General features: G+C 38.3%; 51 protein-coding genes, 1 pseudogene and 1 riboswitch (2 of these 53 cut by a window edge). Of the genes and pseudogenes, 14 read left to right on the top strand and 38 right to left on the bottom strand.

Annotated elements, in window-relative coordinates:
- The 6 genes from M030_RS0112875 to M030_RS0112850 all read right to left on the bottom strand — a co-directional run.
- Positions 1-794, bottom strand: the 5' portion of a protein-coding gene (locus tag M030_RS0112875; protein WP_027373883.1) for a pirin family protein. Its footprint begins 82 nt before the window's first position; 794 of the gene's 876 nt are visible here — the first part of the coding sequence; its start codon is at positions 792-794; its stop codon lies off the left edge, out of view.
- 134 nt (positions 795-928) lie between these two features.
- Positions 929-2,332, bottom strand: a complete 1,404-nt coding sequence (locus tag M030_RS0112870) for an MFS transporter (protein ID WP_027373882.1) — start codon at positions 2,330-2,332, stop codon at positions 929-931.
- Between the two features lie 140 nt (positions 2,333-2,472).
- Complete coding sequence (locus tag M030_RS0112865) at positions 2,473-3,285, bottom strand: hypothetical protein (RefSeq protein ID WP_027373881.1); 813 nt, start codon at positions 3,283-3,285, stop codon at positions 2,473-2,475.
- A 227-nt stretch (positions 3,286-3,512) separates the two neighbouring features.
- Complete coding sequence (asnB, locus tag M030_RS0112860) at positions 3,513-5,180, bottom strand: asparagine synthase B (RefSeq protein WP_027373880.1); 1,668 nt, start codon at positions 5,178-5,180, stop codon at positions 3,513-3,515.
- A 319-nt stretch (positions 5,181-5,499) separates the two neighbouring features.
- Positions 5,500-7,167 (bottom strand): GLPGLI family protein, encoded by a 1,668-nt coding sequence (locus M030_RS0112855; protein WP_027373879.1) that lies wholly within the window; start codon positions 7,165-7,167, stop codon positions 5,500-5,502.
- Between the two features lie 124 nt (positions 7,168-7,291).
- Entirely contained in the window at positions 7,292-8,497 is a 1,206-nt protein-coding gene (locus M030_RS0112850; RefSeq protein WP_027373878.1) for an RsmB/NOP family class I SAM-dependent RNA methyltransferase, read from the bottom strand.
- Between the two features lie 172 nt (positions 8,498-8,669).
- Between M030_RS0112850 and M030_RS0112845 the strand changes: the two genes are divergently transcribed.
- The gene (locus M030_RS0112845; RefSeq protein WP_027373877.1) at positions 8,670-9,014 is read left to right on the top strand and encodes a zinc ribbon domain-containing protein YjdM; all 345 of its coding nucleotides are present in this window, start codon (positions 8,670-8,672) and stop codon (positions 9,012-9,014) included.
- Between the two features lie 325 nt (positions 9,015-9,339).
- Here the strand turns inward: M030_RS0112845 and M030_RS0112840 are convergent, their stop codons facing one another.
- On the bottom strand, positions 9,340-10,275 hold the full coding sequence (locus M030_RS0112840; protein ID WP_027373876.1) for a sulfate/molybdate ABC transporter ATP-binding protein: 936 nt from the start codon (positions 10,273-10,275) through the stop codon (positions 9,340-9,342).
- A gap of 75 nt (positions 10,276-10,350) precedes the next feature.
- Here M030_RS0112840 and M030_RS0112835 point away from each other — a divergent pair, with 75 nt between their 5' ends.
- Entirely contained in the window at positions 10,351-11,010 is a 660-nt protein-coding gene (locus M030_RS0112835; RefSeq protein WP_027373875.1) for a YceI family protein, read from the top strand.
- Positions 11,011-11,137: 127 nt separating this feature from the next.
- Complete coding sequence (gene pheS / locus M030_RS0112830) at positions 11,138-12,148, top strand: phenylalanine--tRNA ligase subunit alpha (protein ID WP_027373874.1); 1,011 nt, start codon at positions 11,138-11,140, stop codon at positions 12,146-12,148.
- Between the two features lie 272 nt (positions 12,149-12,420).
- Here pheS and M030_RS0112825 read toward each other — a convergent pair whose 3' ends face one another.
- Entirely contained in the window at positions 12,421-13,191 is a 771-nt protein-coding gene (locus M030_RS0112825) for a DUF3108 domain-containing protein (RefSeq protein ID WP_027373873.1), read from the bottom strand.
- A 151-nt stretch (positions 13,192-13,342) separates the two neighbouring features.
- Here M030_RS0112825 and M030_RS0112820 point away from each other — a divergent pair, with 151 nt between their 5' ends.
- Together M030_RS0112820 and M030_RS0112815 are read left to right on the top strand one after the other, a co-directional pair.
- Positions 13,343-14,398, top strand: a complete 1,056-nt coding sequence (locus M030_RS0112820) for an NAD(P)/FAD-dependent oxidoreductase (RefSeq protein WP_027373872.1) — start codon at positions 13,343-13,345, stop codon at positions 14,396-14,398.
- A 12-nt stretch (positions 14,399-14,410) separates the two neighbouring features.
- Positions 14,411-14,740: a 2Fe-2S iron-sulfur cluster-binding protein gene (locus tag M030_RS0112815; protein WP_027373871.1), complete on the top strand. Its 330-nt coding sequence runs from the start codon at positions 14,411-14,413 to the stop codon at positions 14,738-14,740.
- Between the two features lie 78 nt (positions 14,741-14,818).
- On the opposite strand, the gene M030_RS0112810 is transcribed toward M030_RS0112815, so the two are convergent.
- From M030_RS0112810 to M030_RS0112790, 5 genes are all read right to left on the bottom strand, one after another.
- Entirely contained in the window at positions 14,819-16,972 is a 2,154-nt protein-coding gene (locus M030_RS0112810; protein ID WP_027373870.1) for a prolyl oligopeptidase family serine peptidase, read from the bottom strand.
- A 105-nt stretch (positions 16,973-17,077) separates the two neighbouring features.
- On the bottom strand, positions 17,078-17,659 hold the full coding sequence (locus tag M030_RS0112805; RefSeq protein ID WP_027373869.1) for a TIGR00730 family Rossman fold protein: 582 nt from the start codon (positions 17,657-17,659) through the stop codon (positions 17,078-17,080).
- Between the two features lie 79 nt (positions 17,660-17,738).
- Positions 17,739-19,181 carry an aminoacyl-histidine dipeptidase gene (locus tag M030_RS0112800; protein WP_027373868.1) on the bottom strand — a complete coding sequence of 481 codons (1,443 nt, stop codon included), beginning with the start codon at positions 19,179-19,181 and terminating at the stop codon, positions 17,739-17,741.
- A 141-nt stretch (positions 19,182-19,322) separates the two neighbouring features.
- Positions 19,323-19,814, bottom strand: coding sequence for a hypothetical protein (locus M030_RS0112795; RefSeq protein WP_027373867.1), 492 nt, complete (start codon positions 19,812-19,814; stop codon positions 19,323-19,325).
- Positions 19,815-19,834: 20 nt separating this feature from the next.
- Positions 19,835-20,440, bottom strand: coding sequence for a hypothetical protein (locus tag M030_RS0112790; RefSeq protein WP_027373866.1), 606 nt, complete (start codon positions 20,438-20,440; stop codon positions 19,835-19,837).
- A gap of 377 nt (positions 20,441-20,817) precedes the next feature.
- On the opposite strand from M030_RS0112790, the gene recR reads away from it, so the two are divergent.
- Positions 20,818-21,429: a recombination mediator RecR gene (gene recR / locus M030_RS0112785; RefSeq protein ID WP_027373865.1), complete on the top strand. Its 612-nt coding sequence runs from the start codon at positions 20,818-20,820 to the stop codon at positions 21,427-21,429.
- Entirely contained in the window at positions 21,429-22,268 is an 840-nt protein-coding gene (locus M030_RS0112780; protein ID WP_155860247.1) for a glycosyltransferase family 2 protein, read from the top strand. Before recR ends, M030_RS0112780 begins: the two co-directional genes overlap by 1 nt.
- 80 nt (positions 22,269-22,348) lie before the next feature.
- Here M030_RS0112780 and secG read toward each other — a convergent pair whose 3' ends face one another.
- From secG to M030_RS0112765, 3 genes are all read right to left on the bottom strand, one after another.
- Positions 22,349-22,702 carry a preprotein translocase subunit SecG gene (gene secG / locus M030_RS0112775; RefSeq protein ID WP_027373863.1) on the bottom strand — a complete coding sequence of 118 codons (354 nt, stop codon included), beginning with the start codon at positions 22,700-22,702 and terminating at the stop codon, positions 22,349-22,351.
- Between the two features lie 243 nt (positions 22,703-22,945).
- Positions 22,946-24,976, bottom strand: coding sequence for a M16 family metallopeptidase (locus tag M030_RS0112770; RefSeq protein ID WP_027373862.1), 2,031 nt, complete (start codon positions 24,974-24,976; stop codon positions 22,946-22,948).
- Positions 24,977-24,984: 8 nt separating this feature from the next.
- Entirely contained in the window at positions 24,985-26,298 is a 1,314-nt protein-coding gene (locus M030_RS0112765) for a M16 family metallopeptidase (protein ID WP_027373861.1), read from the bottom strand.
- Positions 26,299-26,536: 238 nt separating this feature from the next.
- Between M030_RS0112765 and M030_RS0112760 the strand changes: the two genes are divergently transcribed.
- Positions 26,537-28,867: an ATP-dependent helicase gene (locus M030_RS0112760; protein ID WP_027373860.1), complete on the top strand. Its 2,331-nt coding sequence runs from the start codon at positions 26,537-26,539 to the stop codon at positions 28,865-28,867.
- 256 nt (positions 28,868-29,123) lie between these two features.
- Positions 29,124-31,910 carry a TonB-dependent receptor plug domain-containing protein gene (locus M030_RS0112755; RefSeq protein ID WP_027373859.1) on the top strand — a complete coding sequence of 929 codons (2,787 nt, stop codon included), beginning with the start codon at positions 29,124-29,126 and terminating at the stop codon, positions 31,908-31,910.
- Between the two features lie 208 nt (positions 31,911-32,118).
- On the opposite strand, the gene tenA is transcribed toward M030_RS0112755, so the two are convergent.
- From tenA to M030_RS0112715, 8 genes are all read right to left on the bottom strand, one after another.
- On the bottom strand, positions 32,119-32,769 hold the full coding sequence (tenA, locus tag M030_RS0112750) for a thiaminase II (protein ID WP_027373858.1): 651 nt from the start codon (positions 32,767-32,769) through the stop codon (positions 32,119-32,121).
- The gene (gene thiD, locus M030_RS0112745; RefSeq protein ID WP_027373857.1) at positions 32,756-33,589 is read right to left on the bottom strand and encodes a bifunctional hydroxymethylpyrimidine kinase/phosphomethylpyrimidine kinase; all 834 of its coding nucleotides are present in this window, start codon (positions 33,587-33,589) and stop codon (positions 32,756-32,758) included. Before thiD ends, tenA begins: the two co-directional genes overlap by 14 nt.
- A complete protein-coding gene (thiE, locus tag M030_RS0112740; RefSeq protein WP_027373856.1) occupies positions 33,586-34,215 on the bottom strand; it encodes a thiamine phosphate synthase in 630 nt (209 codons plus the stop codon). Before thiE ends, thiD begins: the two co-directional genes overlap by 4 nt.
- Complete coding sequence (thiM, locus tag M030_RS0112735) at positions 34,212-35,009, bottom strand: hydroxyethylthiazole kinase (protein WP_185097393.1); 798 nt, start codon at positions 35,007-35,009, stop codon at positions 34,212-34,214. The genes thiE and thiM overlap by 4 nt, the downstream gene beginning before the upstream one ends.
- Before the next feature lie 59 nt (positions 35,010-35,068).
- Positions 35,069-35,161: riboswitch (TPP riboswitch) on the bottom strand.
- A gap of 59 nt (positions 35,162-35,220) precedes the next feature.
- A complete protein-coding gene (locus M030_RS0112730; RefSeq protein WP_027373854.1) occupies positions 35,221-37,062 on the bottom strand; it encodes a carbon starvation protein A in 1,842 nt (613 codons plus the stop codon).
- A gap of 196 nt (positions 37,063-37,258) precedes the next feature.
- On the bottom strand, positions 37,259-38,287 hold the full coding sequence (locus M030_RS0112725; protein ID WP_027373853.1) for an alpha/beta hydrolase: 1,029 nt from the start codon (positions 38,285-38,287) through the stop codon (positions 37,259-37,261).
- Positions 38,288-38,307: 20 nt separating this feature from the next.
- Positions 38,308-38,691 (bottom strand): DUF3037 domain-containing protein, encoded by a 384-nt coding sequence (locus tag M030_RS0112720; protein WP_027373852.1) that lies wholly within the window; start codon positions 38,689-38,691, stop codon positions 38,308-38,310.
- Positions 38,678-39,451, bottom strand: coding sequence for a HipA family kinase (locus M030_RS0112715; RefSeq protein WP_027373851.1), 774 nt, complete (start codon positions 39,449-39,451; stop codon positions 38,678-38,680). The genes M030_RS0112720 and M030_RS0112715 overlap by 14 nt, the downstream gene beginning before the upstream one ends.
- Before the next feature lie 71 nt (positions 39,452-39,522).
- Here M030_RS0112715 and M030_RS0112710 point away from each other — a divergent pair, with 71 nt between their 5' ends.
- Positions 39,523-40,365 (top strand): alpha/beta hydrolase family protein, encoded by an 843-nt coding sequence (locus M030_RS0112710; RefSeq protein WP_027373850.1) that lies wholly within the window; start codon positions 39,523-39,525, stop codon positions 40,363-40,365.
- Positions 40,366-40,433: 68 nt separating this feature from the next.
- Positions 40,434-40,946 (top strand): hypothetical protein, encoded by a 513-nt coding sequence (locus M030_RS24945; RefSeq protein WP_051585042.1) that lies wholly within the window; start codon positions 40,434-40,436, stop codon positions 40,944-40,946.
- A 51-nt stretch (positions 40,947-40,997) separates the two neighbouring features.
- On the opposite strand, the gene M030_RS0112700 is transcribed toward M030_RS24945, so the two are convergent.
- From M030_RS0112700 to M030_RS0112655, 10 genes and pseudogenes are all read right to left on the bottom strand, one after another.
- Positions 40,998-41,606 (bottom strand): hypothetical protein, encoded by a 609-nt coding sequence (locus tag M030_RS0112700; protein WP_027373849.1) that lies wholly within the window; start codon positions 41,604-41,606, stop codon positions 40,998-41,000.
- A 12-nt stretch (positions 41,607-41,618) separates the two neighbouring features.
- Positions 41,619-42,440 carry a flavin reductase family protein gene (locus M030_RS0112695; RefSeq protein ID WP_027373848.1) on the bottom strand — a complete coding sequence of 274 codons (822 nt, stop codon included), beginning with the start codon at positions 42,438-42,440 and terminating at the stop codon, positions 41,619-41,621.
- A gap of 76 nt (positions 42,441-42,516) precedes the next feature.
- Positions 42,517-42,924 (bottom strand): annotated as a pseudogene (locus tag M030_RS24080) (GxxExxY protein).
- Between the two features lie 36 nt (positions 42,925-42,960).
- A complete protein-coding gene (gene fahA, locus M030_RS0112685) occupies positions 42,961-44,208 on the bottom strand; it encodes a fumarylacetoacetase (protein ID WP_027373847.1) in 1,248 nt (415 codons plus the stop codon).
- 60 nt (positions 44,209-44,268) lie between these two features.
- Complete coding sequence (locus tag M030_RS0112680; RefSeq protein WP_027373846.1) at positions 44,269-44,736, bottom strand: hypothetical protein; 468 nt, start codon at positions 44,734-44,736, stop codon at positions 44,269-44,271.
- Between the two features lie 69 nt (positions 44,737-44,805).
- On the bottom strand, positions 44,806-45,936 hold the full coding sequence (hppD, locus tag M030_RS0112675; protein WP_027373845.1) for a 4-hydroxyphenylpyruvate dioxygenase: 1,131 nt from the start codon (positions 45,934-45,936) through the stop codon (positions 44,806-44,808).
- Between the two features lie 238 nt (positions 45,937-46,174).
- On the bottom strand, positions 46,175-46,966 hold the full coding sequence (locus M030_RS0112670) for a hypothetical protein (RefSeq protein ID WP_027373844.1): 792 nt from the start codon (positions 46,964-46,966) through the stop codon (positions 46,175-46,177).
- Between the two features lie 140 nt (positions 46,967-47,106).
- Entirely contained in the window at positions 47,107-48,381 is a 1,275-nt protein-coding gene (locus tag M030_RS0112665) for an acetyl-CoA hydrolase/transferase family protein (RefSeq protein WP_027373843.1), read from the bottom strand.
- Between the two features lie 221 nt (positions 48,382-48,602).
- Positions 48,603-50,114 (bottom strand): succinate CoA transferase, encoded by a 1,512-nt coding sequence (locus tag M030_RS0112660; protein WP_027373842.1) that lies wholly within the window; start codon positions 50,112-50,114, stop codon positions 48,603-48,605.
- A 170-nt stretch (positions 50,115-50,284) separates the two neighbouring features.
- Positions 50,285-51,436, bottom strand: a complete 1,152-nt coding sequence (locus tag M030_RS0112655; protein ID WP_027373841.1) for a homogentisate 1,2-dioxygenase — start codon at positions 51,434-51,436, stop codon at positions 50,285-50,287.
- A 121-nt stretch (positions 51,437-51,557) separates the two neighbouring features.
- Between M030_RS0112655 and M030_RS0112650 the strand changes: the two genes are divergently transcribed.
- Both M030_RS0112650 and M030_RS0112645 read left to right on the top strand, forming a co-directional pair.
- On the top strand, positions 51,558-53,627 hold the full coding sequence (locus M030_RS0112650; RefSeq protein ID WP_027373840.1) for a TonB-dependent receptor plug domain-containing protein: 2,070 nt from the start codon (positions 51,558-51,560) through the stop codon (positions 53,625-53,627).
- A complete protein-coding gene (locus M030_RS0112645) occupies positions 53,624-54,085 on the top strand; it encodes a thioredoxin family protein (RefSeq protein WP_027373839.1) in 462 nt (153 codons plus the stop codon). Before M030_RS0112650 ends, M030_RS0112645 begins: the two co-directional genes overlap by 4 nt.
- Before the next feature lie 296 nt (positions 54,086-54,381).
- On the opposite strand, the gene M030_RS0112640 is transcribed toward M030_RS0112645, so the two are convergent.
- Together M030_RS0112640 and M030_RS0112635 are read right to left on the bottom strand one after the other, a co-directional pair.
- Positions 54,382-54,858: a cupin domain-containing protein gene (locus M030_RS0112640; RefSeq protein WP_027373838.1), complete on the bottom strand. Its 477-nt coding sequence runs from the start codon at positions 54,856-54,858 to the stop codon at positions 54,382-54,384.
- A gap of 3 nt (positions 54,859-54,861) precedes the next feature.
- Entirely contained in the window at positions 54,862-55,851 is a 990-nt protein-coding gene (locus M030_RS0112635) for a zinc-binding alcohol dehydrogenase family protein (RefSeq protein ID WP_027373837.1), read from the bottom strand.
- Between the two features lie 90 nt (positions 55,852-55,941).
- Between M030_RS0112635 and M030_RS0112630 the strand changes: the two genes are divergently transcribed.
- Entirely contained in the window at positions 55,942-56,319 is a 378-nt protein-coding gene (locus M030_RS0112630; RefSeq protein ID WP_027373836.1) for a winged helix-turn-helix transcriptional regulator, read from the top strand.
- Between the two features lie 228 nt (positions 56,320-56,547).
- On the opposite strand, the gene M030_RS0112625 is transcribed toward M030_RS0112630, so the two are convergent.
- Both M030_RS0112625 and M030_RS0112620 read right to left on the bottom strand, forming a co-directional pair.
- Positions 56,548-57,402, bottom strand: a complete 855-nt coding sequence (locus M030_RS0112625; protein ID WP_027373835.1) for a glycine betaine ABC transporter substrate-binding protein — start codon at positions 57,400-57,402, stop codon at positions 56,548-56,550.
- 1 nt (position 57,403) lies between these two features.
- Positions 57,404-57,671 carry the 3' portion of an ABC transporter permease gene (locus M030_RS0112620; protein WP_027373834.1) on the bottom strand. 560 nt of this gene lie beyond the right edge of the window, so the window shows 268 of its 828 coding nt (coding positions 561-828); the start codon falls outside the window, past its right edge; the stop codon is at positions 57,404-57,406.

The raw sequence follows: 57,671 nt of genomic DNA, 5'->3' as shown, positions 1-57,671 counted from the left end.
GGGCCGTGAGGATAAATGGGTTCATTAATCGGCTCACCACTGATGATTAAAATCACCGAATCTTCATTTGCTTCAATGGTGAAAGTTTCTCCTTCATTTTTAAACAAAGCAAAGTGATCTGCTTTTACATGTTCTTCACCGTTGATCACGATATTTCCCTCGATCACCAAAGCCGCTGTGTTGAAATGAGCAGGGAAGTTAAATGTTGCTTTTCCTCCGGCTTTAAGTTTTGCGTTCATCATATGGACAGGAGTGAATGTGGTTGCCGGACCTTTATGCCCTTCATATTCACCTGCAATAATTTCTATGAATCCGTTATCGTTCAGGTCTACTTTCTCCATTTTGGAGTTTTCAATAGCCTGGTATTTCGGACTGCTCATTTTATCTTTTGCCGGAAGATTGACCCAAAGTTGGACCATTTGGAAAATTCCACCGTTCTTTGCCCATTCTGTTTCATGGTATTCTTTGTGAAGAATACCCTTTGCTGCGGTCATCCATTGTACATCTCCTTCTCCGATGATGCCGCCTCCGCCCGCACTGTCATGATGTTCTACTTTTCCGCTGTACGCAATGGTGACCGTTTCAAAACCTCTGTGCGGATGAACTCCCACTCCTCTGGGTCTGTCTGAACCATTGAAATGAAATTTTGAATTATAATCCAGCATAATAAACGGATCCATTCTTTTCATATCTAAACCGTGTACGCCCGGAATAAAATTATGAACTCTAAAACCGTCGCCTACAAAATGCGCAGGTCTTGGAGATACTACGATTTCTACTTTTTTAGTTGCCATAATATTGTTGATTTTATATATACAAAGGTAGCATCCTTATATGGCAAAGGCATTGATCTGTGATAAGTTCGCAGACACCCGAAATAATGAAAAAGGAAAAGAAAAATTACAGGTTACAATTTCTTTTCTGAAAGTTAATCATCTTTGGATTTCATGTTCTTTCCATCTGAAATATGAAGTCTTCTGAAAACAAATCCTGATAAAATCGTTAATATTCCTACCGTAAGAAACGTATACCGGAAGGCATTGTGGATTTCTCCTTCGATGAGGTCTGTGCTTTCAAATAATTTTAAAACAATAAGCCCGAACGCAATCCCGAAACCGATAGCCAGCTGCTGATTTACCGATATCAGAGAATTACCGCTACTGGTCTGAAAATTGCGCAGGTCAGCAATAGAAATGGTATTCATGGAAGTAAACTGAATAGAGTTGAAAAATCCTAAGACGGCAATAATAGGTACAAACCAATATAAAGAGGTATGAATATCAGGAATGGCAAGCAGACAAATTAGGGTTCCGATAATAAATGTATTCATCATTAACGTCTGACGATATCCGTATTTATCAAGAATTTTAATAACGGATGATTTCCCGAAAATAGCCGTTAAAGCCATCGGTGCAATAATCCAGCCCGAAGTTACTGCAGATTGTTTATACGCAATCTGAATCATCAGGGGAAGAAGTAACGGGACGGAACTGATCCCTAATCTTGTCGCCAGGTTTCCCACAATTCCTACCCGGAAAGTTCTTACCTGAAACAGGTCCAAAGGAAAAATAGGATGGCCTCCTCTTTTTGCATGCTTATAATAATAATAGAGAAAGAGGAATCCGAGGATAAATACCACAAGAACCGGTGTAATATTCTGCATGTCTCCGAACAGTTCCAGCGAAATTGAGAGCAGAAGAGAGGCGGCAGCAAAAATCAAAAACCCTTTTAGATCAAAATCTACATCATCGGATTTATAATTGGGCATAAATTTTAGACCTAAAACAATTCCCAGAAATCCAATAGGAATATTGATCAGGAATATCCAGTGCCACGAAAGATAATCTACCATATATCCACCGACTAAGGGGCCAAGTACCGGTCCGATAAGAGCAGGAATAATGGCGAAGTTCATCGCCTTTAGCAGCTCACTTTTGTCAAAGGTTTTTATCAGGGCCAGTTTTCCGACCGGGGTCATCAGGCTTCCGCCGACTCCCTGAATAACCCTTGAAATAACGAGATGGGTGAGGTTTTGAGATAATGAACAGAATAAAGAACCCAGACTGAAAAGTATCAGTGAAACAATAAATACCTTTTTTGTTCCGAAACGGTCTGCCAGAAAACCACTGGCAGGCATAAAAACGGCTAGTGTCAGTACATAGCTGATAATCGCATTCTGCATATTAAGCGGTGATTCGTGAAGGTCCTTGGCAATGGAGGGTAACGAAGTATTCAGGATGGTGGAGTCCAGCATTTGCATAAAAATAGCGGTAGCCAGAATCAAGGGAAGAATTTTCTTTACGGACGTCTGTTGTGAGTTAGTATCTGTCATGTTGTACAGACCGGGATCTTTACAATTCCCGGACTTATTTTATGTGGAGAAAAGGCTTGCTTTAAGCTATTTCAATCTTTAGATAAAGAAATCCATATAAAATTAAAAAAGTCCTGCGAAATATCACAGGACTTTTTGATTTATTTTCTTGGTTTTTCTACTCCTTTCCATTCATCACCGGCTTTTTTGTACTGGCTTAATGTAAATGTTTTGAAATCCTTGGTTTTGTATTCAATATTGTCTGTATTCTGCTCAAATGGCATGATATAATAGTAATCAAGGTCTGTTTTATCAGATTTGTTCCCTTTTTTTACAGAAGGTACATACTTGGAAAATTTATAACCAGGAAGATATTGTCTCAATCTTGTATAAAATGATTTGTCGTCTTTTTCACTAGGGATGATGTCTACGATATTCAAATCATCTTTTTTCTTATCGATCCACAGATAGTATGTTTTCTCTTCCCCCATGTTTCTGTTGAATGAGTTGAAAGCAAACAATTCTTTTGGAACCAGTTCCTTGATTTTCTCAGGATCCACTTTAGTGTAATATTGTCCTTTTGAAGGGTCAACATAAGTTTCCAGATTGTACATCAGAACAGAATTGTTTTCAAATTTTTTATTTTTAAAATATTGATTTAAAGATAATTCTGCAGTTGCCCTCAATTCCTTGCCCCTGTCATCAAGCTTTTTCGTAGGATTCTGGGGATTTACATATTTTACAAATTCATATAAAACAACAGGTTTTATATCTTTTAAATGGGGATAGGTTTTAAGCTGTTCTGCTTTTACCAACCAGTAAAATTGTTGATAGTAATCATCTTTATCAGCATCTTTCACACTTTTATAAGCTAAAGCAAGCTTTTTAGAATTCAGATACTTGCCGTATTTTCCTTGTCCGAAGGCGAAACTTATGGATAATAAGGCAAATAAAACAGTAAGGTTTCTTCTCATTTTTTTTATAATTGATATTTTCGTTTTCCAAATATAATTATTTATTAGATATTATTTCTGATTGTGAGTTAAATTATGCCATATTATTGTCGTTAATTCAAGAAAAAATCCTGTATTGCTACAGGATCGATAAATTTTATATATCTGAACTCAGATCGTAAAAGCTGAACCCATGTAAATAGAGAAAACACAATCATTTACAGTAAACATCATATTCTCATTTTCAACTAATATGACGTTTCATGTACTTTTACAGCCCTTCCACTTGGGTCATTCATTTTTTTGAAAGCTTCATCCCATTCTAATGCAATAGGAGTAGAGCATGCTACAGACGGAACAGAAGGTACTGTGGCTGCAGACGTCTCGCTCGGAAAATGTTCTTCAAAAATAGTTCTGTATCGGTATTCTTCTTTGTTTTGCGGAGTATTCAGCGGGAACCTGAATCGCGCATTGGCCATCATTTCATCGGTGACTTCTTTTTCTGCCACCTCTTTCAGGGTGTCGATCCATGAATATCCTACACCGTCTGAAAACTGTTCTTTCTGTCTCCATGCAATAGATTCCGGAAGAAGATCTTCGAATGCTTTTCTTAATACCCACTTTTCAATCTTTCCTTCAGCCACGTTGATCATTTTGTCTTTTGGGTTAAGGGTCATGGCTATATCCATGAATTCTTTATCCAGGAAAGGAACCCTGCCTTCAATTCCCCAGCTCATCAATGCTTTGTTGGCTCTTAAACAGTCGTAAAGGTGTAGTTTTCCTAATTTTCTTACTGTTTCATCATGGAACTCTTTAGCGTTCGGAGCTTTATGGAAATACAGGTATCCGCCAAATAATTCGTCAGACCCTTCTCCGGAAAGAACCATTTTGATTCCCATAGATTTGATAACTCTTGCCAAAAGATACATTGGGGTAGAGGCCCTTATGGTGGTTACATCATAAGTTTCGAGATGATAAATTACATCACGTACGGCATCCAATCCTTCCTGAACAGTGAAGTTAACCTCATGGTGAACAGATCCGATGTGCTCTGCAGCTTTTTGGGCCGCAGCAAGATCCGGTGAGCCAACCAATCCTACAGCAAAGCTATGAAGCCTTGGGTACCATGCTTCCTGAGTGTCACCGCTTTCAATTCTTTGTCTGGCAAATTTTGCAGTAATGGCAGAAATCACGGAAGAGTCCAAACCTCCGGAAAGAAGTACTCCGTAAGGAACGTCGCTCATCAGCTGTCTGTGAACGGCATCTTCCAGTCCTTTTCGTAAGGTTTCAATATCCGTATCGTTATCTTTTACATGATCGAAGCTTTCCCAGTCTCTGGTGTACCATGGTTGCAGCTCTTCTCCATCTTTGCTGTATAACAGGTGTCCCGGTAAGAACGTTTCGATTTTTTTACAGACTCCTTCCAGTGCTTTGAGCTCTGAAGCCACATAATAGTTTCCGTTTTTATCCCAGCCCTGATACAGCGGGCAGATTCCCATGTGATCACGGGCTACAAGATATACATCGTTTTCTGTGTCGTATAATGCAAATGCGAAAATTCCGTTTAGTTTTTCAACAAAATCCTTTCCGTATTTTCTGTATAGGGCAAGAATAACCTCGCAGTCAGATTGAGTCTGAAACTCATAATCAGGGAATTCTTCTTTTAATTCTCTATGGTTGTAGATTTCACCGTTCACGGCTAATACTACTTTTCCGTCTTTAGTAAATAAGGGTTGTTTTCCTGAAGTAGGATCTACAATGGCAAGTCTTTCATGGGAGAAAACTACTTTTTCGTCCTGATAAACTCCGCTCCAATCCGGTCCTCTATGACGGATTTTTTTTGACATCTCCAATACCTGAGCCCTTAATGTCTCTGTTTTTTGTTTGGCGTCAAATAAACATACTATTCCACACATATTTTTTATTATTTATGAAACAAAAGTAGAGTTGATGTTTATAAATAACAATAAAAAATATTTAAAAGCGAAAATTTTTAATCAAATAGTTTTAAAATAAGAAAAAAATAAATTATTTCAAGTGATTACCATGTTTTTGATTAATTTTTTTCGCCAAAGGAAATTAAATGGGGATATATACAAAATAAAAATGACATATTTATTAATATATGGTAATTAATTATATGAATTTTAACCCTTACTTTGTGGCTCGAAATAATTTTTTTTCATCATTTGTGTTTTTACCTTCTTGCAATTCTCATGCAAGAAGGTTTTGTTTTTATTGTACCCCTAATAAAGTCCCCGATACATTCCATGAGCTGAAACTTGTGCCCTCTGTAGGGCCCTGCGGAATTTTTACCTGAATGGTATGTTTTCCCGCTTGTAAATCTCCCAAAGGAATAAGGTCAGGATTGGTAACGGTTCCCGGGCACCAATTGGATCTGCTGAGGTCTGATGAAGAAAGGCCATCCGGAAAGTTTCCCGAAGCCGGATTATAAAGTCTGTAGGATCCGCAGTCTGTTCTCCACGGTATAAAAGAAAATATCTGTTTTCCGTCAATGAATATAGAATTAGCTTTCGGTACAAATTCATCCCCGTTTTCCCAGCCTCCGTGTCCGGTGGTTGTATATCTCAGCTGGGCATTTTTCAGATCTTTGTGTAAAGTAAAGTCTACGGATAACCCTTTATCCTGATTAAACATGGTGGAATAGTCCTGTCCTGCCATTTCCATAATATTTAACGTATTGAACAAAGGAATGATGGTATTGTTTTTATAAACGGTCTGGTCACTTTTATGAATGGTGATTTCAAGACTTATCTTGTGTCCTCCTTTATCATAATTACCGATGAAAGCTCCAACCCAGAGTTCTTTCCCTGATAAGGACGGCTTTAATTCTGTGATATCCTGTCGGTAAGGATTTACAGTTTGCCATGTTTTATCTTTAAGCTGGATATGATTGAATTTCTGAATTCCAAAAGGAGTAAAGAATCTCATCATTTCAACAGCAGGATTGTATTGGTCTGTGGCAACAATTCCGTAATATTGTTTCCCGTTTCCGTTTTCAAAAACCGGTAGCGTTTTTGCTCCTTTCTCCAGGCCGTCAAAGAATGAGGTCTCTTTATCCTGAGGAATGAAAAAGACGGTTCCGGTTCTGTCATAAGCATCTCCATTGGACTGTTGTTTCAGCTCTACGAAAATATTTTCACCTTCCGTAATAGACGGAAACTGAATTTTCTTTAGGATAATTGTTCCGTTGGCGTATCTTTTTATTTGATGATCAGATTTTGAATCGTCAGAAAAATTGATCATTTCATTCTCAAAAATTTTCAATGTGGTAAACCTGCTTTTCCAAAGAAGGTCTTTATATCCCAGCTGATCTGTGGATTGTACCGGTCCTTTGATGATATTTTCAATGCCGGTATTTTTGATTTTTTTGATAGAACTGGCCGTGATGACCGAATTTTTATTTCTTTCAACTTCCAGCACCAATCCGAGATTTTGACCTAAAACAGATGGCCCGCCCTGAACTTTTACATCATTCGTATACCAGATTTCAATCGTATTTGAATTCACTTTGGTAACTGCTTTTTTACACAGATACCCCAATATTTTTTTGGTGTCATTGGTGTGTTCAAAATTCTGTTTTCCTACGGATTCCGTATCTGAAGATGAAATGATCTCACCGGGTTTTAAAAATGCATAAGAAGTAATGGTATTAGACGGTTTCTCTACCTTGGTGATCTCGAAAGGATAGCTGCTTTTGTGCTCTTTAATAGCTGTGTTGAGGATAAAGCTTTCTTTTTCGTTAACCCAGACTATCGTAGAAGGCTGATCACTTATTGTCTTTCCGTTGTATGAGCTTGTAAATTGAATTTCATAGGTTTGAGCTGAAATCAGGCAGAATAAAAAAACGGATAAGAAACTGAAAACAATTTTATGGTGCATCAAAAGCGGTTTAATCTATACAGTAAGTAGAAAATACGGGTGAAATGTTACACTTTTTTAACATAAAAAATAAAAAAACTACCCTTTTAGAGTAGTTTTATATTGATTTGGATATTGTTCCTGATTAAGAAATTCTTTCGATCAGAGCCATATAGAATCCATCGTATCCTGTACTTGGCATTACTTTTTCATCTTTGATCATTTTGAATCCCGGGTTGTTTTTTAAGAATTCTTCTACCTGCTTATTATTTTCAGATGGCAGAATAGAGCATGTAGCATACACCATCTTTCCGCCTTTTTTAAGCATTTTAGAATAGTCCTGAAGAATCTGTTGTTGTTCTTTTTTGATCCTGTCGATAAAGTCCTGATCGATTTTCCATTTGCTGTCCGGGTTTCTTTTCAAAACTCCAAGGCCTGAACATGGCGCGTCAATCAATAATCTGTCTGCTTTATCGTGAAGACGTTTGATGACTTTATTATCGGCAATCATTCTGGTTTCGATATTGTGAGCTCCGGCTCTTTTTGCACGACGTTTCAGTTCTGCCAGTTTCCATTCAAAAATGTCTAATGCCACAATCTGACCTTTATTTTGCATTAATGCTGCCAGGTGAAGTGTTTTTCCACCTGCACCGGCACATGCATCTACTACTCTCTGGCCTTCTTTTACATCCAGGAAGTATCCGATTTTTTGGGAATTGGCATCCTGAACTTCAAACAGACCTTCTTTGAAAGCCGTAGTAAGGAAAACATTCTTTTTCTCTTCCAATTGTACGGCGTCCGGATAATTTTTAATCGGAAATGAAGCCACTCCTTCATCAGAAAGATCCGAAATAAGTTCTTTGGTGGTCGTTTTTAAAGAATTCGTTCTTAAAACCGTAGGAGCCTGCTCGTTCAGTGCAATCATCTCTCGCTCCCAGTTAGCCCCCAATTCCTTTTCCAGTGTTTCTGCCAGCCAGTCCGGGATAGAATGTTCTATTGCTTTTGTAGGTACGGTGTTCTTTTTTAATTTGGTAAGAATATCGGCGATTTTAATTCCGTCAAATTCTTCAAATTTTTTATAATTGGTTTTGCTCCAAAGAAGATAGGCGATAATGAGCTTATAGATATTGTTAGGCTTTACCCCTTCACCCATATAATACTCGAGGCGTTTCTTCCAACGGATAATATTGTAGAAAATCTCAGAAACAACAGCTCTGTCCTGGCTTCCCCATTTTTTATTAGCTTTTAAAAGTCTTTCGATTACTTTATCTGCGTATTTATTTTTCTCGAAAAATGTTTCTTGTAAAGCATCGTGAATTCCGATCGCTAAGTTTCTGTGAATAAGTTCCATAAATTTGCTTCGCTGTTTTGAATCTGCAAAAATACGACTTTTAATTGAGAGTTAAGAATTTGCACCTGATGAGTTTCTGTGTCGGAGGGTTTACGTCTGTTATTTATTGCCTTACCTGTTGTCTCTTGACTGCAACCTCTAAAAAGCCCTACCTTTGCAAAAAAATAAAAATATGAGTGATACAGTACTTTGTCCGAAATGTAGTTCCGAGTTTACTTATCCAAGCGATAACATGATGGTGTGTTCCCAATGTTTCTATGAATGGAATCCCGAGGAGGCAGCATCTGAAGCCGCTAATGAAGGTAAAATATTGGATTCTAACGGTAATGAACTTCAGGACGGTGATTCTGTAGTGGTTGTTAAAGATCTTCCCGTAAAAGGAGCTCCAAAACCTGTAAAGGCTGGAACGAAAGTTAAAAATATCAGATTAAGACCGGGAAGTGATCACAATATTGATTGCAAGATTGATGGTTTCGGGGCTATGGCTTTAAAATCAGAATTCGTGAAAAAAGCTTAAAAACACAGATAATAGAGTTTTATTAACCATATAGAAACATAGGGAATCTACTTTTGTATTGAAAAACTATGTGCCTATGTGGTTAATTTTTGTGATAAAGGCATAAGAAAAGGAAAAAATTGGACAGTGTAATCTTTCAAAAAGACTTAATTGCAAGATTGCTAATGTCCGTCCGGAAGGCAGAAAGAGAAGTAACCAAAAATTTCCTTATGCTGTGTACTACAAATGTAAGAAAAAGTTTTAAAACAGGTTCTTACATTTGTATTTTTTTATCCACAAATTATGGATAAGTATAAGGAAATGTATGGGTTATGTAATGTTGTTTTTAAACAAATGAAATATTTACCATTCCATCTAATCTTTCATCTGTAAACATTACTATTACTTTATTTTTTACTTTTACTTTATTCCAGTAATGATTGCCGGCAAATCTGCTTTCAATAACTTCGGCATTACATCCGGTTTCTGTAATTTTGATTTCCTTCGGATAATAAGAAAATTTACTAAGCTGAAAATCAGTGATCTCTTCTTCAGTGAAGATGTTCACTTCTCCAAAAAGTTTGGCAACATAGGAATTGTATGGATGTCTATAGGTCTGTTCAGGGTTGTCATTCTGAATAAGTCTTCCGTCCTGAAGGATTACAATCTGATCGAGCCATGGCATAATATCCTGAAGTTCGTGGGTAGAAATGATCAGCGAGACATGATGTTGTTTTACATATCTGAAAAGTCTCTCACGAAGCTCAATTTTTCTTGGAAAATCCAGATTACTGAACGGCTCATCTAAAATAAGCAGCTTGGGAAGTACAGAGAGAGCTCTGGCAATAGCAACGCGCTGTTGCTGGCCGCCACTTAAATATTTAGGAAGTACATGGGCAAATTCCTGAAGACCTACCACTTCCAGGAGTTCCATTACATTTTCTTTCTTTTGTTTTAAATTGATATTCGAAATAAATTTACCGACATTTTCAGCAACGGTAGCATAAGGCATAAGATCAAAATTCTGTGCCACAAATTTCATTTCCGCTTCTCCGGGAACCAAGTTTCCTTTAGGCCCCGACAGTCGGGTCCCATCAAAAATAATATCACCACTTTCCCAATCGAGAAGTCCATAAATAAGGCTGAGAAGGGTTGATTTTCCGCAGCCGCTTTCGCCGGCAAGGGCAATGATTTTATTGGCTTCAAACCTTAAATTGAGGTTCTGAAACAGGGGTTTGTCTTTGGTGTGGGAGAAAAATAAATTGTTTATTTCTAATAGCATATTACAAATGTAAGGTTTTTATGAAAACACAATTTTTTTTATTATATTAGCGGGAGTAATAAAAATAAATCAAAAATGAGAAAAAAACTGTTTTCGTTAGCTATTCCTGCTTTATTTATTGCTGCAGTGATGGTTTCTTGTAAAAAAGATAAACCTCTTACCAGCGAAAGTAATGAAGTGACAACGACTAAGGAAGGAAGTCAGTACACATTGGATACGCTAAACAGTAAAGTGGAATGGAAAGGATATAAAGTATTTAAATCTGAAAATACAAGCCACTTCGGAACAATTAAGTTCGAAAGTGGAGATGTAACGGTGAAGGAGGGAAAACTGGAAAGCGGAAAATTCGTTGCTGATATGAATTCTTTAACTTCTGTGGACCTGAAAGACAGCCCGGAAGATTTAGGGAAATTAAACGGCCACCTGAAAAGTGGTGACTTCTTTGAAGTAGAAAAATTCCCGACTGCTTCTTTTGAAATTACAAAAGTTACTCCCGCTACAGAAGGAGACTATAATACCTTGTTGGATGGTAATTTAACCATTAAAGGAATTACAAAACCAGTTCAGTTTAAAGCTAATGTTTCTGTGAAGGATGGGGAAGTGAGTGTAGCGACTGAGCCGAAAGATATCAAAAGAGAAGAGTTTGGGGTAAAATTCCAGGCTCCTGCTGAAAACGGCGTGATTAAGGATGAGGTAACTCTTCAGATCAGCGTTAAAGCTTTAGAAAAGAAATAATTTTTTTATTTAAGTGAAATAAGTGATTGAAGTCTGCCTCCCGAAAAAGAGGCAGATTTTTTTATTACGGATTAATTATTCAACTTAAAAATCGTATTTTTGCAAAACATTTTGAAAGGGTAAAATAATGATAGAAAAGATAGAAGAACTACTGATCGAAGTAAACGGCTTCAATGCTACCTCTAAGGAAGATATAGAAAACTTCCGAATCAAGTACAACGGTAAAAAAGGGGTTCTGAATGATTTTTTTGAAAAATTTAAAGAAGTTCCTAACGACCAGAAGAAAGAATTCGGACAGAAGATCAATACTTTAAAACAAGCAGTGGCTGTAAAATTAGAAGATTTGAAAAACTCTTCCGCATCTTCCGTTGCTGTAGAAAAAGAAGATCTTACAAGACCTGCCTTTCCATTGGAACTGGGTTCAAGACACCCGATCAACCTGGTAAAAAACAGAATTATCGAAATTTTCAAATCTATCGGGTTTGCAGTAGCAGACGGTCCTGAGATTGAAGATGACTGGCATAACTTTACTGCGCTTAACCTTCCGGAATATCACCCGGCAAGAGATATGCAGGATACTTTCTTCATTGAGCAGAATCCTGATATTCTTTTAAGAACGCACACTTCTTCCGTACAAACCCGTTATATGGAAGAAAATCAGCCGCCAATCAGAATTTTATCTCCGGGAAGAGTATTCAGAAATGAAGCAATCTCTTCTCGTTCTCATTGTATTTTCCATCAGATTGAAGGATTATATATTGATGAGAATGTAAGTTTTGCAGATTTAAAGCAAACCATACAATTCTTTACTACAGAACTCTTCGGAAAATCAAAAATCAGAATGAGACCATCATTCTTCCCGTTCACTGAGCCTAGTGCTGAAATCGATGTATATTGGGGATTAAACTCTGAAACAGATTACAGAATCACAAAAGGAACAGGTTGGCTGGAAATCATGGGATGCGGAATGGTAGACCCTGCAGTTCTGAAGAACGTGAATATCGACTCTGAAAAATATTCCGGATATGCATTCGGAATGGGGATTGAAAGAATTACGATGCTTCTTTACCAAATGAGCGACATCAGAATGTTCTTTGAAAATGATATCAGAACCTTGGAGCAATTCAAGACACTATAAAAAATCAAACCTCCGGAGCTCCGGAGGTTTTTTGTTTTTAATTACTGACCTAAGAAACAAAACGGTAACTAAAAACTGATTTTATTGAAAAATTTACACGTGTCCTTGTTTCCTACGCTGATACTTCGCTTCCTATGGCCCTGAAGTCTTCATTGCAACGACATTCCTGAGGGCTGCTTCTATTATAAAGACAATCAATATCAATTGTATATTACATGAAAATAAAAAAGCCTGTACAATTTACAGGCTTGAAATATTAGAATCAGTACTTATTACTTACTAAACTTTAACGGATATTTTACATTCTTATAATCATCAATGCTGGCTTTCAAAGAGCCTACCGCCAATTCAGCTTTCAATAGCATCGGGACATGATTGGCATCATTGGAAACCCACATCGTTACGCCTTCTTTTTCTTTAAATACCCTTCCGCTTTTCACGGATGGAATAATTTTTAAACAGTTAATAGTCCCGAATTTGGTCTTCAGATCTTCTGTTCCTGTCACTTTCAATTGGAAAGGAAACATCTCATCATCAATCCATACATTCATATTAATTACCGTTCCCACTTTCAGCTCTTCCGGGCTTTTACTTCTCAAATAATAAAAGCATGAAAGCATATCCTGCACACCTTTTACTGATTTCAAAACTTTGGAACCATTGGCAGGTGTCTTTTTATCTGTTAAAATTAAAGTATTGTTATCATGATTGAAGACCGTTTCAAAATGCTGACGATATCCGCCTTCACGCACATTTCTCACATAGAAACTAGGTAATCCGTTTTCTGTATTGATGAAGCTTTCATACAAATCTTCTACCTTAAAGAAGGCTTTTACCGCTCCTGTGGTTTGTCCGGTACCTTTTACATACAAGTGAGGAACTCCTTTGTAAGTGGTTTTTTTTGTTGTAAGATTTGCGGTCCCTGCATTTAAGAACCCATAGTGAATTCTTAAAGTGATCGATTCGCCGTCTGCAATATTATCAATCTGTGCCGAGCCTAAAAAGAATATAAATACTGCAACAAGGTTCAAAATTTTCTTCATGGTATGTCATTTACAAATACATTGCCAAATTTAAAATCTTAATTGATAGATATTTGACAAATCTCAGGTTTTTATTTAGAATCAATTAAATATGCTTCGCATTAAAATTAGTAAATTTGCAGTTACATGTATAATTAAATTATCTTAAATTATGATAACCACTGATATATTGATCATAGGTGCAGGACCTACAGGACTTTTTGCAGTTTTTGAAGCTGGTCTTTTAAAAATGAAGTGCCACATTATTGATGCGCTTCCACAGCCGGGAGGGCAATTGGCGGAACTTTATCCTAAGAAACCTATTTTTGATATTCCGGGGTATCCATCAGTGAATGCCGGAGAATTAGTGGATAATTTAATGGAGCAGATCAAGCAGTTCCAACCCGGATTTACGCTGGGAGAAACTGCCGTTTCCTATACGAAAGTAGACGATGAATGGTTTGAGGTAATCACCAATAAAGGAACAGTTCACAGATGTAAGGCGATTGCCATTGCCGGTGGACTGGGAACTTTTGAACCAAGAAAGCCTACGTTTGACAACGTAGCTGACTATGAAGAAAAAGGTCTTGAATATTTCGTGAAAGAACCTGAACATTTCAGAAATAAAAAAGTAGTGATTGCCGGTGGAGGAGACTCTGCCCTTGACTGGAGTATCTTCCTTTCTAATGTAGCAAGCGAGGTAACTTTAATCCACAGAAGAAATGAGTTCAGAGGAGCTTTGGATTCTGTAGAAAAAGTTCAGGATTTGAAAAATGAAGGGAAAATTAAATTAATTACTCCTGCAGAAGTTACCGGTATCAGAGGTGACGGAAAAGTAGAAGCGATCACTGTACAGAAAGATGGTGAGGATGCTTTTGAAATTGAAACCGATTATTTCATTCCTTTATTCGGATTGACTCCCAAGTTGGGGGAGATCGGAAACTGGGGATTGAATATTGAGAAAAATGCGATTGTCGTAAACAATGCGCTTGATTATCAAACCAATATTGAGGGGATTTATGCCATCGGTGATATCAATACATATCCCGGAAAATTAAAACTAATTCTCTGTGGTTTCCACGAAGCTACTCTGATGTGTCAGAGTGTTTACAACAGATTGAATCCTGGTAAAAAATTCGTATTGAAATATACAACGGTAAGTGGAGTAGACGGATTTGACGGTAGCCGTAAAGAAGCAGAGAAGGCTGTTGTGAAAAAAATTGACTAATTTTGCAGAATTATGTCAGATATTAATATTAAAATCACCGACAGAGAAGGTGTAACCCACGATGTGATAGCTCCTACGGATATGTCCATGAACTTAATGGAGATCATTCGTTCTTATGAATTGGCAGAAGAAGGTACTATTGGTGTATGTGGAGGAATGGCGATGTGTGCTTCTTGCCAGGTATATGTAATTAATGATCCCGGTCTGGAACCGATGGGAGATGAAGAAGATGCGATGCTGGCTGAAGCCTTCCATGTAAAAGACAACAGCAGATTGGGATGTCAGTTGCATATAGCAGATGAAATGGAAGGACTTGAAGTGGAAATTGCTCCTTATCCTTAGAAAATATTTTTTAATCTTAATATAAAGCCCGTTGGAGTTGTACTCTAACGGGCTTTGTTTTTTTATAAATATTTCACATTATTTTTTTGCCGGTTGGAACTTTGGATGCCCCACCTGCCATAATGCAAAAGCATACATATCTGCATATTCACGGAAGGCAACATCCAGATCACTTGTGAAATGGCCGTTTTCATAATTCACATAGAGCAGGACAGGTTTTCCTGAAGCGGTACTGTTCTGCAGCTTCGCAGCAAATTTTCCAGGTTCCCATGGGGTAATTCTGGAATCATTCATCCCGGTACGAACGAGAACGGCAGGATATTTTACTCCTTTTTTTACTTTGCTTTGCACATCCATTTCGATCAGATGTTTGATGTCCCCGGACTCTTTTATGCTTCCCACCTCGGGAATCTGATTGGCCCCATTAGCAGAGTTTTGTGAACGAAGTACATTGGTCATCCCAACTTCAGCGATAGCAACGCCGTATAAATCCGGTCTTTCTGTGATGGCTCTACCTATAAGTACACCACCCATACTTGCTCCGTTGCCGATCAGTTTTGATGGGGAAGTATATTTCTGATCAACAAGATATTGTGAGCAGGCAATAAAATCTTTCCATGTATTGGGCTTTTTGGATTTCATTCCGTCTTGGTGCCAGTTTTCACCTTTTTCACCGCCACCTCTTACATGGGCAATAGCGGTCACGACACCTTGCTCCAGCAATACAACCAATTTATTGGAAAAACGTGGAACGGAAGATATTCCATAGCCGCCGTAGCCGGTAATATAAGCGGGAGCAGTCCCGTCCATTTTCATATTTTTAGGATAAATAATCGAAAGGGGAACCATGGTGCCATCGTGGCTTTTTACTTCTACTTCTTTTACTTCGTATAATTGAGTATAGTCAGGATAGTTGTTGTCTCCATTAAAATATTTACTTTTTACAACCTTACCGTTGGCAGGGCTGTATTCGTAAGCTGTACGAGGAGACAGCCAATTAAAATTATAGCATTGAAGATCGTCATTTTCACGGGCATTAAGCGGTGCAGAATTATTGACTCCTTCAGGTAAAGGAATTTTTTTGATGGCGAAGGTTTTCATATCCATCTGATATTTTTCCTGGGTAATACCGTTACTTACAGAGTAAATAAGATAATTTTTTGAGGTTTGTATAGAGGTTATGGAAGTCGTATTACTTTCAGGAACAAGTATTTTAGCATGCGCAAAATCCGGGTTTAATAAGCTTGTAACTCCTATTTTATAATTGGGTGCATTTTTATGGGTAAGGAAAAAGAGCTGATCTCCTGTAATAAATGTCTGAACAATATCATCTGAAGATTTTACAATCTGTTTCCAGGTGATTTTTTTATCCTTCAAAGCCGAGTAGGGGGCATAAAACTGCGGACTTTCCGATTTTGTGGAACCAAGATTAAGCAGGATATAGTTAAAATCATCAGAAAATTCAATCATAGGAAATTGCTCGATCAGCATGTTGAGTTCCGGATTATCTCCTTTGGAAGCCAGAACTATATCTTTATCTGTGCTGGTGCCAATATGATGCAGCTTAGCTTTCATATCTTTCAGAAGCATGTTGCTGTTCGGATCTCCGGTACTCATTTGGGTGTAAATGATGGAATTACCGTCTGAGGTGAATTCAAATCCAAATTCGCTCCACAAGGGACTAAGGACATCATCGAGGAGTTTTCCGGTTTTGACATCTAAAATCTTAAGCTCACAAATTTCACCACCTGATTTTGAGAATAAAAGAGCGATCTGATTTCCCTTCGTATCTATGCTGAAATTGGTGATTTGGGTATTTTTTTTATAGGTTTCAGGATCAAAAAGTAAGCTTTCTTTTCCTGTAGTCATATCTCTTACATAAAGTTTAGAGAGCTTTTCGTTCTTTTTTGTTTTAGTATAGAAATAAAAATTTCCTCTCTGCTTGGCATAACTGAAAGTGTCACCACCCATTTCCTGAATTTGCTTCATCCCTTTATACAGCACATCACGATTGGAGATTTTGTCTATAACGCTATGGCTATAATCTGACTGGGCCTTGAACCAGTTTTTTACTTCAGGGCTTTTCAGATCTTCCAGCCATTGATAATTGTCTGTGATCTTTGTTCCGAAATAATCATCAGTGACAGATTTTTCAGGAGTGTTAGGATAATTATACTGAGCAAAAGTGATCTGGCTTAACAGAAAACAGCTCGTCAGAAATACATTTTTCATGGGTTTTATTTTTTTGTGAGAAAATTCTGATCACAAATGTACTAAACAATAAGATTATAGAAACGGAAAGAGGAAAACTTTTCAGGTCTTCCTCTTTCTGTAAATTTAAATTTCCTCTTTCGATATCCACTTTCCAACGGTCGGAGCCTGATAGGTTCTCATTTTTTCAAGCAGTTCATCAATATTGTCACTGATGAGCATCATTTCTCTGTTAACTTGCTTTAAAAAGCCTTTACTGACCATATTCTGAACCAGCTTGATCAGATCATCATAAAAGCCGTCAATATTCAATACACCGATGGGTTTCTTATGAAGCCCAAGCTGCGACCATGTAATCATTTCAAAAAATTCTTCCAGCGTACCATAGCCTCCGGGAAGTACGATCACTCCGTCACACAGGTCATTCATTTTGGTTTTTCTTTCGTGCATCGTTTCTACGAGCACCAGTTCGGTAAGGTTTTTATGAGCAATTTCTTTGGCTTGTAAAAAATGGGGCAGAACGCCGGTTACTTTTCCGTTTTCACTTAAAGCCCCGTTGGCAATGGTTCCCATTAATCCGGTTTGGGAGCCTCCATAAATCAATTGTATATTTTGTTTTGCTAAAGTCTGCCCTAGTAAAAAAGCCTGTTCTTCATAGATTTTATCTGTACCAAAGCTTGAGCCACAGAATACGGTAATACTTTTCATGTTTAAAATGTCTTAATGGTTTAAATTAAAATATCCAAAATCTTTGATTTTGGATATTCAATATAGTTGTTTTAATATTCTATTTCTGAGGAATATTCGCTAAAATATCTTTCAGGAAACTCCAGAACTTCTGAGCAGAAGGGATATTGGCCTTCTCGTCAGGAGAGTGAGCTCCTCTGATGGTTGGTCCAAAACTTACCATTTCCATGTTAGGATAATTAGCCCCGATAATTCCACATTCAAGACCTGCATGACAAGCTACTACATGAGGCTTTTCATTGAATTTCTCGGTGTAGATTTTTTCCATGATCTGTACGATCTCTGAACCAGGCAATGGCTTCCATCCCGGATAAGAACCACTGAATACTACATTCATTCCTGCTAATTCTGCTACAGATTTTAATTGCTCTGCGGTAGAATATTTAGAAGAATCTACAGATGATCTTGTAAGGTTCAGGATTTTAAGTTCTCCTCCTTTTAATTCTACTCTTGCTACATTGTTTGATGCTTCTACAAGGTTTGCTACATCCGGACTCATTCTGTATACCCCGTTGTGAAGAGCTTTTAAAGTAAGGATTACTTTTTTAGAATCCTCTTCTGATATAGCCTGATCTGAAGAAGTAGAGTTTTCAATATTGATCTGAAGTCCCGGTTCTACAGAAGCAAATTCTTCCAGAATATCTTTTTTAAGAGCAGTTGCTTCTTCAATGAATTCTTGAGCATTTCTTACAGAAACGATAGCAACTCCTTCTCTTGGAATAGCATTTCTTAACCCTCCGCCATCAATAGATAGTAACTGGATATTTTGATTTTCCAATCCTTTGTAAAGAATTCTTCCCAGGATAATATTGGCATTTCCGAAACCTTTATGGATATCCATTCCTGAATGTCCGCCTTGTAATCCTTTTACCTCAAGTCTTACAATCTGTCCGTTGGCTGCTTCTACAGGATAATTTTGAGTGATTGTCACATCAACACCTCCTGCACAACCGATATCAATCTCATCATCTTCTTCAGTATCAAGGTTCAAAAGGATTTCTCCCGTTAATTGCCCCGGTTTTAAGCCTAAAGCTCCTGTCATTCCCGTTTCTTCATCAATTGTAAATAATGCTTCCAAAGCAGGGTGAGGGATATCAGAGCTTTCAAGAACAGACATGATTGTAGCGACTCCCAGACCGTTATCAGCTCCCAGAGTCGTCCCTTTTGCTTTTACCCAGTCACCATCGATTTCCATTTTGATTCCTTCCGTTTCAAAATCAAAATTCACATCATTATTCTTTTGACAAACCATATCCAAATGTGATTGCAACACAACCGATTTACGGTTTTCCATTCCAGCAGTAGCCGGTTTTTTGATAATCACGTTTCCTACTTCATCTACTGTGGTTTCCAAACCAAGATTTTCACCAAATCCTTTGATGAAAGCAATTACTTTTTCTTCCTTTTTAGAAGGTCTTGGAACTGCATTTAATTTGGAGAAATTTTTCCAGATTATCTGCGGTTCTATGTTAGATAACTCCATTGAATTTTATTTTTCCCAAATTTACAAAATTAAAAATGCTTCTGTGGGATACAGAAGCATTTTTTATGGGTCGTAAAAAGCGAAAAAAGTAAAATATCAGATTCGATTGTACTCTATTTTCCCTTTTCAGTTTAGGGTGTTTTAACATCCACATTCTCCGTAAATCGGTGTGGTAACAACACTACCGTCAGGTTTTTCAATCGTCAGAGTGCCTTCAAATAATAAAGCTTCCTCACCCTTTATTTTTTTACCTTTTACAGAGATTTTGTAATCATTACTTTCGATTTCTTTGGTCAGTTCTTCGTCTACTTCCATATCACTTGATGAGATAAGGTTCATCACCATTCTTTTACCATCAAGTTTCATGTAAGCTGTTTTTCCGGCATCATCTGCGTAGATGTATTTTTCAGCTTCAAAATCAGCTTTGGTTTTGGCAAAGTAACATGAACATTCTTTGATCTCTTTGGGAAAAGCAATGGTCTCAATCAGAATTTTTTCTGAAGAAGACTGTGCTACAGCAGAATCTTTAACAATGTTTAGCGAATCGCCAGGAGCAGAACCCTGAACTGTTTCTTTTTCCTTTTTACAGGCTACTAAAAAAAGCGCAGAAAAGAAAATAATAAAGTATTTCATTTTTTTGTGGTTTTATTGTTTTAACCTCTTGCCCTTTCCAGAAGTGTCATCATTAATAAAGACAGGATTACCAAGCTTTCCTCCTCATCATCAATATCAATCAATCTGTCCAGCTGGAATCTTCTTCCGAAGAACGAAGGCATCTTTTTTAATTTAAAATAAGCTTTTCCATCAACACCAGTTACAGTATAGGAAGGATTCAGAAAATATCCGGTAAACATTCCGATGATGGGAAGTTCTCCTACAAAACTGTCCCAGAATCTTACCCAGGCACTGTCTTCCTGAACTTTAAATTTCGGTTGGTCATTCGCATCCAGGATATCATAGCTCGCTTTCCAGATAGAACGCATCCCTTTTCGTGCCAATCTGCCGAAATTTTTGTTATCAACGATATCGTTTAAGGAATAAGAAGCGTTAAAATCAATCCATTGATTAGCTCTGATTCTGAAAAGCTCCTTAGACTTGCTTTCATCATTGAATACAATTACATCTTCCTTCAGTTTAAACATTTTCTGACGCACATAGGCTACATAATTCCCGTTTTTGTCTGTAATGTTGAAGTCGCTTGCTAAGGTAGTGATTTTGAATTTGAAATCCAGTGGATAATTGAGATTGTTAAGTACCATGTTAGTTTATTTTTTTCATATGTAATTCGAGCGGCAAATATAAAGGTTTTTTTAGAGTTATAAGGTATTAGAAGTGTCAGGAAATGGTTAAAATATCATAATGAGACATTAATGAACGTTACATAGGATAAAAACTCATTGAAAGATTTTATTATGGCCTCACCGTTTAGTAAGAAAATATCTTATGATACAGGATGAAACAAGGGAGCTCAAATAAAAATAACCGTATTCTCAAAAAACTTAGTGGCATCTGAAGTGAAACCTAAAAATATAAACCTGGATTTAAAAACAAAAAAATGATTATTTACTCTATATAATAATGTTTTGTTTACATTTTCAATAGGTAATTTTCAGCTATAATCCCTATTTTTGTAACTATGGATTATCCAAGTAAAGTTTTGGCAAAAGCCGTTGATGAGATTTCAGGATTACCCGGAATAGGAAGAAAAACTGCGCTAAGATTAGCATTGCATTTATTAAAACAACCTAATTCCCGGGCTGTAAGCCTTGGGAATTCCCTGATTAACCTTGTTAATGAAATAAAATATTGCAAAGACTGTCATAATTTCTCAGATTTTGAGGTTTGTGAGATCTGCAGCAATGAAAAGAGAACCAGTGAACTGATCTGTATTGTTGAAGATGTGCGGGATGTAATTGCTATAGAAAATACCGGAAAATATACCGGAAAATATCTGATTCTTGGAGGAAAGATCTCTCCGATGGAAGGAGTGGGTCCCGGCCAGTTAAATATTCCGAGTATCGAAAGGAAATTAAATGAAGGTAAGGTGAAAGAATTTATTTTTGCCTTAAGTGCAACGATGGAAGGAGACACCACGGCTTATTATATTTACAAAAAATTTAAAAATTTCAATGTGAATTTTTCAAGTATTGCCAGGGGAATTTCAGTAGGGGACGAGTTGGAGTATGCGGACGAAATATCTTTAGGACGGTCGATTATCAATAGGTTACCTTACAACGAAAAGGATTAATTAATATGAAACTGTCAGTTATTATTGTAAATTATAATGTTACCCGGTTATTGAGAAACTGCCTTTTATCTATTCGAAAATATATAAAAGAAACTGAATATGAGGTGATTGTAATTGATAATGCTTCCACAGACAGTTCATGGGGAGACCTTATTCCCGAATTTCCCGAAGTCCGTTTTATGTCTTCCCAAACAAATGGGGGATTTTCGAAAGCAAATAATCAAGCCATACAAACGGCGAAGGGAGAGTATCTATTGCTTTTAAACCCTGATACCGAACTCGAAGGATTCTATATGAAAGATCTTCTGGATTTTGCCGATTCCCATTCAGGTTTTGGAGGCATGGGAGTACGTATGCATGACGCTCAGGGCAATTTTTTGCCGGAAAGCAAACGATCGGTTCCTGATATGTTCAACTCTTTTGAAAAACTGTTTACGAATTTCAGAAAGAATAATTCAAAATCTTATTATAGAAATGATATCGAGGAAAATGCCATTGCAGAAGTAGATGTGTTGACCGGCGCTTTTTTATTAGTCAGGAAAGACGTGTACGAAAAGGTTGGCGGCCTGGATGAAGCCTACTTTATGTATGGGGAAGATATAGACCTTTGCTATACCTTATTAAAGCATGGATATAAAAACTATTATTACGGTGAGGTTTCCATACTCCATCATAAAGGAGAAAGCACTATCAGAGACGAAGTGTATCTGGACAGGTTTTATGGGGCCATGCAGATCTTTATTGATAAATATTACCGCCAGTCAAAACCGGTACAGTATTCATTTTTGAAAACCGGTCTGAAGCTCCGCCATAAAATTGAAAAGATCAAATTAAAATAATTGAAAATTCAAGTTTGTTACAATAAAAAAAGCAACCCGGATAGAGTTGCTTTTGTTTTATATCTGAGATAAGAATTTTCTTATTTAGTTGGTGCTACCGGTGTAGTAGCCGGAGTAGTTGTTGTAGAAGTAGCCGGAGTGCTTTGTTTTGCCGGAGCTTCTTTTTTAACGGGCTGCTGGGTAGGGGCCACTTGTGATGGTTTACCTGTGATCACAACGCTTAAAAGGATAAGAACGATGATAGTTCCGCCTAGAGTCCATGTTGCCTTTTCCATGAAATCATTGGTTCTTTGTACTCCAAACTGTGCAGATGATGCTCCTCCAAAAGTACTTGAAAGACCTCCTCCTTTAGGGTTTTGAGCCATAATGATAATTACCAATAAAATACTGGCAATCATAATAAGAACCATCAATAGTGTAAATATAGTATCCATTAATTCTGATATCTTTTTGAATGGGCAAATTTAATCTTTTTTTACCGAACAACAAAAAAAGATGTCTGTAAATATGAATTAACTGCAAAAGTTTATTGATCAGATAATGTTTTTAGGCTAAAAAAGAGTTGATACCGTCATTTTTAGAAGCGGGAAAGCATACAAAGAACATCAATTTTAAACTTTCCAGAAAAAAAAGCTGCCTTATTTGTAAGACAGCCCTTTTCTGTAAAAGAATATTATTTATTTAAAATCAGAATCCTTTGCCTGATTAAGCTGATAAGATTGCACGGTCATATTGATATCCATTCCGCCCATGTTCTGGATAATGGTAAACGGAAGTTTTACGCCTGATACATCTTTATAGTCTGCAAAGCTTGTCGGAATAGAACCTCCATCGCCTGCTTTTATTTCACCGGTTTTCAGTCCTGTTTTTACACTGTAATAGTATGTGTTTTTTGCACCCTTTACCACGTAGGAATCTTCGTTATTGTATTTTTCAATTCCGGTTAGCTTCAGGTCGGCTGATTTTGCAAACGTTAGTTCCGGGAAAAGCTCTGGTTCAGCCATCGAAGCTTTCTGCTTATCATTTAATGGCATTTTTTTACCCTGTCCCTCTACATATCCTTCTTTACCGTCAAAAACAATCTTCTGAACACTATTACCCATCATTTTCATATCCATCATCATTTTTCCCCCTTTTGCCTGGATCAGTTTCATACTCATATCCATTCCCTGGATTTTGGTGGTGGCATCAGCTGTTATCGAACTGATTTTTTGGACGGCTTGCAACCCGCCGATTGCGTTGATATATTTATCTGCTACAGAACCGATCGTTACGCTGGTATCCATTTTTTGGGCTGCAGGTTTGGTAACCGGATTGGCTTCTTTATCGAAATATTTTACAGGATATCCTAATTTCTCAAGCCCTTCTGCAATATCAGATGCCTTACCGGCAATAAAAATCCTGCTCTGGCCAGGAAGAATAGTTGTTTTTACGGCATTAGAAATATCTGATGCAGTGACTTTATCAATGGATTTCAGATAGTTGGTATAGAAATCAGCAGGAAGCTCCTGTACTTTTTGGTTAAGGGCAAATTTTGCTATTGTTTCAGGTTTTTCTAAAGCCATGATGAAAGCTCCTTTCAATTTTGCTTTAGCATTTTCCAGTTCTTCAGATTTTATCGTAGAAATCCCGTTTAGCTCATTCATCATTTCCTTCACAGCTTTATCCGTTACCTCATTTCTTACACTTGTCTGAGCAGAAAATTCCGGAGAATACTTACTTGGAGTAAGCATTGAATACGCTCCGTACGTAAATCCGTTTTTCTCCCTAAGGTTCATGAAAAGCCTTGCTTCACCGCCGCCGCCAAGAATATAGTTGGCCATCGTAGCAGGAAAATAATCAGGATCTTTCATCTTAAGATTGTTAAGATTGCTGACTGATAACACAGATTGTACTGCTGAAGGTACATCTACAACATTGATCTCGGTTTTGGCAACATTGGATGCCGGCTCTAATGCTGCAAATTTTGTATTTGACTTTTTCCAGCCTCCAAAAGCTTTTTCAATGTATGGTTTTATCTGCTCAAATTTTACATCTCCTACAATGACCAGATAAGCATTGTCCGGTGAATAATATTTGTTGTAAATATTCTGAACATCTGCCAGTTGGATCTTGTTGATAGACTCAATAGTCTGAAACTCTCCCCTCGAAGTGTTTTTCCCGTACATCAGAGCATGGGAAACTCTTGCTGCTATAGAAGAGGCATTTTTTTCATCTGCCTTTAACCCTTCAATAGTCCTCTCTTTTGCATTTTGGATTTCCGAAGCAGAGAATTTAGGGTTGACGATTGCATCAGCCATTAATGCCAGTACTTCTGGAAAATATTTGGAAAGAGAACTGGAAGCTGCACCGTCTGAGTTGAAATTCAGTTTTGCTCCTAAAAAGTCAACTTTTTTATTGAATTCATCTTTGCTCAGGTTGGTGGTTCCATTATCAAGCTGACTCGCCATGATTTCGCTTACCCCCGCAATATTTCCTTCATAATAAGGAGGCCTGTCCATAGAAAGAGTCGTGTTTACTATTGGAAGTTTATTGTTTTCAACTACCATTACCGTAAGTCCGTTACTGAGCTGGAAGGTTTTTGGTTGGGCAATGTTGATGGCTGGGGTAGGGCCCGGCTTAGGCATTGCATTAATATCAATCTTTTGTGCGGTAAGCATTCCTGCAAATAAAAATGCCGCTGCTATATAAGTGAATTGCTTTTTCATGGGTAAAATTATTTTTTCTCAGGAATGTAGTTGATAATGATTCTTTGATTGGAATTCAGATATTTTTTTGCTGCATTTTGAATATCCTGTCTGGTGATAGATCTGTAAATATCGATTTCCTTGTTGATAAGATCTGTATTTCCCATCAATACATGATTGGTTGCCAAAGACGCTGCAATCCCCTGAATGCTTGAATTTTGATTCACAAATTGATTTTCAAACTGATTTTGAAGCTTTTGATAATCCTCTTCAGAAATTAAAGTGGTCTGAAGCTTTTTGATCTCAGCATCAATGTCAGTCTGCAACGTCTGTTTTGTGGTTTGCCCCATCGGGATAGCAAAGAATGCAAAAATACTATAATCTTCAAGCCCCTGGTTGAAAGCAGCTACCTGAAGTGCCTTTTTCTCCTGGTCTACCAGTTTTTTATATAATACAGATGATTTACCATTACTTAAATAAGAAGAAAGCATGTCCAGAACATAAGCATCTTTCTCTTTGTTGGCAGGTGTTCTATAAGCAAAAACGTATGCCGGAAGCTGGATGTTCGGATCTGTTGCGGTAACTTCCTTTTCCTTTGTAATCGGACTTTCTTTAGGAAAATCTTTGGGATAAACGGTACCCTTTGGAATAGCACCATAATAGTCTTCGATCCATTTTTTAGTCTGTTCCGGTTTGATATCTCCTGCTACCACTAAAGTAGCATTGTTAGGAACATAATATTTTTTATAAAAAGCCTGGAATTCTTCAAGTTTTGCAGAATTAAGATCTTCCATAGAACCGATGGTTGGCCAGTTGTAGGGATGATTTGTAAACAGGTTCTTTTGAATCGTTGGGAAAAGATTTCCATAAGGCTGGTTATCCATTCTCAATCTTTTTTCTTCCTTTACTACTTCTCTCTGGGTATCCACACCAATCTGGTTGATTACTGCGTGGCGCATTCTTTCAGATTCCATCCAAAGGCCGAGTTGTTCATTATTCGACGGGAAAGTTTCATAATAGTAGGTTCTGTCGTTGGTCGTATTGGCATTGTTTTGCCCTCCGTTGGAAGATACAATTTTAAACCATTCTCCTCTTTTGATATTGGGAGTTCCTTCAAATAAAAGATGTTCAAAAAAATGGGCAAAACCTGTTCTGCCTTTTACTTCATCCTTGGCTCCTACATGATACATTACACCCGTAGTTACTACCGGAGCCGAGTTATCCTGATGAAGAATGACGTGAAGCCCGTTGGGCAGGTCATATTCCTCGAATTTGATTTGCTGTGCATTCAGCATGAGCCCGAAGAAAGCTACGGCAGCAGCAGAAAGAAGTCGTTTTTTCATAAACTTAGAAATTGTTTGTCAATAAGTAGAAAAAGTGAATTAAATGTTACAGAAGAGACTTTTATAAATTGAAATTGAAAGTGGATGGGTAGAGGATAATGATCGGTATATCTGTTTTCAAAATGTATAATTATTGTCCGGGTACAGGTTGTACAGGGCCTCTCTTATGTAAGTTTCTTTTCATAGTTTGAATTCTCCTCTGAATACATTAATTTTGTGTTCCCAAATTTTTTGCAGTATGGACTATTTGAAAGGACTCAATGAATCACAATATGAAGCCGTTACCTCTTTACAAGGCCCTTTGATGGTACTTGCAGGAGCAGGTTCCGGAAAAACGCGTGTACTTACAATGCGTATCGCCCATTTGATACACAATGGGGTAGACCCTTTCAATATTCTGGCCCTTACCTTTACCAATAAAGCCGCTCGTGAAATGAAAGAGCGTATCGCCAAAGTAGTAGGAGACAGCAATGCAAGAAGACTTTGGATGGGAACATTTCACTCGGTTTTTGCGAGAATTTTAAGAATTGAAGCCCACTATCTGGGATATCCTTCCAATTTTACGATCTACGATCAGCAGGATGCGCTGAATGTGATCAAAAAAGTATTGAAGGATATGAATATTGATGCCGACCTTTATAAACCGAAAAAAGTTCAGGCGAGAATTTCCACCTACAAAAATAATCTGATCACGGTAAAAGCCTATTTCAATAATCCGGAGCTGATGGAGGCTGATGAAAAGGCCAATATGAAGTTCATCGGGCAGATTTATCAACGATATGTAGAGCAGTGCTTTAGAAACGGATCTATGGATTTTGATGATCTTTTGTTGAAAACCAACGAATTGTTGACCCGTTTTCCTGAAGTGTTGGCCAAATATCAGGACAGATTCCGGTATATCATGGTGGATGAGTACCAGGATACCAACCACTCACAGTATCTTATCGTAAAAGCATTGGCTTCAAAATTTGAAAATATCTGCGTGGTAGGGGATGATGCACAGTCAATCTATTCATTCCGTGGGGCTAATATTTACAATATTTTAAACTTTAAAAAGGATTATCCGGATGCGATAACAGTATCTCTGGAACAGAATTATCGTTCCACGCAGAATATTGTAAATGCTGCGAACGTGGTTATTGCTAAAAACTTACAGCAATTCAAAAAAAACGTGTTCAGTGATAATGAAGAAGGTGATAAAATTAAAATATACCGCTCTCTTTCCGATGCTGATGAAGCTAACTTCGTAGCAGGAAATATCTGGGAACTGCGTAACAGAGATCAGAGGAAATACAGCGATTTCGCTATTTTATACAGAACAAACTCTCAGACCAGAGCATTTGAAGATGCGTTAAGACGTAAGAATATTCCCTATAAAGTATATGGAGGCCTTTCCTTCTATCAGAGAAAAGAGGTAAAAGATTTAATCGGTTATCTTCGTCTTCTGATCAATGAAAATGATTCAGAGGCGTTAATGAGAATCATCAATTACCCTGCAAGAGGAATTGGAGAAACCACTCAGAATAAACTGATTGTATTTGCCGATGCTCAGAATATTTCTGTTTCCAAAGTTTTGGATAATCTGCCAATGTACGCACCACAATTAGGGCTGAACAATGGGGTTTTAAACAAATTGAATGACTTCTGGTCGATGATCAAAGCTTTCCAGGTATTGCTGAAAACAGATACAGCATACAGTGTAGCAATGGAAGTGGCCAAACGAAGCGGACTGATCAAATTTTTAAAAGATGACCAGACACCGGAAGGAATTTCCAGGGTAGAAAACGTACAGGAATTGATGAACTCTATGCAGGGATTCATTGAAGAACAAATGCAGCTGGAAGACGGAGATCCAAGCCTTTCCAATTTCCTTGAAAATATTGCCCTTTCTGCAGATACACAGGATAAAGAGCTTGAAGATGACATGGTTTCCCTGATGACGATCCACCTTTCAAAAGGATTGGAGTTCCCGGTGGTACACCTGGTAGGTCTTGAAGAAAACCTGTTCCCAAGCTTTATGAGCTCAGCTACCAGAGAAGATCTTGAAGAAGAAAGACGATTGTTCTATGTAGCTTTAACAAGAGCGGAAAAGCAGGCATTTTTCTCTTATGCTGTTTCCCGTTTTCAGTGGGGGAAAATTACAGATGCAGAACCATCCCGATTCTTGAGCGAAATCGACGACGAATATATTGAGTTCCTTAATCCTGCCCTTGAAAAAAGATTTATCAATAATGCCGGCGTAAAATCCAATATTTTTGATGAGCATCCTTCTGAGATGAAAAGTTTCAGAAAAGTGGAGAAAAAGACTATTGACAGAGGAGAAACCTCGAAACCTGCTCCTGAAGCCAGAAAACTGAAACCGGTAAGTACAGCCAAAATCATCAATCCAAGCGGAGCTTCTTCTCAGGATATTGAAGTTGGAGATAAGGTAAGACATGATCGTTTCGGAATTGGTGAAGTGTCTTTCTTAGACGGTACCGACCCTCAGAACATCAAAGCAAAAGTTATTTTCATCCATGAAGGAGAAAAAAACCTGATTTTAAAATATGCGAAACTGACAAAGATTTAAGCATAAAATACTTCAATAAATATAATTAATACAAAACGGATTCAAATGTGAGTCCGTTTTTCTTTTTAACATTTCCGCTATAGATTTTTTTGTTAAATCGTAACGGTTACATGAAAAAAGAATTAACTTTAATAAGGGATAGAAAGAAACGATAATTATTTTTTATAAAACAAAGTCTATTATTTTTGTGGACTAATGAATAAGTTTTACATTTGCACCTTGTAAAAACATAAATGTTCAATCAAATTCTAACTAAATGAGAAATAAAAAAACTATTCTTTCGGCCTCTGTTCTATTTTTCCTTGGGGTATATACCTTCGGACAGGAAAAAGACAGCATCAAAGTAAAAAAAGACAGCATAAAGACCAATAATGTAGAAGAAGTAGTGGTACTGGGCTCCAGAGCCGGGGCAAGATCAAAAACTGACAGTCCGGTTCCTGTGGATGTATTCAACATCAAGGAATCTTCAGTCATTTTACCACAAAATAATATTGGCCAGATTCTGAATGCTATAGCTCCTTCTTTTACGTCTACCATTCAGACCAATTCAGATGGTACCGATCACCTGGACCCTGCTCAGCTTAGAGGGCTTGGCCCTGATCAGGTATTGGTTCTGATGAACGGAAAGAGAAGACATACCTCAGCATTGGTCAATGTAAACGGAACTCCCGGAAGAGGAACGGTAGGAACCGACCTGAACGCTATCCCGTCTTTTGCTTTAAACAGAATTGAAGTATTGAGAGATGGGGCTGCTGCCCAATATGGTTCAGATGCCATTGCCGGAGTCATGAATCTTGAACTTAAAAGGGATACAGGAAAACTGGCCGGCCAGATCAGCTACGGAGGCAATTTGACCCCTGCCGCTAATGACCATACCGGAAACTTTGACGGGCAGAATATTCAGCTGGACCTGAATTATGGTAATAAAATCGGGACCAAAGGTGGTTTTTTCAATATTACCTGGTCCTCGCAATTCAGAAATCCTACCTACAGAGCAGGAACAGAAAGTGCTCCTATCTATAATGCCTACAACGCCATCGAAAGACGTGCACTCAATGACGGAGTGAACCTTTCTTCTCTGTTTAATAATATAGGAAATACTCCTAATTCTCAGCAATTGGTAAATTATATCCATCAATATGCCAAGAATGTGGATTATTTTTCACAAAAGTTACAGGATGATATTCAGGGAGCCAACACGATCGGAGCATTACAAAATGTGTTGAAATCCGGAAGTTTTACCAGGGATCAGCTTAACTATATAACGGATCAGGAATTGGCCTACAGAGGGCAGACCAGAAAGGATTTCAATATGCAGGTAGGACAGTCTAAACTCAATAACCATCAGCTTTTTATCAATGCTGAGGTACCTGTGAGTGATGATTGGAAGGTCTATACTTTTGGAGGCTACAGCCTGAGACATGGTACTTCCGGAGGATTTTACAGAAGACCAAGTGAAAGCAGAACCTTTACGGGATATTATCCGGACGGTTATCTTCCACAGATCAGTACCGATATCCAGGATATCTCGCTGGCTGCCGGAATCAAAGGAAAATGGGACGGCTGGCATGTCGATTTGAGTAATACTTTCGGGCAAAACTCTTTTACATATAACATCGGCAATACAGGAAATACGTCGTTGCGGTTTGCTTCTCCCAAGGAGTTCAATGCCGGAGGTTTAAGATTTACCCAAAACACCATCAACCTTGATTTTTCTAAGAAATACGATGTCCTGGAAGGATTAAATGTGGCTTTTGGAGGTGAACACCGTTTTGAAAATTTTAAAATGACCGCAGGGAAAGAAGCTTCCTATGCTACCTATGATGTTTTCGGAAATGTCTGGAACGGAAATTCCCAAAGACCTACTGATTTCTTTGGAGCCTCACTTCCGGGTGGTTCACAGGTGTTCAGTGGATTCAGACCTGAAAATGCTGTCAATAAAAACAGACAGTCAGTAGCAGCGTACGCAGATCTTGAATTCAATTTTACAGACTGGCTTTTGGTAGATGCCGCAGCGAGATATGAAAATTATTCGGATTTCGGTTCTACTTTTAATTATAAACTGGCCTCAAGAATCAAAGTAGCCCCGAATTTTAATGTAAGGCTGGCGGGATCTACAGGATTCAGGGCGCCATCCATTCACCAGATCTACTATAATGTTACGTCTACCCTGTTCGTAACTTCACCTCAGCTGCCAAACGGACAGCTTCTGGAGGTTGGAACATTCAGTAACGATTCACAGGTGGCAGGATTACTAGGAATACCAAAACTGAAACAGGAAACATCCAAATCGGCCAGTGTAGGATTTACCTATAAAATCCCATCCGTGAATTTAACATTCACTGCTGACGGATATTTTACCAGGATTGATAACAGAATCCTCCTTACTGACCAGTTTTTAAAAGCCAGTGTGTCTGATGACGCCAAAAAAATCTATGAGCAGTTAGGGGTGAATGCAGCACAGTTCTTTACCAATGCCATTGATACGGAGACAAAAGGATTGGATGTGGTTATCTCTCACAATGCAAGATTTTCCGGGGTAAAATTAGATAATAATTTTGCCATAAACCTTAACCAGACAAAACAGGTGGGAGATATTCACTCTTCCGGGCTTCTGCGATCTCCGGAGCTTGAAAAAATCTATTTCTCTGAAAAATCAAGAGTCTACCTGGAAGAAGCAGTACCGAGAGTAAAAGCGAGTCTTTCTCATACCCTTACCTGGAAGAACGCCAGTTTCTATCTTAGGAATACCTATTTTGGTAAGGTGACCGGTGCAGATGTACTCGATGTCAATGGAGACGGTGTCATAGGATTCAACGAACATCAGAAAATAGGAGATAAGATTATTACCGATATTTCTGTGGCGTATCAGTTCACTAAAAATATCGGACTGACTTTAGGGGTCAATAACCTGTTTGATATTTATCCTACGAAAAATCTTCCCGCTTCGGCCAATAATGACCAGTTTGTCTATTCACGGTCTACTTCCCAGTTTGGACAAAACGGACGATATGTATTCAGCAGGCTTAACTTCAACTTTTAATCAAGACTGATATTTATAAAAAACGGAACTTAAAAATGAGTTCCGTTTTTTATTATATAGTGTTGGAGAAGCCATAATAGGTATATCCTGTGTTTCTTTTTGCCTTTAAAAATTTATGATTTAATAGGTAAATCTTGCATTGCTGTAAATCACAAATTGAAATTTTCAGTGATTAGGATAAAGCTTTAACTTCCTTCCTCCAGCGTCCTTACTTCCATTTCTTCAGTTCATAGGCTGCTTCCCAGAAGTGATATTCCATTCTGGATGCTGTGGCAAAGGCTTCATTCATTTTTTTTCTTGTTTCTTTGGTCGTGTTTTCAGCTAATCTGTCACAGATGGCGATAGCCTGATCTACAGCTGTTGAAAATTCTTCTCCCGCATACGTGGCAATCCATTTTTCATAAGGATTGTCAACTGTATTTTGAATCTCATAAATATAATTTCCAACCTCGCGATAAATCCAGAAGCAGGGTAGAACTGCTGCAACGGCAATTTCTACAGATTCCAGCGCTGCAGTACTTCTCAGAAAGTGAATATAATGATGACATGCAGGTTCTAAAACTCCCTTATCTGTTAATCCAAAATCTTTGAAGTAAGATTCATGAAGGGCATTTTCCACAACAATGGCATTTTCTGCAAAGCGCATAAAAGCCAATACATCATGAAGATCGGTAATTTTCGCGGCAATTAAAGAGAGAGTCCTTCCAAAATGCTCCAGGTATAAAGAATCCTGGGCCATATAAAAACGGAATTTATCTTTTGGTAAGCTGCCTTCCGATAATTCTTTGATAAAAGGCATATTAAGAATTGACTGATAGCATTCTTGTATTTCCTTCCAGGTTGATTCAGACCATTTCATTTTTGATAAGTTTTTGAGGATTAAAAAAATGGTTCAGCGGTCCGTTTCCGTGACCAGTTTGTACATCGGTTCCATTTTCTATGGCCTGATAAACATATTGCTGCCCAAGGGAAACCGCCTCAAATAAATTTTTTCCCTGAGCGATATATGCTGCAATGGCGGATGAAAGGGTACAGCCTGAACCGTGGGTATTGTTAGTATTGAATTTTGTTGTTTCAAAAGAGTGAAATTTTTCATCCTCATCATAAAACAAAGAAGTAATTGTTGAGGTTTCCTGATGACCGCCTTTGAGAAGAATCGTTTTACAGCCCAGCTTTTTGATTTTGGCTCCTGCAGTATATAAATCTTCCAGGGTTTCTACCTTTATATCGGCTAAAATCGCAGCCTCGTCCATATTGGGGGTGATGACATCTGCAATGGGAAACAACTTTTCAGTAAGTGCTGTGATTGTTTTTTCTTCAATCAGACGGTGTCCGCTGGTGGCAACCATTACCGGATCGAAGACCACAGGTATTTTGGGATATTCTGCCAAGGTGGAAACAATGGTTTCTACCAGTTGAGGAGTATGAACCATTCCGATTTTAATAGCATCAGGAACAATGTCGTCCAGAATTGCCTTTATTTGATCCGCCACTGCTTCTACAGGTACAGGATATATTTTTCGTACCCCCTGAGTATTCTGAACAGGCAAAGCCGTTAATACCGAAGTAGAATAGCAACCTAAAGCAGAAGTTGTTTTAATATCAGCCTGAATACCGGCACCACCGCTTCCGTCGAAACCTGCAATGGTCAATACGGATGGATATTTATATTTTTTCATTTTACAATTTCATTTTTTAATTCATAAGCTGCTTTCTGAGGATCTGCAGCGCTGCATATTGCAGAAACGACAGCAAGGCAATCTGCTCCGGCATGGATGACTGCCTTTGCATTTTCCACCTGAATATTGCCTATCGCTACCAAAGGTTTTTGGGTGAGTTGCCTGATTTGATTAATTCCTTCCAGTCCCCATTCTATGATAGTGTCTGTCTTGGTTTTTGTTTTAAAAACAGGACTTATTCCCAGATAATCAGCTACTGCAGTTTGTTCATTGTCAAGTTGTGTCAGATCCTCTATAGAATAACCGATTATTTTATCCTCAACAAGAGGTCTCAGTTCAGTAGGGGCCATATCATGGTTACCAACATGAATACCTGCTGAATTTGCTTTTTCCGCAACAGTGATATTATCGTTGATGATAAGCGGAATATTATATTTATTTGTCACTTCAATCAATTGCAACGCTTTTTGAAGAAATATTTCCGTATCGTCATTTTTTTCGCGGAGCTGTATAATATCTACGCCACCAAGTATGGCTTGTTCTGCAACTTCCAGAAAGTTTTTCCCCCTGCAATCTGCTTGAGAAATTACCAGGTATAACGAGTAAGGGAAAGTTTTCAGCCTCATGATTTTGTAAGTTTTAAATGGCCTGTAAATTCTTCTTCAGTCATATTGTATAATTTGTCAGTCAAATGAACCTGAAGACTGCCCGGACCATTGCTTTCACGAACAGCCAGTTCGCCCGCTATTCCTAATAATGCCATGGCAGCAGCAGTTCCGGATGCTTTATCTTCTGTAACCCCGATGAAAGCACCAATCAATGCCGTAGCAGAACATCCCAGTCCTGTTACCTTGGTCATAAGAGCATGCCCGTTTTTGATCTGTATAGATTGATTTTGGCTAAGAATGATATCCGTTTCTCCCGATATACAGACGATGGTGTTATATCGGTTAACCAGGATTTGTGCGGCTTCAACAGCGTCATAGCTTGCTGCTGTACTGTCGACTCCTTTAGTGACGGTTGTATGGGTTTTGGCCAGAGCAATAATCTCTGAAGCATTTCCCCGGATTACGGTAGGATGAAATTGTAATAGGTGCTGCAATGTCTGGTCCCGAAAAGAAGTAGCTCCCGCACCTACCGGATCCAATACCCATGGCTTATGGAGCATATGCGCGGTTTCAGCGGCTAAACGCATGGATTCTGCCCAGTATTCATCAAGGGTGCCGATATTAACAACCAGAGCATGAGCTATACTGACCATTTCTTTGATTTCAGAATGCGCATGCGCCATAATAGGAGAGGCTCCAGCAGCCAGAAGGGCATTGGCTGTATTGTTCATCACTACATAGTTGGTAATATTGTGAACCAGAGGAGACTTTTGTCGTACAAGCTGAACGTGTTGCCAGAGAATTTTTTCCATTGTTATTATTCAAAATAAAATAGCTTTAGGAAAAATCCGAAACAAAAAGACATAAGAAATCATGTCATTTTGCTTTTCCCTACGTCGGTGTAAGCCGTATCAGGTTCAAAGGGACTCTCTCAATTCTTTTCAGAATACCCCTAAAGCAAAACAAATGTATAAAAATTATCACAGGAAGCAAAGACCTTTAACAGATTTTGCTGAGCGTCTATCATCTCTCTACCAGCTCTTTCACCGGTTCTCCGTAGTAATCAATCTCTGTTGTTTTGATTTGAAGAAGCTGGTACCATTTTCTGAAAGCTCCTATGAAAACAATCAGCATCAGGACCATGGCCGTTACGGCTAAGGCAGCTAATAAATACTGTTCTTTCGGAATATAAATGCTGGTCACCTGAATATATCCGGCCCAGAAAGTAATGATTGCCATAAAAACACCGGGAATAGCCGAGCATAATGCATACTTTCCTCTGTTCATCCTGATCAGCATCGTAGTACAGACAATCAAACCACAGGCAGCCAGCAGCTGATTACTAATGCCAAATAATGGCCAGATGCTGCTTACATTTCCGGTGTATACCAGATAGCCCCAGGCGAAAGTAAATAGCAAACTGCTGATGATAATTCCGGGAACCCAGTTTTTATCATTGAATTTTGGAACAACAGAACCCAGCATTTCCTGTAGAAAGAAACGTCCCACTCTGGTTCCTGCATCAATAGCCGTAAGGATGAATACCGCTTCAAACATGATGGCAAAATTATACCAGTACGCTGTCAGTTGATCCATATAAGGGATTTTGTTGAAAATGTGAGCCATTCCCACAGCCAGCGAAACAGCACCACCGGTTCTTCCGTAAAGGTCAATACCAATTTTTTGAGAATAGTAATCAATATCAACTCCATGTAATGTAGGATGTGCAGCCAGAAATGAATCATAAGCGTCTTTCGGAGTATTGATGGCAAAATAATCACCGGGCATCAAGGTACATGCGGCGATCAGAGCCATAAGGGCTACAAAGCCTTCTACCAGCATAGCACCGTATCCTACGAAAAGAATTTCTTTTTCTTTATTGAGCATCTTGGGAGTGGTTCCCGTGGCGATTACCGCATGAAATCCGGAAATGGCTCCACAGGCAATTACAATAAAGATGAAGGGAAGTACCGGGCCGCCGATCACAGGACCGCCTCCATTTACAAATGCAGTAATAGCCGGCATCTGTACAGTAGGATGAATGACAATGACGCCAATGGCCAGCATAATGATTGTCCCGATCTTAAGGTAGGTAGAAAGGTAGTCCCTCGGAACTAAAAGCAACCAAACCGGTAATACGGATGCCAGAAAACCATAAAGGGGGATGGCTATAGAGATGGTTTTAATATCCCAGGAGAATAAATTATTCATCGTAGGGTTCTGCATAAGACCATGTCCGCCGATAATGCCGGCAATTAACAGGATTCCTCCCAGAATACTGGCAAAGAGAACGCTGTTTTTTTTGTAACGCATGATCAATCCCATGATGATAGCGATGGGCATTGTGATGACTACTGTAAAGAGTGACCATGAGGCTTCATGCATCGCATTGATACAGGCAAGGGATAACCCCGCAAGTGTAAGAATTAATATAAACAGGATCGCAAAGCCGGCTACGGTTCCCGTAGTTTTACCGATTTCTTTTGAAGCAATAGTGGCGAGACTTTGCCCTTTATGCCGTACAGAAGCAAACAATACAACCATATCGTGCACCCCGCCACCCAGCACGCAGCCTATCAGGATCCACAATGCACCGGGAAGATATCCGAATTGGGCGGCGAGAACAGGTCCTACCAAGGGCCCGGCAGCAGCAATGGCTGCAAAGTGATGCCCGAAAAGTACGTTTTTATTTGTTGCTACATAATCTTTACCGTCGGCAAATTCCACGGCAGGGGTCGTATGTTGATCATTAAGCCGCAAGACTTTGTTTGCAATAAAAATACCGTAAAAACGGTAGGCAATAGCAAAAATAAGTACAGATACGAATATAAGGGTTAGAGCATTGATATTGTCCAAGAAATCCATATTCTTCAGGTTTTAAAGTAAATAATTTAAAGTATTGTCTTTTTTGTTGAGAATAAATTAAATATTAGCCAAGGTAATTATTTTTTAAATAAAAACTAACGATATGTATATCAATCTAGCAAATTTTTTGCTCCGTTTTTATCTGTACTTTTATTTATGGATGTTTAAACAATTTTAACAGATCTAAAGTATAGTTTTATTTTTTCTGCGAAACAATAAAATCTACTGTCTGATCTGTCATTTTATCAAGAGCGGTTTTATCTGTTGTGGAAAAACTGTGCACTCCGTTGTCAATAATAATTAAGGAAGTTTCTACTTTGGCTCTTTTAAGTCTTCTGTACAATTTCTTAGACTGGCTTAAAGGAACGATCTTATCTTTGTTTCCCTGGACAATTAAGGTCGGAACTCCTGTTTCAGTATATGTTGAAGGAGATATTGTTTTGAGATAATCGATGGCTCTGTCCTGATCTTTTTGCAGATCGTATCCTGAGATTCCTTTTACCAGACCTTGCTGTAAGCTTACAATCTTTTTTGAAATCATTCCTACCATAGCTACCGGAATAGTCCCCAGTCTGGTATGGAAAAGCTTGTTCAGATCTACCGGTCCGTAATGATCGACAACATAATTCACTTTTGCAGAATATGGTGAAAGGTCAGGGCTTCCTTTAAATGTATCATCGGGAGTGTAGGCTGCTACGAGAGACAGATGCGCACCGGCTGATGCCCCGAAAAGGCCAATATTGTTGGTGTCGAAATTATATTTTTCAGCATTTTTCCTTACCCATCGCACCGCGTCCTTGGTGTCTTGCAATGGGAGAGGGAAGTGGGTGCTGTCATTGAGAAGGGTGTAGTTGATACTGATAACGGCATATTGTTTTGCCATCAGTTTGGCGATCGTGTTTTCCAGGTAATTATCTGCATATACGGCTTTGCTGCCTTCTATCCATCCGCCGCCGTGAACATAAATCAATACCGGAAGTTTGCCTGAGATATTTTTCGGAGTGTAAAGATCCAGAGCCAGGGAATCTCCTTTTTTACCGGTTTTATAACCAATATTTTCAGAAATTGTAGCTATTTCAGGGAGGAGTGTACTTTTTGCCCTTTTCACTTTTTCAGGTGACTGAGAAAATGATTGAGCAAAAGTAAGGGAAGACGAATTTAAAAATAAAATAAAAAACAGGCTTGCAAGAAACCTGTTAATCGATATGTAGTTAAATAATTTCATACTGTTTTTTTGAGAGAATCTTATTTTACTAACTCCTCAAAAAGTTTACCAAAAGTGGCTTCAAGGTCCATAGATTTTCCGGGATGAGGTCTTGAAGTTTGAACGACCGCACTTCGCACGGCAGTTAACCAGCGGAAACGCTCCGGAATATCAAGCTGGGCAATCGGCCCTCCTTCTTTATCGCCATTGGCAATTTTCTGAAAACTTGTCAGATTCTGAATAATATCATCATAATCCAGCTTGCTGTGCATCAGTTTAAATTTATCCGGACACAAATAGAATTCTACTTTGATGAATTTTTCTTTTTTTGAAAACATCACTAATCCGATATTGAAAAATTCTTCTCTTTCAACTTTGGGTACCAGGCGTATTACCGCATATTCATATATTTTATCCTCTTGCATTTTTAGCTTCGTTTACAAAGATTTGAGAATTTTCTAATCTGGTTTTCATAAACTGAAAATAAATCTCGCGAATTTCATCGGGAGTTTCATCAGCATCATTCCAGTGCAGCCAGTCTTCAGGAATAGAATTGACAATATCTCTGAAAAGATCGTCATTCAGTACTTCATGAGCAAATCTGTCTGCTTCATCAAGCATTTTAGCTTTAGGCAGCAGTACGTGGTCTTTCACATATTTGAAAGGTGTTTTTGCCGCAGCATCAAAATTCTGCCATGAATGATGAAAGTAGAACGAAGCACCATTATCAATAATCCAAAGTTCTTTATGCCACATCAGCATATTGGTATTTCTAAAAGTACGGTCGATATTGGTAATAAATGCATCCAGCCACACTATTTTTGATGCCAACAGCGGATCGACACTCACACCCGGATCATAGGTAATGGAGCCGGAAAGATAATGTAGTCCAAGGTTCAGACCTTCTGAAAATTTCAACAGATCCTGTATTTCTTCGTCTGCCTCGGTTCTGCCAAAATCAGCATCAAGATGGATAAAAACAAGCTCAGGAATCTTTAATCCCAATGCTTCCGTAATCTTTCCTCCTAAAAGTTCAGAGATCAGCATCTTCACCCCATGGCCGGCACCACGGAATTTTAACACATATTTGAAATCATCATCAGCCTCTGCCAGAGCCGGAAGTGAACCTCCTTCTCTCAGTGGCAGAATGTAACGCTTCACGGTTACAGTTCTTAAATTCTGCATGACACAAAAATAAGCTTATTTTTTTATAGTTTTTTTCATAAATTTCGATTAAAATTAATTGTATTTGTCGTATGAATCTGACTATTAAGAAAAATATAAGGCTGGAAAATCCGGAAACAAGAAGCTTTCTTGCGGATAGCTTCTATACTGAAGGACGTGAAAAACAACCTTTGATCATCTTTGTTCATGGCTATAAAGGCTATAAAGACTGGGGTGCCTGGGATCTGATGGCAAAAAAGTTTGCGGAAGCAGGTTTTTTCTTTGTAAAGTTCAATTTTTCACATAACGGAACAACGGTAGAGGATCCTCTTAATTTTGCAGATCTTGAAGCATTTGGAAATAATAATTACTCAAAGGAATTATCTGATCTTGGTTTAGTGATTGACCATTTTATTGCAAATCCCCAAGTGGATGAGGAAAAAGTCATTCTGATCGGTCATAGCAGGGGTGGCGGCATTTCTATCATTAAGACCTTTGAAGATGAAAGAATCAACGGATTGATTACGTTGGCAAGCGTTGATACGCTGGAGCGGTTTCCGACAGGAGAACTTCTTGAGAACTGGAGAAACAAAGGGGTGTATTTTGCTTTTAATGGCAGAACCAAGCAGGAGATGCCCCATTATTACCAGTTTTATGAAAATTATAAACAAAACGAGCATCGTTTTGATGTAGAACGCGCTGCTGAAATGGCTAAAGCCCATATGCTGATTGTTCATGGAACGGATGATGAAGCGGTAGAGGTGAAGCAGGCAGAGCATCTCCATATTCTTCATCCCAATTCGGAATTATTCCTTATTGAAAATGCCAATCATACGTTTGGAGCTAAAGAACCCTGGACAGAAGACGAACTCCCTAAAGACCTGAATACTTTGACAGAAAAATGTATTGATTTTATCAACAAGAAGATGTTTTGAAAAAAAGGTTTTTAAAATAAAGTAATTTGAAATACGTTATACTATTAAATCACCATATTAAATTAATTATGAAAAAGGTTATTGCAGGCGCATTGGCGCTATCATTATGTACAGCTGTAGTTTCTTGTAAGAAAGAAACGCAAACTCAATCTTCTGTAAGCACAGATACACTGGCTACCGTACTTCCAAAGGATTCCGGAGCTGCGCCAAAGACTGATTCGGTATCGTCAGCACCTTCAGCATCCGCCGGCATAGAGTCTATTACTAAGAATGACGGAAAGTATCCGCATGAAGTGAAGCTGTTTGAAGATAAAGCTTTTACAGACAGGCTGAAAAAAATCTTAGGAAAAGAATATGACGGAATGGTAACAGCGTTCAGCGTAGAAAGCCCTATAGTATCTGAAAACGGGATTTATAAACTGCACGGATGCAAGCAGCATGACTGTCCGGGGTATGCCACATCTATCTATTATGATTCTAAAAATGACAACCTGAATGTCTCTATTGATAAAAACGGAAAGATTTCAGATTTTACAGAAAACGGAAAGATTTCGGTTTCAGAATCTTTGAAATCTAAATAGAATAAAATATTACAATGTAACGAAAAAAGGAGTGAAACTGTCACTCCTTTTCTATTGAATATCGTCTGTTTTTACGGCGTTCTTTTTTAGCGATTTTAACAGAGCCCTGAAGTTTTTCATGGTCATCATTTCTGTTGACGGATCGAAGACGGTGGCCTTTTGATCTTTCTCTACAGAAACTTCTGAAGATGCTTTGAGGGAATATATTTTTTTCATGGTGCCAATGTCATACACCTCCATCATGGCAAATGTTTCATTCTTTTTATATTCATACTGAAGGCCAATGGAATTATCCAGGCTATTTCGCACCTTTAAGGTATAAATATTGACCAGAAAATTATAATCAGAATTGTTTTTCAACACTTCAAGATCTTCAATTTCGGGTTCAAACGGTATGCTGTTTTGAATGATATTTTCCGCTTTTGCTGTTTTTAAATCAGAGGCTTTACCATTGCTTAATTTCTGAAATAGTTCCAGGACTTCTTTGCTCATCATTTCTCTGTGATGAGTGCTTACACCGGTTCGGATATCATTGATCAGCCATTTTTTGTCTTTTGAAAAGACGAGCGATTTACTATAGATCCCGTAATCTTTTCTTACCGGATAATAACAGGATTGCAGTGCTATCACCAGCAAAAATAAGAAGATAAGCTTTTTCATGGCCGTCCCGAATTATTTAATTAAAACCTTCCAGGCTTCTTCGATTTTACTTTCAAGTAATAATTTCTGTGCATCCTGATGAACATTTTCATCCGCATGGTATTCTCCTGACGGCAATACTTCAACGTTGGCCAGCATTCCCAGGTCATTTCCTGTAAAGATCGTACTGTATTTGATGGCATCCGGTAATAGATCAAAGCCGATTCCTTTTGTTACCAAAGGCTTGGGAACTTCGAAAAGGCTGTTTTCATTACTTCTCGAATACCAGTTGCTGCCTAACCGTGCCACCATATCCAGTTTTTGCTGATCAAGGTTTCCGGCCTCATTCAGGTATTCCTCTCTGATATGAATCTTCTGCACTTCACAAATAACCAGATTTCCGGCACCTCCCAGGTCACCCAGAGATTTTATTTCTAAAACTTTACATTCAAAATTAACAGGACATTCTTCAATGAGTTTAGGTTTCACCAGATCAGCATCTTTCATCGTCAGGCCAGACTTGATAAATTCGTTTACTCCTGTTTCATATTCTGTTGACGCCAAAGAAATCTGTTGTACAATGGGAAAATTAACAGTTCCAATCACAACTTCCGGAACTTCGAGAACATTCTCAAGGGTATGTTTGGTCGTATTATCCCGTACTCTCCTTGAGGGTGAAAAGATCAGGATCGGAGGAACGGTACTGAACATGTTGAAAAAGCTGAACGGAGATAAGTTTTGGCTACCGTTTTTATCCACTGTAGAAGCCAATGCAATCGGACGCGGTGACACGGCTGTCTGCATGATGGTTTGTAGCTGTACGGAGGTTATTTCAGAGGGGATTACTGTTTTCATATTTATAGCTATAAAAAAATCATATAACCACAAAAGTCACAAAAGTCTTTAGGCAAATATTGCTAATCATTAAAGCTCAAAAAAGCATATCATAATATTTGTTGACAAAAGTTTCTTGTCCATCATGATAAAGATTTTTTACATTAAAATTGACTAATATGCCTTTTGGCTTTTTCATCAAATTAATATAGTTTAAAAGCTGAGCCCTATGAACATCATTTAATTAAGCTACTGATTTTATCTCAATAACAATTAAATCTTCAATTAAAAAATCACAAAAGAAATCACAATGAATTTCTTTTCCTTTGTAATTTACAGGAACTTTCAGCTCTGATTTAAAATTAATATTTCTTAATCTGAATTCTTCTTCAAGGCATTTATGGTAGACACTTTCTAATAAACCGGCACCCAGAATTTTGTGAACTTCTATGCAGGCGCCGTTTATCTTGTAGGTCAAATCAGTTAAATATGACTGAGTAATCATAAATCCTTTTGTGACTTTTGTGGTTAATCTTTAATCTTAAAGTGTTGGAATAATTTTACCGGAAACTTCACCGAAACCTACTCTGATTCCATCTTTTTCAGCCCATGCTTTCATGGTAACGGTATCATTGTCTTCGATGAATTTTCTTTCTTCTCCGTTGCTTAATGATAAAGGATTTTGGCCTCTCCATGTCAGTTCAAGCATTGAGCCGAAAGATTTTGGATCGTTTCCTGAAATCGTTCCGCTGGCATACATATCACCTACTTCCACATTACATCCGTTGATGGTGTGATGGGCAAGCTGCTGGGTCATATTCCAGTACATGTGCTTGTAATTGCTTTCACAGATCAGGTTTTGATCTCCGTTTTCAGGCTGGATGTAGACTTCAAGATTGATATCGTAATTTTTGTCTCCTTCAAATTTTAAATAATCCAAGACCTCAGGATCCTGTACCGGTGAAGCTGTTTTGAATGGCTCTAAAGCCTCGAGAGTAACTACCCAGGGTGAAATGGATGAGCCGAAGTTTTTCGCCAGGAATGGTCCGAGAGGAACATATTCCCATGACTGAATATCTCGTGCAGACCAGTCATTGAAAACCACCATTCCGAAGATGGCGTCTTCAGCATCTTTTGTAGAAATACTTTCACCCATCTCGGTATTTTTGTTGATGATAAAAGCCATTTCCAGTTCAAAATCCAGCTGCTTGCACGGCCCGAAAACAGGTTTGTCTGCATCGGCAGGTTTCATTTGTCCTTTCGGACGGTTGATATCGGTTCCGGAAACGACGATAGAGGAAGCTCTTCCGTGGTAACCTACCGGTAAATGTTTCCAGTTTGGTAACAATGCATTGGCAGGATCACGAAACATTTTTCCTACGTTGGTAGCATGTTCGATGCTGCTGTAGAAATCCGTATAGTTCGGGATATGAACAGGCATCATCATTTTTATTTTATCCAGGTCGTAGAATGCTTCTTCAATAGTTTTCTGATCTTTTGACAGAGCTGAACCTTCCTGTAATAAGGTCTGGATTTTGGTACGAACGGCATTGGTGACCGGCTTACCCAATTCGATAAATTCGTTGATGGTATAGGCTTCAAAAACATTGTCGTTTAAACCTTCAATATCTTCAAAATACCCAAGGTCATATAATGTGGCAAGATCAATAACCTGATCACCGATTCTCGTACAACATCCGATGAATTCTTTATTAAAAACTGCGACTCCGAAAGGAATATTGTGTATAGAAAAATCCGAATTTGAGGAATAGTCTACAAATGATTTCATAAGTTTAGATTTTGAGTTAGTTAAAATAGTATTCCGAGAAGTTTCAGCTCCTTTGAATGTTTATTTTGCCTTTTGGGGTTTGGAATAGGATTCTTCATCAATCCATCTGTCTCTGGTATTGACATCGATAAGATACAGAATATTATCCTGCTGGGTGAGCAGTAAAGTCTTGGTGACAGGGAGAGGTACTTTTTTACCTTCAAGCATATCTGCCCGTAAAGAAACGATATTCTTTTTTCTGATAATATCTCCTGTAAAGACATTGGAACTACTTTCTCCGTTGGTTTTATCATCAAAAACTTCCACGTAGGTGGCATTGTTTCCTTTGATGATAATGAAGTCCCTTTCTGTATGGTCTGTTTCATCTTTGATGAAGACAAACTTTTTGTTGTCAATATTTACATTTTCAAGATGCTGGTTGATGCCTTTTCTTGCTTCAAGTCTGTCAAGAATTGCATTCAATGTTCCGTATTGTGCTTTTAAGCCTAAAGAGCCAAAGAATAGCATTCCGATTACAATTTTTTTCATAAGCTGTGTTTTATAAAAAAGTTTTGTCAAGACTTTGCATCCTGACAAAACTTATTATTTTTCGTTAAATTAAAGATTACCTCTTCTTTCCTGTTCTCTTTCTAATGCTTCGAATAAAGCTTTGAAATTTCCGGCTCCAAAACTCTGTGCACCGTGTCTTTCAATGATTTCGAAGAATAGAGTAGGACGGTCTTCTACAGGCTTGGTAAAGATTTGTAAAAGATATCCTTCTTCATCATGATCAATAAGTATACCTAAATCCTGAAGTTTTTTAAGATCTTCATCAATATGACCTACTCTTTCAGGAACCATATCATAATAAGCTTCCGGCGGTGCAGAAAGGAATTCTACGCCACGTTTTTTCAATTCAGTCACCGTATGGATGATATCTTTTGTAGCGACAGCAATGTGCTGCACACCTTCACCTTCGTAGAAATCAAGGTATTCTTCTACCTGAGATTTCTTTTTACCTTCTGCAGGCTCATTGATAGGGAATTTTGCATATCCGTTTCCGTTTGACATTACTTTAGACATCAATGCAGAATATTCTGTGTTGATCTGCTTGTCATCAAAAGAAAGGATATTGACAAATCCCATTACTTTTTCGTACCATTCTACGGTAGGAATCATTCTGTTCCAGTCTACATTTCCTACACAGTGGTCTACATACAATAAACCGGCTTCTTCAGGTTTGTAGTCGCTTTCCCATTTTTCATAACCCGGCATGAAAGCTCCCGTATAATTTTTTCTTTCAATAAACATGTGAACGGTTTCTCCGTAAGTATAAATCCCGGACATTCTTACTTCACCATGCTCGTCAGTCAGAGTAACCGGCTCTAAGTACGGTTTTCCACCTCTTTTGGTAGTTTCTTCAAAGGCTTTGTAAGCATCATCTACCCAAAGTGCCAAAACTTTCACTCCGTCTCCGTGTTTTTTTACGTGTTCATTGATAGGAGATTCAGACGTAAGTCCTGTTGTTAAAATCAGTCTGATTTTTCCTTGCTGAAGCACATAAGATGCACGGTCTCTTACTCCGGTCTCAGGACCGGCATAAGCTACAGACTGAAAACCAAAGGCAGTTTTATAATAATGGGCAGCCTGTTTTGCATTTCCTACATAAAACTCAATGTAATCTGTACCGTTGATCGGTAAAAAATTCTCTGCTTGAGCAATCTTTTCGGCGAATGTAAGTGTTGACATATTTTCTCTTTTACTTTTATTTTATTGGTATGCAAATTACAAAAAACTTGGATATAGCGAAAATATTCAGCCAGATTACTTAAATATATTTAACATAAAGTTAAAGAAGTGTTCACTTAAGTATATTTAAGTTTCTTACGTTTAAAATCAGCTGCCTACATTTGTAATACAAAAGACAAGTGAAAAAAATGTTTTCGAACATGAAAGCCGCAGAGATGATCTGCGGCTTTCTTATTTTTTAAACGGTTTCAATGATTCTGTTTAACCTTCCGGCGTCGGGATTGTAGTTGTCCCATATCTTCCATGTGTTGTCTATTTTCCGTATAAAATAGATCTGGGTACTGAGTTGATTTACAAAATGCTCTTCTCCGGTTTCCCCTACTTTGAATAGAAGATTCCAGAATTCCTGAGATTCCAGGATTTTTTTGTCAGGTTCGTCGGTTACTACATGAATGTCAAAAACTTCATAGTTGGACCGATTGTTTTTAGTAACCAGTTGGAAATCTTTATCACATAATTCTTTGCTGAACTGTGAAACTCTCTCCAAAAACGGAGAGTCATCAAATACGAGTTCTTTGAAAAGTTCCGTATTGTGGGCAGGAAACTGTTTACAGAATTCAAAAGCAGTGGCACAGTAGTCATACACCATTTGTGTCATAAATGAATGGTCGTCTGTATCTTTATTTTCCTGCTTTTTATGTCTTACAGAAAGAATATAGTCGTTCAGGTCTTTGTAGCCCAGAAATATGCAGATTTTGTCGAGGGTTTTCAAAAACCTCAGATCACTGTGGGTTTTGTCCTGATAGTCATTTTCAAAAAAGCGTTGTAAAGTAACATGTGAAATAGTGTTTCCTATTTCAAATTTTTTTCCTCCTTTTAATTCTTCAGCTTCAGACAGTTCTTCTTTGATGATTTCGGAAAGAATTATATAATGGCTTCTTTTCCATTCACTCACATTCCCCAAAACAGAATTGGTTACTTTGGAATGTTTTACAACTTCATCCCGTATCGAATTATATATAGTTTTCAATTTCCTTGTTTTACAGAGAGTTTTATCAAAAATACTGCCAAAATGTTAAAGCTTTTTTTGTGAATTATTTGTTTGAGTTGAAAATATGTTTTTTGAAAATTAAACAAAAAGCATTGAAAGGTTGTTTTACTGGCTGATTATCAGTGTTTAAATCTCTCAAACGCTGCTCTCTCCAACATTTCCCTGTCATCGGGATGCGCAATGCTGATCAGCTCCTGAGCTCTCTGGCGGAGGTTTTTACCATAGAGGTAGGCTGTTCCGTACTCGGTAACGACATAGTGGATATGCCCTCTGGTAGTTACCACTCCGGCTCCCTGTTTAAGATAGGGAACAATCCTTGAAATCCCTTTTTTGGTCCTTGAAGTAATTGCGATAATAGGCTTTCCGTCTTCACTTAAAGCAGCACCCCTCATAAAGTCCATCTGTCCTCCGATTCCGCTGTATTGCAAAGTTCCGATAGAATCAGCACAGACTTGCCCCGTAAGGTCAATTTCAATAGCAGAATTGATGGCTACAAGCTTTTTATTTTTCATAATGTTGATAGGGAAGTTAACTTCACTCACATCTCTGAAGGCAAAAACGGTGTTATCATCTACATAATCATATAATTTTCGGGTTCCAAAACAGAAGCTTGTGATGGTCTTGTTATCATTGTAGCCCTTGTATTTATTGTTGATGACATCATCCTGAATCAGGTCGATGACTCCGTCACTTAGCATTTCAGTATGGATGCCCAGGTCTTTGTGATTGTGTAAACACTTTAATACTGCGTCAGGAATGGTTCCGATTCCCATTTGCAGGGTAGATTTGTCTTCAATAAGCTCTGCGACATTTTTTCCTACGAGCATTTCTTCGGGGCCAACTTTTGAGCCGTAATCTACAGTGTGAAGCTCTTGTTCATGCCAGACCAGCTTGTGAATTCTGCTGATGTGAATCATACCATCTCCATGCGTTCTCGGCATTCTGGGATTAACAAGGGCAACAATGATTTTTGCTGTGTCAACGGCTGCTCTGGCGATGTCTACGGAGGTTCCTAAAGTACAGAAGCCATGTTTATCCGGAGGTGAAACGGTAACCAAAGCGACATCCAACGGTAAAATATTTTTCCGGAACAGAATAGGAATTTCACTTAAAAATACAGGGACAAAGTCGCCCCTGTCTGAGTTGACAGCATCACGTACGGGTGTAGACACAAATAGTGAATTGATAAAGAATTTGTCTTTATACTCCGGTTTTGCAATTTCGATATTTCCCTGTTGGGTTATTGAGACCATTTCTACATTATCCAGCCTGTGAGACTGTCTTGCCAGCTCATCGATCAGGTAGTTGGGAGTACATGCACTGCCGTGAAAAAATACACGGTTTCCGCTTTTTATGGTATATATTGCTTCTTCTGCGCTTATGTAATTTTGCATACTTTATCTTTTAATACTATTTATGACTGCTAATGATCACATCTTCTTATCTCATAAAATATCTATCCTCTCTCTCAAAGATAGCTTTTATATTTTTACTTATTCTAATTATTTTGTGAATATTATGAAGACTTTTGTCATATTAAATGCAATTACTATAACAACAAAAATATAGGGTCAAATGCATTGCACTCAACCCTATGGTATAATTTTTTTAATTTTTAATTGGAAATTTCTACTTCTGTAGCTTGTTTCATACTTCCTGTCTGGGCAAATCTCAGATGCCAGCTGAATGATTCTTCCAGCAGGTGAGGAGTATGGCCACCCCTCTCACAAGCTCTGTCAAAATACGATTGCAATTCTTCTCTATACTCTGGGTGAACACAGTTGTCTATGATTTTCTGAGCTCTTTCTCTTGGCGCCAGCCCTCGCAGGTCAGCCAATCCGATATCGGTTACCAGAATATCAACATCATGTTCTGTATGGTCGGTATGAGAAACCATAGGAAGCACATGCGAAATATTATTGCCTTTTGAAGCAGCCTGAGTGACGAAAATACTTAAATAAGCATTTCTGGCAAAGTCTCCAGAACCGCCGATCCCATTCATGATTTTGGTTCCGCCGATGTGGGTAGAGTTTACATTTCCGTAGATATCAAATTCAATAGCCGTGTTGATGGCAATCACCCCCAATCTTCTGATCAGGCCTGGTGTATTGGAAATATTCTGGGGTCTTAAGACAAACTTTTCTTTATATTTTGAAAGGTTTCCTAACACTCTTTCATAGCATTCCTTAGAGACGGTAATGGAAGATGCAGAGGCAAAACTTAATTTCCCTGAGTCTATCAAATCAAAAGTACTGTCCTGAAGGACTTCAGAAAACATCGTTAAATCATAGAAGTTACTGTCTTTAAACCCTGTAAGTACAGCATTGGCTACTTTCCCGATGCCTGCCTGAAGGGGAAGTAAGCGGTCGGTAAGACGTCCCAGCTGTACTTCGTTTTCAAAGAATCCGAGAAGATGTCTGGCAATGGCTGTGGTCTTTTCGTCCGGTTCCGCAATATCTGCCGGGCTGTCTTTAAGATTGGTGAAAACAATTGCCTCTATTTTATCAGGATCAACAGGAATACTTTTTCTTCCGATCTTGTTCCATGGGGCTACAATAGGAATAACGTTTCTGTAAGGATAATCTTCTGCCTGATAAATATCGTGGATTCCGTAGACTTCTTCAGGAACTTCGGTATTGATTTCAATGATGACTTTTTTGGCTAAGGCAGCAAAGGTGACTGAATTTCCCACGGAGGTAGTAGGAACAATGCTTCCGTCTCTTTCAATATAAGCCGCTTCGATAACCGCTACGTCGATGCTTTGTAAATTTTTGGTGTGGAGAAGTTCGGCACTTTCGCTCAAATGCTGGTCGATAAAGAGAATTTCACCATTATTGATCTTATTCCTTAAAATAGGATCTACCTGGAAAGGCATCCTTTTCCTGATGACATCAGCTTCCGCTAATTTTCCGTCAGTACCGTGCCCCAGCGAAGCGCCGGTCATTAATGTTACTTTAAGGTTTTCTGTTTTTCCTCTTTCTGCCAGGGCAGGTAAAATAGCTTTGCTGTCTCCTGCTTTAGTAAAGCCGCTGGACCCGATGGTCATCCCGTCTTTAATGATTTTAACAGCATTTTCAGCTGTTGTTACTTTTTGGTGTAGACTTTCTAATCTGATTCTTTCTAACATGTAATCTTGATTTTTATTAAACCACCATTACTTAGGATGCGTTATGAAAAATAATGATGGCCATATGTGAACCATACCTTACAAATTTACAAAAAAAGACGCTTTAAATAAAGGATTTAAAGCGTCTTTTGTATGTGTTCAGTAATACTTTTTTGATCGTTATAACAAGTTTATTCCAGCCATGAAGTTTTGTATGACGGATCTTCCACTTTTAAAGCTTCTTCCGTGATTTTTAACGGACGGAAAGGATCTACCATTACTGCATATTCTTCGGTGAACTTTTTCCCGATACTTCTTTCCATAGCGCCAGGGTGAGGCCCGTGTACGATGCCTCCCGGGTGAAGCGTGAAGTCCATCAGGTCGATATGATTTCGGCTCATAAAATCTCCCTCCGTATAGAACAATACTTCATCAGAATCGATATTTGAGTGGTTGTAAGGTGCCGGAATCGCTTGTGGATGGTAATCATACATTCTTGCACAGAAAGAACACACTACGAAATTATGCCCTTCAAAGTTCTGATGTACCGGAGGAGGCTGGTGAATTCTCCCTGTGATGGGTTCGAAGTTTTTGATATTAAATTTATAAGGATAAAAATATCCGTCCCAGCCTACTACATCAAACGGATGTGTTGCATAGATGAAATCTGTAATCTGGTTTTCTTTTTTTACTTTGATTAAAAATTCTCCTTTTTCATCAACAGGTTCTTTGAAAGCAGGAGCAATCATATCCCGCTCACAAAAAGGAGAATGTTCCAAAAGCTGCCCGAATTCATTTCTGTATCTCTTCGGAGTGTAAATAGGAGAGTGGCTCTCCAGGACAAAAAATACGGTATCATCAGATTTTAATTCTACCTGGTAAATGGTTCCTCTCGGGATAATCAGATAATCACCGGTTACAAAATCAAGATCTCCTACAAATGTTTTTAAAACTCCGGTTCCCTGATGAACATATAAAAGTTCGTCACATTCAGCATTTTTATAGAAATAATCCATCGATTTTCTTGGCTTTGCCAATCCCATTTTCAGGTCGTTGTTCATCAAAAGGATCTTACGGCTGTCCATAAAATCATCTTCAGGAGTGACATTCATTCCCTTAAACATTCTTGGAGTAATGTTTTTTTCTACCGCAATTTTGGGCGTTACATCCTTAGGCTCACCAATTGATTTGATCTGCGTGGGGCGGTGAATATGATATAACAGTGAAGAAATTCCATGAAAGCCTTCTGTTCCAAAAAGCTGCTCATAGTAAAATTTATCTTCCGGAGACTTAAAGATAGTGTGTCTTTTTGGTGGGATATTTCCCGCTAGATGATATCTCATTTTACTTTCATATGTAGTTTCTCAAATTTAATCATTTTTCATGAATTGATTATACCAATATTTTTTTAGGTGTTTTGTGTTTCGAAAATAATTGTTAGCTTTGTCTAACAATTATTATTTCATGAAACGAATATTATTCTCTGTTACTTTTTTATCCTCCTATTGTTTTGCTCAGCAGACCGACAGTTTAAGTTTATCTCCAAACAAAAACATAGATTCTGCAAGGGTTTCGAAAAAAGAGATGAAAACAAGTACGATCGATGATGTGGTGGTTACCGGAACCATAAAACCGGTCAGCAGGTCAAAAAGCCCTGTAGCAGTAGAAATCTACAGTCAGAAATTTTTCCAGAAAAATCCGACGCCAAGTATTTTTGAAGCCATTGCCATGGTGAACGGGGTAAAACCTCAGCTTAACTGTTCGGTTTGTAATACCGGAGATATTCATATCAACGGATTGGAAGGACCTTACACAATGATTCTGATTGACGGAATGCCGATAGTAAGTTCTCTTTCCACAGTCTATGGATTAAGTGGTATACCCAACAGCCTTGTGGACAGGATAGAGGTGGTTAAAGGACCGGCCTCTTCAATTTACGGTTCTGAAGCGATGGGAGGAGTGATCAATATAATTACCAAAAATGCATTAACAGCTCCCAAGTTAAGCGTTGACCTCATGACGAGCACCTGGGCTGAGAATAATCTGGATCTTTCCACTAAGTTTAATGTGGGAAAGAAGGCGGCGTCTTTATTAAGCTTGAATTATTTTAGTTTTCAGGAAAGAATAGATCAGAATAAGGATAATTTCACTGATACCACTTTACAAAGCAGAATTTCTGTTTTCAACAAATGGAATTTCCAGCGAAAAGATAACCGGCAGGCGAGTTTTGCGATGAGATACCTTTATGAAGACCGTTTTGGAGGTGAAATGCAGTGGAACAAATCTTTCAGAGGAAGTGATGAGGTCTACGGTGAAAGTATCTATACCAACCGTGCAGAGATTTTCGGATTGTATCAGTGGCCGATGAAAGAACATATTGTTACTCAGTTCTCTTATAATTATCATGACCAGAATTCTTTTTATGGGGCTAATCCATATAATGCTCTGCAGAAAGTAGCGTTTGTACAGACCTATTGGGACAGGAGTTTCGGAAAACACGATATTACAGCCGGATTGACTTTTAAAAGAACTTTTTACGATGACAACACACCGGGAACCCTGGCTTCTGATGGAATCACCAATGCACCGATGAAGTCTCCGATATGGGGTGCTTTTATCCAGGATCAGTGGGAAATTAACGACAAAAATACGTTATTGCTGGGCTATCGTTATGATTACGATAAAGTACATCATTCGGTACATTCTCCAAGATTTGCATGGAAATTTTCCCCGAACCCTTACCACACCTTACGTTTCAATTTTGGAACAGGTTTCAGAGTGGTAAATTTATTTACGGAAGACCATGCAGCGTTGACAGGTTCCCGGGAAGTTGTGGTAAAATCAGACCTTCAGCCTGAAAGATCCGTAAACGGGAATTTGAATTATATCTGGAAAATTCCTGTCGGAACCCGGATGCTGCATCTTGATGCTTCGGCATTTTATACTTATTTCAGTAATAAAATTGTCGGTGATTTTGATTCTGACCCGAATAAAATTATTTATGATAACCTCCACGGATACGGAATCTCCAGAGGGGCTTCCCTGAATGTTGATTTTACATTCCAATTTCCGCTGAGTGTCAATTTGGGGGTAACCTATCTTGATGTGTACCAGAAATATGATAATGAAAATCAGAAAACACAGCAATTGCATGCTCCAAAATGGAGTGGAACTTATAATTTAACCTATAAATTTCCAAGTAATCTGACCATCGATTTTACAGGACAGTTTTACGGACCGATGAGGCTTCCTGTGCTGCCTGATGATTATCGTCCGGAATATTCACCGTTTTATTCTCTGGCTAATATTCAGGTTTCAAAAAGTTTCAAATCCGGATTTGAAGTGTATTGCGGGGTTAAAAACCTCTTCAATTTTACTCCGAAAGATCCTTTGATGAGACCATTTGACCCGTTCGATAAACACGTTAATGACCCCGTTAATAACCCGAACAATTATACTTTCGATACGGCATATGGCTATGCACCGATGCAACGTATCAGAGGATTTCTGGGAGTAAAATATACCCTGAAGTGAAAACTTTTATTTTATTTTTAATGTTTGTGCCCTGTCTTTGTCTGTCTCAGATGAAGACAGGCACTTTTTCTGAAATGGAGGTTTTGCAAAAAGAAGCTCCCAAGCCTGTGGTCATTCACCTTTACACAGACTGGTGTGCGGTTTGCAAAATAGAATCTTTCCGTCTGAATAAGGATAAGGACGTGGTAGATATAATGAATGAGCATTTTTATCTGATCAATTTTGAAGCTGAAAAAACCAGGGATAAAATTAATTTTCAAGGTCAGGAGTTTGAATATCTATCCAATGGAAGTTCCGGAATCCATGAACTGGCACTTGCACTGTCGAAAAATAAAAATCAGCCGGTCTATCCTTTGTGGGTATTCCTGGATAAGAATCAGAATTTAGTATATTATCAGGAAGGGCAGATGACACCTCAGCAAATGAAGCAGAAATTGAAAGAAATTTCTGCTCTATAATTTGGTATACTTTTATTGGAAAATGCAATGGAAGACGCAAGGATTTTATCTGCGATAAAATGGGATATATTTTTTAAAGCCACGAATGCACGGACAAAATTTATGTGTCTATGTGGTTTTAAAATTTTATATTACATAGACACATAGGCTTTGTGGCTTACATATAAAAAAAATCGTGCATTCATGGCAAAATATGATCGGTTTACACATGCTGAAAACCTTTGATTTTCTTGCTCCTTACAACATCTTGTTTATTTTATTTATGATTTAAAGTTTGTGAGAATTATCCCAATCTTTTAATCACTAGTATCCGCATCTATCAAAACAGCCAGCTGAATACAGGGTTCATCGGAACGGTTGCTCCACGCATGACGTGTTCCTCTTTGAATGACAATGTCACCGGATTTCAGGAGGGTTTCGCCTTCTTCCATGATCAGATACAGTTCACCGGAAAGGATAATGATATAATCTACAGTTTGAGTTTGGTGCATCATCGGATGAGGTTCATTTTTTTTCCATTCTATGCCTAAATTTTTATCCGGCGGAACGACTACATATCGGAAATAAGTGCCGTTTTTTGGTGTTTTCGGAAATCCGGTATTGGGAATTCTGGTTTCAAAATCCAGGCTTGCCGGCATTTTTTGTGTATTCCAAACATCAGAAATGATGAGTCCCGGAAAATGTTCTACAGCGTTTTCTACCGTTTGATCTTCGATGATAACTGATTTTCCGTCTTTGATTCCTGTGACGATGCGTCTTGGTATGGTCTTCATAGGTTAATGTTTCATGATAAGTTTATGGCCCCGGGTCTGGTTGTTTTTAAGAATCGAATGTGCCTGAAGAACTGTTTCCAAAGAAAGGTTACCGATTATTCTGTATTGGGGAGGTGCAATGATTCCGGATTCAATCATATTTTTGATTGTAATAAGACTGTCTTGATAGTAGTCGTACTTTTTGATCATACTGTAGGTATAATTAGAAATATTCATCATCAGAGCCCCTTTATTAAAGAGCATCTCGTGAGCGGTTTTAGTAACGAGAGCAGTTACATCCACATAGGTACCGTTAATTTTCAGTACTTCTGCCGTGGCTTCAGACATGGAGTTTCCCACCAGATCGATTCCATATTCGAAAGGCTGGTCATTATTGGCTTTTAAAATATTCTGGAGAAGATTTTCTTCTTTGTAATTGATAATCTGATGATTTTTCAACCCTATATTGATAAGGCTCTGCCTGTTTTCTTCACTGCCGACGGTTGCGGTAATTTGACGGATATTATGGGCTAATAAAAGTTTAACCAGAAATGACCCGACCCCGCCCGCAGCACCTGTGATAAGGATGGTATTTTCCGGATTTAATTTCAGACGGTTAAAAATCTGCAGAGATGTAAGTCCTACCGAGGGAATAGAGGCTGCCTGTTCAAAAGAAATATTGACTGGTTTAAAAGCAACAATAGCTTCGGGAACACAGATATATTCTGCGTATGTACCATTGCTTCCCATAGATCCACTGCCACAGAAGACTTCGTCTCCGATATTGAATCGGGTAACACCCGCTCCTTTTTCTACAACAATTCCGGATAGTTCACGGCCCAATATGGGTGAACTGATGAGTTTTCTCTCCAGCTCATTTTCGAGCATCTGATAATCGATGGGATTAAAACCGCTTGCTTTGATCCGGATTAAAACTTCATGATCTTTTGGAAGAGGTTTTTCTGCGGTACCATTTTCCAGGGTTCCGTTTTTATTTAAAATAACTGCTTTCATATGATTAATTTGAATACAAATGTAAAACGGGAATAGTTTATATTTGCTACTAGTTAACCAATGGTAACTAGTTACCTTCATGAAACTATTATGACAAAAATTATTGAAAACGGAGTTGAAAGAGAGGCAAGCTGTACCGAAGAACTGTTTGCGATGCGTGACAGCCTGGATGTCCTGGGAGGAAAGTGGAAACTGATGATACTGAGGTATCTTACCAACAGACCGGATCAGATGATCCATTTTAAAAAACTGGAACGAAGTATCGAAGGGATTTCTGCTAAAATGCTGAGTAAAGAATTAAAAGAACTGGAAACCAATTTACTGATCACAAGAACGATTCAGGATACGAAACCCATCACGGTAACCTATGCAGTAACTGAATATGGGAAATCAGTATTTCCGGTGACAGAAACCCTGGTGAACTGGGGAATACTTCATCGTGAAAAAATCAAAGAATCGATGGGATAATTATAATTAGCGGAAAAGGCAAAGATGTCGGAATATTATATGCGAAAAGACATTTTACATGATCTATATGTCTATGTGGTTTAAAATTTTTTACCATATAGACACATAGGCTTTTGAATGGCTATAAATTATTGTTTCGGCAGATCAGTGGAATCACTGAAATAGAAAAAAATCCTCACACTCGGGTAGAGTTGAGGATTTTAAGAAATACCAAATTGTATCGTTGTTTTATTTTTTATCCAGCCAGCTATTGATCAGTTCAGTGTGATCTTCCACCCACTTTTGAGCGGTAGCTTCCTTATTCTTGCTGGTTTCCATTTTCATTAACAGGTCATTCATCGTTTCATCGTCAAAATGAAGCTTTGAAAAAAATGTGGCCAACTCAGGGTGGTCTTGGGCAAAGCTTTTTCTTGAATAGGTTTTTATCTCTTCAGCTTCTCCATATATCTTTTTAGGATCATCTAGAAACTTCAGTTTCATTTTACCAAACATCCAGTGTGGCTGCCATCCGGTGACCACAACCCATTCGTTGCGCTGTATGGCATTCTGTAATTCAGTGATCATGGCAATGGTGGAGGAGTTGATCTGTTTGTAATCCAGGTTATAATCGACAATGGCTTTATCGGTTCCGGTCGTCAGTCCTGCTCCTTTTTCAATTCCAATAATTCTATGGCTGAATTGATTCTGATACTGGTTGAGTTCTTCGATAGAATGGATAGGGACATATTCAGGAACCACCAATCCTATACGTCCGTTATCATAATTCGTTCCCAGCTTCGTTAATCCGGGGAATTTTGCCAATTTTTTAGCATGGGTATGGGGAAGCCAGACTCCCATGAAAAGGTCTGTATCTTCATTATTCATCGAAGCCATAATCATATCGGTAGAAGCTTTTTGGATGATAACATGATAACCCTGCTTGTCCAGAATGGCTTTGGCGACGTGGGTCATGGCAACATCTTCTGCCCAGCCGTCTACCATTCCGATGGTGATATATTTAGAGTTTTTGATGTTTCCACATGAGTTTAATGCAGCGAATACTATCATTAACATGGGAAAGAACAGATATTTTAATTTCTTCATTTTATTGCTTTTTCTTTACAAATCCCTGGGTAATACGATCTAGGATAATGGCCAGGATCACAACAGACAGTCCACTTTCAAATCCTAATCCGATATCCAGGTTATTAATTCCTTCCAGCACTTTTTCACCGAGACCGCCTGCGGCAATCATTCCGGCAATCACTACCATGGATAATGATAAAAGTATGGTTTGATTGATCCCTGTTAAAATAGTCTTCATTGCTAAAGGCAGTTCAACTTTAAAAAGAATCTGACGGCTGGTCGCCCCA

This window comes from Chryseobacterium sp. UNC8MFCol (genome assembly GCF_000482305.1).
GTDB classification, from domain to species: domain Bacteria; phylum Bacteroidota; class Bacteroidia; order Flavobacteriales; family Weeksellaceae; genus Chryseobacterium; species Chryseobacterium indologenes.
Note: the sequence above shows the minus strand (reverse complement) of the source record. Positions and strands in the feature narration are given on the sequence as shown.

Coding starts and splice junctions, on each gene's coding strand:
- M030_RS0112870 (WP_027373882.1), bottom strand. CDS start 2,332: ATGACAGATACTAACTCACAACAGACGTCCGTAAAGAAAATTCTTCCC.
- M030_RS0112865 (WP_027373881.1), bottom strand. CDS start 3,285: ATGAGAAGAAACCTTACTGTTTTATTTGCCTTATTATCCATAAGTTTC.
- asnB (WP_027373880.1), bottom strand. CDS start 5,180: ATGTGTGGAATAGTATGTTTATTTGACGCCAAACAAAAAACAGAGACA.
- M030_RS0112855 (WP_027373879.1), bottom strand. CDS start 7,167: ATGCACCATAAAATTGTTTTCAGTTTCTTATCCGTTTTTTTATTCTGC.
- M030_RS0112850 (WP_027373878.1), bottom strand. CDS start 8,497: ATGGAACTTATTCACAGAAACTTAGCGATCGGAATTCACGATGCTTTA.
- M030_RS0112845 (WP_027373877.1), top strand. CDS start 8,670: ATGAGTGATACAGTACTTTGTCCGAAATGTAGTTCCGAGTTTACTTAT.
- M030_RS0112840 (WP_027373876.1), bottom strand. CDS start 10,275: ATGCTATTAGAAATAAACAATTTATTTTTCTCCCACACCAAAGACAAA.
- M030_RS0112835 (WP_027373875.1), top strand. CDS start 10,351: ATGAGAAAAAAACTGTTTTCGTTAGCTATTCCTGCTTTATTTATTGCT.
- pheS (WP_027373874.1), top strand. CDS start 11,138: ATGATAGAAAAGATAGAAGAACTACTGATCGAAGTAAACGGCTTCAAT.
- M030_RS0112825 (WP_027373873.1), bottom strand. CDS start 13,191: ATGAAGAAAATTTTGAACCTTGTTGCAGTATTTATATTCTTTTTAGGC.
- M030_RS0112820 (WP_027373872.1), top strand. CDS start 13,343: ATGATAACCACTGATATATTGATCATAGGTGCAGGACCTACAGGACTT.
- M030_RS0112815 (WP_027373871.1), top strand. CDS start 14,411: ATGTCAGATATTAATATTAAAATCACCGACAGAGAAGGTGTAACCCAC.
- M030_RS0112810 (WP_027373870.1), bottom strand. CDS start 16,972: ATGAAAAATGTATTTCTGACGAGCTGTTTTCTGTTAAGCCAGATCACT.
- M030_RS0112805 (WP_027373869.1), bottom strand. CDS start 17,659: ATGAAAAGTATTACCGTATTCTGTGGCTCAAGCTTTGGTACAGATAAA.
- M030_RS0112800 (WP_027373868.1), bottom strand. CDS start 19,181: ATGGAGTTATCTAACATAGAACCGCAGATAATCTGGAAAAATTTCTCC.
- M030_RS0112795 (WP_027373867.1), bottom strand. CDS start 19,814: ATGAAATACTTTATTATTTTCTTTTCTGCGCTTTTTTTAGTAGCCTGT.
- M030_RS0112790 (WP_027373866.1), bottom strand. CDS start 20,440: ATGGTACTTAACAATCTCAATTATCCACTGGATTTCAAATTCAAAATC.
- recR (WP_027373865.1), top strand. CDS start 20,818: ATGGATTATCCAAGTAAAGTTTTGGCAAAAGCCGTTGATGAGATTTCA.
- secG (WP_027373863.1), bottom strand. CDS start 22,702: ATGGATACTATATTTACACTATTGATGGTTCTTATTATGATTGCCAGT.
- M030_RS0112770 (WP_027373862.1), bottom strand. CDS start 24,976: ATGAAAAAGCAATTCACTTATATAGCAGCGGCATTTTTATTTGCAGGA.
- M030_RS0112765 (WP_027373861.1), bottom strand. CDS start 26,298: ATGAAAAAACGACTTCTTTCTGCTGCTGCCGTAGCTTTCTTCGGGCTC.
- M030_RS0112760 (WP_027373860.1), top strand. CDS start 26,537: ATGGACTATTTGAAAGGACTCAATGAATCACAATATGAAGCCGTTACC.
- M030_RS0112755 (WP_027373859.1), top strand. CDS start 29,124: ATGAGAAATAAAAAAACTATTCTTTCGGCCTCTGTTCTATTTTTCCTT.
- tenA (WP_027373858.1), bottom strand. CDS start 32,769: ATGAAATGGTCTGAATCAACCTGGAAGGAAATACAAGAATGCTATCAG.
- thiD (WP_027373857.1), bottom strand. CDS start 33,589: ATGAAAAAATATAAATATCCATCCGTATTGACCATTGCAGGTTTCGAC.
- thiE (WP_027373856.1), bottom strand. CDS start 34,215: ATGAGGCTGAAAACTTTCCCTTACTCGTTATACCTGGTAATTTCTCAA.
- thiM (WP_185097393.1), bottom strand. CDS start 35,009: ATGGAAAAAATTCTCTGGCAACACGTTCAGCTTGTACGACAAAAGTCT.
- M030_RS0112730 (WP_027373854.1), bottom strand. CDS start 37,062: ATGGATTTCTTGGACAATATCAATGCTCTAACCCTTATATTCGTATCT.
- M030_RS0112725 (WP_027373853.1), bottom strand. CDS start 38,287: ATGAAATTATTTAACTACATATCGATTAACAGGTTTCTTGCAAGCCTG.
- M030_RS0112720 (WP_027373852.1), bottom strand. CDS start 38,691: ATGCAAGAGGATAAAATATATGAATATGCGGTAATACGCCTGGTACCC.
- M030_RS0112715 (WP_027373851.1), bottom strand. CDS start 39,451: ATGCAGAATTTAAGAACTGTAACCGTGAAGCGTTACATTCTGCCACTG.
- M030_RS0112710 (WP_027373850.1), top strand. CDS start 39,523: ATGAATCTGACTATTAAGAAAAATATAAGGCTGGAAAATCCGGAAACA.
- M030_RS24945 (WP_051585042.1), top strand. CDS start 40,434: ATGAAAAAGGTTATTGCAGGCGCATTGGCGCTATCATTATGTACAGCT.
- M030_RS0112700 (WP_027373849.1), bottom strand. CDS start 41,606: ATGAAAAAGCTTATCTTCTTATTTTTGCTGGTGATAGCACTGCAATCC.
- M030_RS0112695 (WP_027373848.1), bottom strand. CDS start 42,440: ATGAAAACAGTAATCCCCTCTGAAATAACCTCCGTACAGCTACAAACC.
- fahA (WP_027373847.1), bottom strand. CDS start 44,208: ATGAAATCATTTGTAGACTATTCCTCAAATTCGGATTTTTCTATACAC.
- M030_RS0112680 (WP_027373846.1), bottom strand. CDS start 44,736: ATGAAAAAAATTGTAATCGGAATGCTATTCTTTGGCTCTTTAGGCTTA.
- hppD (WP_027373845.1), bottom strand. CDS start 45,936: ATGTCAACACTTACATTCGCCGAAAAGATTGCTCAAGCAGAGAATTTT.
- M030_RS0112665 (WP_027373843.1), bottom strand. CDS start 48,381: ATGCAAAATTACATAAGCGCAGAAGAAGCAATATATACCATAAAAAGC.
- M030_RS0112660 (WP_027373842.1), bottom strand. CDS start 50,114: ATGTTAGAAAGAATCAGATTAGAAAGTCTACACCAAAAAGTAACAACA.
- M030_RS0112655 (WP_027373841.1), bottom strand. CDS start 51,436: ATGAGATATCATCTAGCGGGAAATATCCCACCAAAAAGACACACTATC.
- M030_RS0112650 (WP_027373840.1), top strand. CDS start 51,558: ATGAAACGAATATTATTCTCTGTTACTTTTTTATCCTCCTATTGTTTT.
- M030_RS0112640 (WP_027373838.1), bottom strand. CDS start 54,858: ATGAAGACCATACCAAGACGCATCGTCACAGGAATCAAAGACGGAAAA.
- M030_RS0112635 (WP_027373837.1), bottom strand. CDS start 55,851: ATGAAAGCAGTTATTTTAAATAAAAACGGAACCCTGGAAAATGGTACC.
- M030_RS0112630 (WP_027373836.1), top strand. CDS start 55,942: ATGACAAAAATTATTGAAAACGGAGTTGAAAGAGAGGCAAGCTGTACC.
- M030_RS0112625 (WP_027373835.1), bottom strand. CDS start 57,402: ATGAAGAAATTAAAATATCTGTTCTTTCCCATGTTAATGATAGTATTC.